Raw genomic sequence first — 46,029 nt, 5'->3', positions numbered from 1 at the left:
CGAGGATCTTCAGCCCCTCGACCTCCAGTCCCTGGAAGGCGTACGGGGAGGTCCTCGGCTTGTAGGCGCCGCCGCGAAGGAAATGCGCCCCCGCCGCCTTCACGGCGTGGGCCACGACCAGCGTCTGCTCGAGCGACTCGACCGCGCAGGGGCCCGCAATGACCGCGAAGTGCCCCGCGCCGAGCTTCCGGCCGGCCACGACGATCTGCGTGTCGTCGTGCTTCACCTCGCGGCTGACGAGCTTGTAGGGCTGCGTCACCGCGATGGCCGACTGGACCCCCGGCAGGATCTCGAACTCCGCCGGGTTCAACGGCCCCTTGTTCCCCGTGATGCCGATGGCCGTGCGGAGCGCCCCGGGGATCGGGTGCGCCCGGAAGCCGAGCGCCTCGATCCGCGCGGTGACGCGCTCGATGTCCCTTTCGGACACCCCCTGTTCCATCACGATGAGCACGGAGAATTCTCCCTGAAGGTGTGGGCATCTTAGTGTGACCGGGTGAACACCTCAAGCCGCGCGGAACCCTCGGAGCGCGATGGTTGACGGCGGGGCCCGGGCTTGCTATCACGTAGCGTCCGCGAAGGCGCGACCGGAACCCGGGAGCGGCCTCGCGCGGCCACGAGGAGATGCATGGAGCTCAAGGAACTCGAGAAGAAGACCGTCGTCGAACTGCGCGAGATGGCCCGCACGTACGAGGACATCACGGGCGCGATCGGCATGAAGAAGGAGCAGCTCGTCGAGATCCTCTGCAAGAAGCTGGGGATCGAGAAGAAGCACGCGCCCCCGAAGGGAATCGGCCGGAAGGCGCTCAAGGAGCGCGTCCGCGCGCTGAAGGCGAAGCGGGACGCCGCCCTCTCCGCCCACGACGCGAAGGCTCTCAAGCGCGCCCGCACCCTGATGCGGAGGACGAAGCATCACCTGCGGGATCTGGTCGAGCTGGCCAACAAGGGGAAGGTGAAGCCGAAGGAGGGCGCCGCCCCGGCCGCGCCGGCCACCTGATCCTCTTGAAGCGCCTCGTCCTCGCCGCCGCCCTTGCGGCCCTCGCGGCGCTCGCCGCCACGGAGGCTCGGGCGCAGAGCCAGGAGCCGTACGTGTACATCGCCCCCGACTTCTGGCACGTGGCCCTCTCGGGGAACGGCCAGACGGGGCGCGGATCGTCGGACGAGCGCTTCGGCGTCGCCGACACGCTCGGCGTCGATACGAGCGACACGAGCCGCGCGCTCGAGTCGTTCATCCGGCTCCGGGAGAAGTACCTGGTGGAGTTCGGGCTCGCCCACGGGGACTTCTCGGGCTCCACAAACGTCTCGTCGATCTTCACGTTCAAGAACCACACCTTTCTCCCGGGCTCGCGCATCCGGTCCGACATGAAGGTCGATCACAAGAAGCTCCTGTACGGCTCTCCGTTCCTGGCGGGCAGGACGCTCACCGCGGGGGTGAGGGTCGGCCTCTACCGGTACGACCTCGAAACGTCCGTGAAGCAGAGCGGGACAGGCAGCCCGGACGTCTCGTTGAAGTCGACCGTTCCGATCATCGGCGCCAGTTTGAGCTTCATCCCGGCCCAGGCGCTCCGGATCCACGGCGAGGTCCTGAGCACCGCCCTCGATCGGGGCGGCGTCCGCTCGCGCGTGCAGGAGGGGTACGCCGCCCTCGACTACATCCTCTTCGCGCGCTCGGTCGGCATCACCGTGGGGTACCGGTACAGCTCGCTCAGGTCCGAGGACAGCGGGCGGGCGAAGCTCGACATCAAGGAGAAGGGGACCTTCTTCGGCATCGTGGTGAAGCTCTGAGGGGAGGCGGCATGATAGGGAGGGTCTTCGTGCGCGTCGCGACCGCGGCCGGGCTTCTCCTCGGCGCGGCGGCGATCGCGGGGGCGGGCGAGGCGCACCTGTACTTCGCCCCCGGCGCGTGGATCGCGAAGGCCGAGGGGGACGGGGCGACGGGGAAGCCGGGCGGCGGCTTCAACGTCGCGGACGATCTCGCCGCCGACGGTGTCGACAGCTATCCGGGGATCGATTTTCTCGCGCGGCTCGGGCATCACCGGATCGTCGGCGGGTACAGCGACGGCAAGGTGAACGGCGACAAGCTGGGCAGCTCCATCGAGCTCCGGAGGCAGCGCCTCTTCTACGGCTACTCGTTCCTGAGCGCGGGAGTTCTCGACGTCACCGCCCTCGTGGGCGGCGACGGCTACGACGTCAAGACGAAGGCCGCGAAATCCACGGCGGCCCACATCGGATCCCCCGCGCCGGCCGTCGGCCTGTCGATCGGCATCCGCCCGCCGATCGTCCCCGTGCGCTTCTACGCCGAGGGGGTCTACTCGTCGATGAAGATCTCCGGCGTCGACACGAGGCTCACGGATCTCTCGGCGTCGTTCGACTGGTACTTCATCCCCGTGGTCAAGCTCCTGGGATTCCAGATCGGCTACCGGGTCTACGATCTGAAGTCTCACGACACCGGCACCGGCGAGAAGAGCAACTACAGGTTCCGCGGCCCGTTCGCGGGCCTCGTCTTCAGGATCTGACCCGCACGGCTCCCTCCGTCAGCGCGACGGCGCGGTGAGCGTCGGCGCATAGGGCCCCAGGTACTCCCGGCGCCACCACGCTCCCCCGGCCCGTCTCTCCTCCCCGCTCGTCATGTGGTAGTCGTACACGATCGCGCGGATCTGCGACGGCGGTCCGTCCGGGAAGGGATTGCGCTCGAGGAGCCCGACGACCGGCGGGCTCCCTTCGAGCAGGCGCTTCATGAGCTCGACGACCCACGGGTTCCTCTGATACGACCCCAGCGCGGCGAACCACATCTGCCAGTCGAGGCGCGGCTGGTGCGGCGCGACGAAGCGCGGGGGGCGCGAGACGTCCCCCGGCTTGAAGCGGAACTCGTAGTCGAGCCACGTCGCGCCGTCGCGCGACCCCTGCAGCACGATCTCGTGCCGGTACGTCGTCATCGAGGCGAAGAGGCCGTAGCTGCTCACGCTCCGGAAGGGGGCGATCGCCTCCTCGATCGATCGCAGGGGACCGGGATACGGGATCGGGAGGCGCATCCGATCGGTCATCTGCATCGTCCCGACGGCGAAGATCACGGCCGCGAAGGGGACCAGGACCCGGCGCGCGGCTCGACTCCATCCGGCCTCCCCGCCCGCCCGGTCCCCGGGACGCACGCGCCTGAAGCGCATCGGCCACGCGGTGTCGTCGAGGAGAAGAACGCACAGCGCCAGCGTCAGAAGATTGAAGAAGGCGAAGTTCCCCGTCGCCATGATCGCGACCTGGAGGAAGAGCAGCGCCGCCGCGCCGGCGTGCCGCACGCGCCGGGGGGCGAAGATGAGCCACGGCGCGACCAGCTCGATCGCGAACATCACGACTTCGGAGGCCGCCTGCGCGGCGTGGGGCAGCCGCTGCATGTACCAGGCGGTCCACGTCGGAAGCGGCTGCGTCTCGTAGTGGAAGTCCAGCGCCGTGAGGTCGCGCCACTCGGGGGTCGGCGCGCCGAGCTTGACGATCCCCGACGTGAACATCAGCCGGAAGAGAAGCCAGTGGAGGAGGAAGACGCTTCGCGTGCGAACTCGTGCGGCGGGTAGGAAGACGGCGAGGAGCCCCGTCTCCAGCAAGAGGATGTCCCACTGGAAGTTGAGGAAGACGCGAACGACGGAGCAGAGCGAGAGGTAGAGCGCCCAGAGAGCGACGAAGATCGGGCGCGGCGCGAGGCCGGTGAGCATCACCACCGCGGAGAGCACGGCGCCCAGCCAGCAAGCGCCCGCCAGCGCCGCGTCGCCCGGGGGGATCCACCAGAAGATGGTCGGGAGCTGGGCCGGCGACGTTCCGCCGAGGCTCGCCCGCACGGCGTCGAGGAAGGCGGCGGCGGGGAGCACCCCGCGGCTTCCGGCGAGCCCTTCGATCTGCACCGCGAGCGATGCAAAGGCGATGAGATACACGGCCGCCAGCATCCGGACGAAAAGCCATCGCGCCGTCTCGTACGCCGGCGGCGAGACGTCGGGCCCCCACAGGAGCTGCGTGATCCTCGAGAAGAGGGGGCGGTTTCTCGCGACGAGGGCGTAGGCCGCCTCGCTGATCGGCGCGACGCCGGGGACGTGCTCGTACGCCCCGAGCGCCCATCGGCGCCCCGGGGCGCGCGCGAGCGCTCGGAGCACCGCCTCGGCCCCGCGATAGATCTTCCCGTCGGTCTCGACGAGCTGGACCGAGCGCGCGAACTCCTCCTTCGGGATTTCGGGAAAGCGATCGCCCACGGCGGTCGACGTCGCGTACTCGACGCGATCGCCGGTCGCGAGCTGCCAGCGCCCGATCCACTTCCTGCAGAAGCTGCAGTCGGCGTCCCAGATCAGGAGCGGCTTCGATTTTTCGGCTTCCCTCGGCATGAGCCTCCAATGTCCGGGCGCGCGTCATTCTGACGGCTGCGGTTCGCGCCGACAAGCGCCGGAGGTTAGAATCCCGGGCCATGGGACGGGAGACGAAGTGCACCGCACGGGTCGGACGCCGCTCCGGGTCGGGGAAGGCGATGCTCGAGTCGGAGCGGCTGATCTTCCGGAGCCCGGAGATCCGCCTCGACATTCCGTTTCGCGAGATCCAGAGGCTTCGCGCGGAAGGGGGCGCCCTTCACCTGACGCATGGCGGCGAGACGATCTCGCTCCTGCTCGGCCCTCTCACCGCGAAGTGGGAGGAGAAGATCCGGAACCCGCGGAGCCTCCTCGACAAGCTCGGCGTGAAGGAGGGGCTGCGCGTCTCGCTCGTCGGCGCCTTCGATGCGGCCTTCGTGACGGAGCTTCAGGCGAAGGGGGCGCGCGTCACGACGGGGCGCGCCGCGAAGGAGAGCGACCTCATCCTCTTCGCCGCCTCCCGCACCGCGGATCTCCAGAGGCTCGAGACGCTCAAGGCCTCGCTCCGGCCGGCCGGGGCGCTGTGGGTGATCCGCCCGAAGGGGGTGCCGGAGATCACCGAGTCGGACGTCATGGCGGGAGGGAAGGCCGCAGGCCTCGTCGACGTGAAGGTCGCGAGCTTCTCACCCACGCACACGGCGGAGAAGTTCGTGATCCCCGTGGCGAATCGGTGAAGGTGCCTTGACCTTTCATGAATGCCGTTCCAGAATAACGCCACTGAGACGCGCCCCTGTGCCACGTCCATGATCAAAGTAGGGAGACCTACACGTGGCACAGGGGCATTTTGTTATTGGGGAACGAGTCGCCGTGCTGCTGGACGGCGAATCCGTCCGAATCACACTCGGCTCGCGGCTCAAACGATTTCCTGAAGCCGCGGATGTCGTCGCCGAAGTGTCGCGAATCCTCGTGCACCCGGCCGTCGAGCGCTCCTCCCTCTACCGGGTGTTCTACTACACCGCCGAACCCCTCTCCGGCTCGGCTCGGAACCCTCTCGACGGCCGCCCGATCGATTTCTCAGCCACGCTCGCCTACGCCCGGAACATGCGTCTCATCGAGCGCCTCGACGACGAACCCGACTTCGCCGTGCGCCGCGGGACACTCGTTCACCAAGGGTGGGAGATTGGCCGAGCGGCCGCCCATCGGTTGACCTCCGGCCTCAAGACAACGGTAGGGGCGCACGATCTCGTTCCGAAAATCCTGCAGAAAGGGGTCGACATGAGAATCGGGCTCGACATGGCCTCGCTCGCGTTGAAACGGTTCGTCTCGAGCGTCGTCGTCGTGACGGGCGATTCGGATCTCGTGCCGGCGATGCGGTTCGCCCGACGGGAAGGAATCCGTGTGTATCTCGACACGCTCGGGCACCCCCACGTCAGACCCGAGCTGAAAACGCACGCGGATCAAATGCTCGGATGAGTGCGGGCGAGAGTCACACCGCCTTCCGAAATCGTGCGAATCTCTCCTCCAGCCGGTCCCGGCTCGGTCGCGAACCGGGTGATCGGGGTTCCAGGATTTCTTTCCCCTGAAACTGCTGCAGGCCGTGCACGAGCATCGGCCCATCCTCTTCCGCAAGGACATCTTCGCGAATCTCAATCCGCAGATCGGGACGGACGCCCAAGATATCTCCGTCGAAAGCAGCGTGGTGCAGCTTGCAGAGCGCAAGCCCGTTGGAGACGATGGGGTCCCCTCTCGGGTGCTTGTCTTCGAGGATGTGGGCGGCGTCGAGCAGACGGCGGTGATGGCGCAATCTGCATACCGCACATTGTTCTTTGTAGGCGAACAGCACTCGGCGCTGGAAGACCTTCTGGTGGGCCCGCTGCAGCGCTACACGGGTGAAATACGATCGCAGTACGGGAGAGTCCGGCGCAGGCTCGGCCTCGGAGGCGCTGGCTTCATCCGAATCGACAACCAGCCAGAATGCTAGCGCCGTCGGGTCATCGCGCACGAGTTTGACGGGCCATATCGGAAGATACTCTCCAGGGGCAAGGCCGTAGAAGTATAGGAGCGGAACTCGGCGGCTCATCGCGAGCCGGAGGCCCCGGTTATCCGGATGGTTCGGATCCGTTCCTCGGTACCGATATCTTATGAAGTCGTCCGACTCGAATGCGTCGTCGTAGGGGCGCTCGCGGCCGGGAACGACGGGGACCGTGGTGATCGAGAGAGGCAACTCGGGGAGAATTGCGGGCTTGAAAATGCCGGCCGGGCCCAGGAGTGGGACGCGTCTCCCGTCGAACGAGAATCCTTGCATCAGAATGGATCGCTCGACGCTCCCGCCGCCGATCTCGCACTGACGTCGCACGAAATCAAACGCAGCCGCCCGGACCCGGGCGTCAAAATCGTCAACCGTCATCTGTTCACTCGACCCCGCCGAGCCTCCGGAGCAGGCGGCGCGTGTAGACGCCGACCATGCTCTTCCGGTACTGCGGCGGGAACATCACGTTGCGGACGGGCTGGCAGCGCTTCTGGATCCCGTCGGCGACCGCTTCGATCAGCTCACCGGTCAGCGCGAGCCCGCGGAACGGCTCGGTGACCTCCGGGAAGAGGAGCGGCGTCATCGACACGGCCGTGACCGCGACGCGCAGATCCTCGATGCGCGCCCCCTCGAGGCGCAGCGACGCCCCCACCCCCATGTCCGGGAAGTCGAACGAGTCGCGGAGCCTCAGCTTCGCGTAGCCCGAAGCCGAGACCGCGGCCTCGGCCGGGATCTTCACCTCCGTGAGGATCTCCCCTTTCCGGAGGTCGCTCTTGCGGATGCCGTCCGGGTGGTAGAAGTCCGCGGCGGCCATCTCGCGAGGGCCGTCGAAGCCGACCAGCGTGTACGTGGCGCCGAGGGCCATCAGGAGCGGCGCCGCGTCGCCGGCGTAGATCGCGTAGCAGATCTCCTTCTGCGGCACGACGAGGCAGACGTCCCCCTCGGCCTTCATGCAGAACCCCTTCGAAGCGCGCCAGTCGTAACCCTGGTTGAAGTAGTAGCAGCGCGTCTCGAGGAGGAGGTTGCCGCCGAGCGTCGCCGATTGCCGGACCAGGGGCGTCGCGATCTGCGAGATCGCCTCGAGGATGCCGGGGAGATTGCGCCGCACCCCCTCGTCGGCCTCGATGTCCCTCAGGCGCGCCATCGCGCCGAGGGCGAACCCTCCGCCGGGAAGCCTCCGGAACGGGGTCGAGAGATCGGCGACACGGGAGAGGGAGATGACGTGGCCCCGGGCGTTCAGCCGGTTCTTGTAGTTCGGCAGGAGATCGGTGCCGCCGCCGAGGAAGTCGAAATCGCCGGCGCAATCCCCCGCGATCATCAGCGCTTCCTCGACGCTGCGCGGCCGGTGGAGTTGGAACGGGGGAAGGATCATCGACCCACCGGAACCGGCCGGCCGCCCTGAGGCGCCTTGATGCGTGGGGCGGGCGGAGCGCCCGGAGCGGGCTTGCGCGCGCCCCGGTTCTTCTGGATCCCGGCGAGGATGCGATCGGGGGTCATCGGGAGCTCCTGGCTCTGAGCGCCTGGCCGAGGCCCATGTGGATCGAGCCGATGACCTGGCCTTCCACGGCCGTCGGGTTGAGCGCCCTGCCGCAATCGTGGGCCGCCCAGATGTGATCGACGCGCACGAACCCCGTCTCGGGATCGACCTCGACCTCGGCGACGTACGCCTGGAAGGAGTAGGTCGGCGACAGCCCCGCGGCCGCCCCCTTGAACTTGCCGCCTATCGGCGGGGCGGCTGCGTAGGCGCCGCGCGCGATGAGAGCCCCCTTCCCCGCGAGGGCCTCGGTGAGCGCCTCCATGAAGGTGACGCCGACGGCCGGGTTCGGCGCGTACTCGATCCGCCCGTCGCGGGCGACGAACCCCTCCGCCGGGTGGCCCGTCAGGCGCGCGGCGGCGGCGATGAGCTGGGCGCGGATCTCCTCGGCGGCGCGCCGCGCGGCGTTCCCCGCCATGAAGGTGACGCGGCTCGAGTACGAGCCGAGATCGATCGGGTCGGTGTCGCTGTCCGAAGAGAACACGCGGATGCGCTCGAGGCCGATGCCGAGGGGCTCGGCGACGCACTGCGCGAGCATCGTGTCGGACCCCTGGCCGATCTCGGCGGCCATGCAGTGCACGGTCACGCCGCCGTCCATGTCGAGCTTCAGGTGGGCGGTCGACTGCGGGAGCTTCGTGAAGTGGATCGGCAGCGCCGAGCCGGAGATGTAGAAGCCGCAGGCGACGCCGATGCCGCGCCCGGGAGGGAGCTTCCGGAACTTCTCGTCCCATCGCGACGCCTCGCGGACCTTGAGCAGCCCCTCGCGCGTGCCGTTCGACGTGATCCTGAACTCGTTCACCGTCGTCGTGTTCGGCGGCAGCAGGTTCCGGAGCCGGAAGTCGATCGCGTCGATGCCGGCCTTCTCCGCCAGCTCGTCGACGATCACCTCCATCGCGAAGCGCGAGTTCACCGCGCCGTGCCCCCTCATGGCGCCCGACGGGGGCTTGTTCGTGTAGACGCGCTTCCCCGAGTAGCGGAAGCTGGGAATCCGGTACGGGCCCATGCAGAGCACGCCGTTGTAATAGGTGGTCACGACGCCGAACGAGCCCCACGCGCCGCCGTCGATGAGCGCCTTGAGGTCGAGGCCCGTGAGCATGCCGTCGGCCGTCGCGCCGATCGTCATGCTGGTCTTCGTCGGATGCCGGCCGTGGTTCGTGAGGAAGACCTCCTCGCGATCGAAGAGGATCTTCACCGGGCGCTTCGTCCGGCGCGACAGGAGGGCGGCGATCATCTCGTGAGGGAAGGGATCGCTCTTGCCGCCGAAGGCGCCGCCGACCATCGGCCGGATCACCCTGATGCAGTGCATGTCGATCTCGAGCACCTCCGCAAGCGCGCGGTGCACGTAGTGCGGCACCTGCGTGGCCGACCAGATCGTGAGCCGGCCGTCGTGATCGTAGTGCGCGACGACGCAGTGCGGCTCGGTGAAGGCGTGGGTCACGGGCGCGAACTTGAAGGCGTGGGAGACGACGTGGGCCGACCCGGCGAACGCCGCGTCCACGTCCCCGAAGTTCTGCTCGACCGCCTTGTGGACGTTCGTGCCGCCGACCGTCTTGTCGTGGATCGGCTCGGCGGTGACGGCGAGCCCGTCCTCCAGGTTGAGGATCGGCTCGAAGGGCTCGTACCGGACCTCGATGAGCCGCATCGCCTCGAGCGCGGTCTCCTCGTCCTCGGCGGCGACGGCCGCCACCGCGTCGCCGACGTAGCGGACCTTGCCCACCGCCATCGCCGTCTCGTCCTTGCTGACCGGGAGGACGCCGAAGCGCGAGGTGGACTCGAGGCCGTGGATGACGGCATGCACGCCGGGGAGCGATTCGGCCCGGCGCGTGTCGATCGCCGCGATGCGCGCGTACGGCAGGGGCGAGCGCAGGATCTTCCCCGTGAGCATCGCCGGGAGCTTGATGTCGTCCGTGTAGACGCCGACGCCCGTGACCTTCTTGACGGCGTCGACGAGAGGGGTGCGCTTCCCGATCACTCCCACGTCACGCCTCCTCGATCCCGTCGCCGGCCGCCTCGACGGGCGAGCGGTAGGCGCCCCCCGCGCGACGCCGCGCGACCTCGGCGGCCCCGCGCGCGACGGCGTCGAGGATCGAGACGTAGCCGGTGCAGCGGCACATGTTCCCGCTGATCGCGTCGCGGATCTGGCCTTCCGTCGGCGCGTCGTTCGCCTCGACGAAGGCCAGCGCGGTCATGATGAACCCCGGGGTGCAGAAGCCGCACTGGCTCGCGCCGGTGTCGACCCACGCCTGCTGGAGCGGATGGAGCCCGTCGCCGCCCGCCACCGCCTCCACCGTCGTGATCGATCGTCCTTCGGCCTCGAGGGCGAGCGTGAGGCACGAGAGCGTGGGCTTGCCGTCGAGGAGGACGGTGCAGGCGCCGCAGGTCCCCATGTCGCACCCGCGCCGCGTGCCGGTGAGGTTGAGCGTCTCCCGGAGCACGTCGAGGAGGACGTCGTACGGACGGACCGCGACGCGCCGATCGATCCCGTTCACCCGGAGCGTGACCAGCGTCCTGTCGATCTTCTTCCTGATGGTCGTGAGCGTCACGGTGGTGAATGCCTCCCCCTGCGCCGGTACTCGGCGACGGCCTCGAGGTACTCCTCCGGAGTGTTGATCCCGGACAGGACCGCCGCGCTCTCCGCGGCGACCGTCTCGATCTCGGGCTCGCGGGCGCGCACGTAGTCGCGGAGCGGCGCGTCGTCCCCGACCCCGAGAAGCGGCTCCCGGTGCGCGATCGCCATGAGCAGCGGGTGCCCTCGCCGACCCTCGAACGACGGGATGATAATCGACTTTTCGGGCGCTCTCACCTGAAATCGTTCGCGCAGGATAGCGATATCCCGCCCTCGAAGCAGCGGATGATCCGCGGGGAGCACGAAGAACCCCGCGGCCCCCGGCGGCACCGCCGCCAGCCCCGCCTTGAGGCTCGACGTCTGGCCGCGCCCGGGATCCTCGTTCACGACGAAGCGGACTCCCGCGCGCCGTTCGATGGCGGTGCGGATTCCCGCGGCCCCGGAACCGACGACAACGATCGCCTCCCCGGCCCCCCCTTCGAGGCACGCCGACACCACGAGGTCGAGGCACGTCCGTCCGTCGAACTCGAGAAGGGGCTTCGGAGTCCCCATCCGGGACGAGGCGCCGGCGGCGAGAACGAGGGCGGAGATCACGATTGCTCGGGCCGGCGGCGAAGGAGCGCGAACGCGGTCGCCGCGGCGGCGAAGGCGGAGAGGAGCCACGCGCCGCGGCGCGCGGGCGTGTCGGCGAACCGGAGATCGACCCGGTGACGGCCCGCCGGCACGTCGACCAGGACGAGCGCGGTCCCCGGCTCGGCGCGGAGGCGCGCTGCCACGCCGTCCGAGTCGGCCCGCCAGCCGGGAGTGGCGAAGAGGTGAACCCTCAGCGTCGCGTCGGCCGGGGAGTCGACCTGCACCGTCATGCCGTGCGTCCTCTCGGCGACGATCGTCGCCGCGCTCCCCGGCATCGCGTCCCCCGCGGCGTCGACGATCGCCGCGCGCGGCCCTTCGGGGAGAAAGTGAAGCCGCTCGACCTCCTTCGGCTGGAACTTCGGATCGCCGAAGTACTTCGCCTGCATCGCCTCGCGCGTGAAGTCCGCGTCGCTCCCGCTCCCCTGGCGCGCCTTCAGGTACGGCACGCACGCGGCGACGAGAAGCGCGGCGACGGCGATCTGCACGACGAGGCGGCCCCGTGCCGACGCGGCGATCGTGAAGGTCGCCATGCCCGCGGCGAGCGAGGTGCCGAGCCCGACGACCATCAGGAAGCGCCAGGGGAACTGGACGTTCTGGAGAACGTGCAGCCGATCCCAGAGCGGGCGCGTGATCGACAGCGTCAGCGTCGATCCCCCGACCGCCAGGAGCGCCGCGAACCCGACGGCGGCTCGGCCCCGCCCCGTGAGGGCCGCCGCGGCGATCGCGGCGAGCAGGAGCGCGACATGCGCCCATCCCATCTGGAACGACATGTGATCGGCCGTTCCGGGGACCGACGCCCCGAACCCCCACGCCGTCGAGAAGAGCTGGGGGGCCTCGAGGAAGTGGTCGCCGTACCAGTCGGGGCCCTTCGCCCCCTCCTCGTAGTGAGTCCCGGGAAGATCGGCGAGCGCGGGGACCCACACGAAGGCCGCGAGCGCCAGCGCGAGCGCCAGCGAGGCCGCGGCCGCCAGGACGGAGCGAGCGCGCGCGCCGCGCCGCGAGCTGAAGAGCGCGTAGGCGGCGACCAGGGGAAGGCCGATCACGGTGGACGGAAAGTGCGACGCCGGGATGAGCGACGTCACCGCCGCGGCGGTCCCGATCGCGCGCGCCGAGGGGTGCCGCACCGCGCGGCGCGTCGAGGCCAGCGCCAGCGGGAGGACCGCCATGGCGAAGAGCTCCGAGTACGCCATCCGGACGTAGACGTCGGCGATCCGGTACGGGAGGTACACGTACGCGAGGCCGGTGATCGCCGCCCCGGATCTCCCCGCGTGGGGGCGCGCGAAGATCGCGGCGGCGATCGCCGCCGCGAGGACGGTGCCCCCCGCCGCGATCTTGAGCGAGACGATGGGACCGGCGCCGAGGAGGACCAGGAGCGCCGGCAGGTAATAAGGTAGGACCGGGTTGAAGTCGAGAATCGGGCCGCCCAGCCCGCCGAAGGCGTCGGGAACGAAGCGCGGGTAGAGGACCCCCTCGCCGAGAGCGCGCGCCGTCTCCGCGACGCGGAAGAGGTGGGCGACGGTGTCGTGCCCCCAGGGGAATGCGACGGTGACGAGCGGGCCGAGCGCGCCGAGGGACAGGAGAAGGAAGGCCGCCTCGAGAGTCCGGCCGTCCCGAGGAGGGGTGGAGCGCGTCTTCATCCGCGTCAGTCTAGTCGCAATCGACGGGCGACGGATCTAACCTCGCGCATGGCGAAACGATCGAGGAATCCGCGCCGTCCGGGCGACGCCGATGGCGGCCCGGCGCGCGGCCGGGACGCGGCGAACGCGGACGGCGCCCCCGGAGCGACGGACGCCGCGGCCGCGGCGGGGGTCTTCCTCCTCGCGCTGGCGGTGCGCCTCGCTTACGTCTGGCAGATCCAGGCCGCCGGCCTTGGCCGGTACCTGAGGCTCGATCCTCTCTATTACCACCAGTGGGGACAACGGATCGCGGCCGGAGACTGGATCGGGCGCGACGTCTTCGAGATGTCGCCTCTGTACGCCTACTACCTCGGAGCGCTCTACCGGGCGTTCGGCGACGGGCAGATCCTCCCGCGGGTGCTCCAGGCGATCCTCGGCGCCGCCGTCTGCGGTCTCCTGGTCCTCGCCGGGAGGCGCGCCCTCGGACGCGCCGAGGGGATCGCCGCGGGGATCCTCTTCGCCCTCTACGCCCCCGCGATCTTCTACGACGGCCAGGTGATGAAGACGTCGCTCGAGGTCTCGTTCGCGACGCTTGCGACCCTCGCCTTCTACGCCGCGGCGCGGCAGGGAGCCTCCCCGGCTCCTCGGTGGCTCTTCGCGGGCGGCATCCTCCTCGGGCTGACCGCGCTGATGCGCGAGAACATCCTCGTCGCCGCACCGATCTTCTTCGCCTGGGCCGTGTGGCCGCGCCCCGGGGTCTCCGTGCGGGCGAGAGTCGCCGCCGGAGCGGCTCTCGTCGCGGGGACGATTCTGCCGATCGCCCCCTTCACCGTGCGCAACGCCGCCGTCGCGCGGGAGTTCGTCCTGATCACGTCCCTCGGCGGCGAGAACTTCTACACGGGCAACAACGAGATAGCGAGCGGGCGCTACACGCCGCCTCCGTTCGTCCGCCCCGATCCGCAGTTCGAGCACGAGGACTTCCGGCGCGAGGCGACACGGCGCGCGGGGCGCCCGCTCACCCGCCGCGAGGCGTCGGACTTCTGGTATCACGAAGGGGTGCGGTTCATCACCGCGCACCCGCTCCGGTACGTGTGGCTGCTCGGCGACAAGCTGCTCGTCTTCTTCAACGACTTCGAGCGCCCGGACAATTTCAGCCTGTACAACTTCCAGAGATTCTCGCCGGTTCTCGCCGCCCCCCTTCCCCACTTCGCGTGGATCGCGCCGCTGGGGCTCCTGGGCGTCGGGCTCGCCTGGCGGCGACGCGGCGGGCTGACCCCGTTCGTCGTCACGCTCGCGACCTTCGTCATGTCGGCGCTTATTTTTTTCACGCAGGCGCGCTATCGCATGCCGGTCGTCCCGATCCTCTGCCTTTTCGCGGCGCACGCGGTCTTCGCGCTCGTCGCCGCGGCGCGCGGGAGGCGCTTCGGCCTTCTCGGCGGCTCCGCCGCCGCCCTCGCCGCCCTGGTCGCGATCGTCCTCCTTCCCCCGGGCAACACCGCCCTGTACGACGCGCGAAACCACTCGCTCCTCGCGGAGATGCTCCTCGAGGCGGGGCGGACCGACGAGGCCATCGCGGAGTATCGGGCGAGCGTCGCCGGCATCGAGGCGATCCCCGCGGGGGATCCGGGCGACGCGCCGGCGATGCGCGGCCTGGCCGGCGCGCACCTGGGGCTCGCGCGGGCGCTCCTCAAGCAGGGCGCGAATCGCGACGCGCTGGATCACCTGAAGCTCGCGGCGGAATCGCCGCGCGAGGACATCCGGTTCGCCGCCTTCAGCACGATGGGGGCGCTGCTCGGCGAGAGCGGCAGCCCCGCGGCGGCCGCGGAGGCGCTGGCGCGCGCGGTGGCGGAGAGGCCCGACGATTTCGAGGCGAGGATGGCCTACGCGGAAGCGCTCGAGAGGATCGGGAGGACGGCCGATGCGGTGGCGCAGCTCGATCGGGCGATCGCGATCAACCCGCGGGACGCCGACGCGCCGAGGATTCGCGCCGAGCTGATGCGGGGCCCCGGCCTTCGCCGCTGACGGGGCTCGCTCTCAGCGAACCCCCGGCTCGACGAGCCTCAGGTGGCTCCGGGTGTGGTCGTCCGCGATGCGGAGGAGACGGCGCTTGCGATCCCGCATCTCCATCAGCGTGGCCCTCAGGCCGTCGCGCAGCGGACCGGCGTTCGGCGAGCGGTCGAGGACCGAGAGCAGGTCGTCGACGTCCGCGAGATCCTGCCCGGCCTGCCGGCGCAGCTCTCCCGTCGCGGTGTTGAAGGTCTCCGTGATGTCCTGGAAGTAGTCCCCCCTGCGGAGCCGCAGCGCCGTCGTGAGGTCCCCCTCCCCGATGCGGCGGAGGCGGCGCTCGATCGCGAAGAGAGCGCCCATCAGCCGGCCGGAGTGGACGAGCCCGATGGCGAGGAGGCCGAAGACGTAGAAGACCGCGCCGATCGTGAGCGTCGTCTCCATCGCGATCTGCTGCGCCTCGAGAACGTCCGCGAACGCGGGGTTCGTCTCCGACAGCTCGTGGACGCGGACGAGGTTGATCTGATGGACGGCGGAGATGAGGAGGACGAGCAGCACGGCCGCCCCGAGCGTCGGGACGAGGGTCGTTCGGAACTGATCGGCGGGGCGCCCGAGAACGCGGCGGGCGCTGTACGGGCGGGGGCCAGGGCTGTCCGACAGGTTCGGCGCGGGATCAGACATCCACGGATCCTCCTGTCACCTCACCGCCCACCCTGCCGGAGGCGACGGGCGCGAATATGAGGCGGTGACGGGGGTTCGTCAAAGCCGGGGAGGGCGCCCCTCCGCGGGATTCCGATTTTCGGGCTCGTCGGCTTCCTCCCGGAGCATGGCCCGGAGCACCGCGATCAGCCCGAGGACCACGAGCGCCCCGCCCCCCGCGAGCGCGGCGCCGGGACGCTCGCCGAAGATCACCCAGGCGTAGAGCGTCGCGAGGACGGGCTCCCCGAGGAGGGCGGCGCTCACGACGTACGCGCGGACGCGCCGCACCGACCAGTTGAGGAGGCCGTGGCCGAGGACGCCTGGGCCCGCGGCCATCAGCAGGTACCACGGCCAGTCGGCGCCGAGCGCGGCGCGGTCGAGCTCCCCCGCGGCGAGCGCCGCGGCGAGGAGACAGCAGGCCCCCGCGCCGTAGACGCCGGTCAGGTACGTCCCGAACGCCACGCGCTCGCGGACCGTCCGCCCGATCAGAAAATAGGCTGCGGCGAAGAACGCTCCCGCGAGCGCGAGGAGGTCGCCGAGGAGGTGCGCCGGGCCGAGGGCGAGATCACCGCCCGCGATGAGCGCGGTGCCGGCGAGCGAGACGAGCACGCCGGCGACGGTCGCTCGCGAGGCCGACTCCCGGAGGAAGACCCGGGAGAGGGCGATGCCGAAGATCGGCTGGGTGGAGACGAGCAGGACGGACGCGCCGACGCTCGTGTAGCGGAGCGAGGCGATCCACGTCGCGAAGTGGAGCGCCAGCAGGCTCCCCGCAAGGAGAATCGGGAGCCACGCGCGGCGCGGGATGGGCCGCGGCGCGCGGCGGGACTCCCGGATGGCGAGGGGCGCCACGAGCGCCGTCGAGAGGATCAGCCGCCAGAAGGCGATGCCGAGAGGCCCGGCGACGCAGAGGCGGGCGAGGATCGACCCCCATGAGACGGCGACGATGGCGCAGGCGAGCGCGGCGGTGGTCGCGGCGCGAGAGCTCAGGGACTCTTTTCCGGCCGGGGCATCGGCTGCGTGTCGACCGTCACGGTGTCCTCCGTCGGCTCGATGAACCCCTTGTCGATCAGTCCGAGGAGCGCGCGGTAGGTCTCAAGATCCCGGTGCGGGAGAGCATCGAGGAGATCCGAGAGCGCCATGTGCCCCTCCACGGCGCCCACGACGTCCCGCTCGGCGGTGCTCAGCTCGATGTGCTCGATGAACCCGCTCACAGGAGGGCGCACGCGGAAGAGCGTCTTCGGGGCCGGAAGCTGGTCGGCCAGGTTGCGGAGCTCGTCCCAGTGGGTGAACCCCTCCATGAGCACCGAGGAAGTCGTCGCGGCGATCGTCTCGGCGACGGACGGGGGAAGGTCCTCCAGGACGAACCGCGTCTCCGGCCACATCATCAGGCGGAAGAGCGCCTTCTCCCCCGCCACGCGCCCCACGGCGGCGTGGACGATCCGCCCTTCGCGGAAGTAGATCCGCCCCTCCTCCCCCTCGACCCCCTGCAGCTTGAGGACCCCGGTCCGCCCGTTGAGGCTGAGAATCTGGAGGAGATCCGCCATCGACAGATGGCGGGTGTGACCCGAGAGCATGTCTCCCGCCCCCTCCGCCTCCTTCAGCTTCCGAGCGCGGGAGAGGATGATCTCCGCGCGCGCGAGCAGCTCCTCGCGGGAGAAAGGCTTGGTGAGGTAGTCGTCGGCGCCCATCCGGAGGCCTCGGACCTTCTTCTTCGCCTCCTGCTCCGTCGTGAGGAAAATGAAGGGGATCTGCGACGTCTCGGGGGCGCGCCGGACCTCCTCGCAGAGCTTCCACCCGTCCATGACCGGCATCAGGATGTCGGCGACGATGAGGTCGGGGCTGGTCTGCGCGATCTTGCGGAGCGCCTCGGCGCCGTCGGCGGCCATGAGCACGCGGTAACCGGAGGGGAGGAACGCGTCAGCCACGACCTGACGAATGAGAGGCGAGTCGTCGACGATCAGCACCGTGGACTTGGACATCGGCGGCCAATCTACGAAGGGGGTCCCGGAGAGTCAAGATCGGCCGGCTCGTCGCGGACCGGTCGATCAACGCTGCGGTGTCCCGTGCGTCACGGGCGACCCGACCGGAATTCCTTCGGCGCCCGGGCCGTAGCGATCGTCGAAGAACCTCCCCCACTTCGTCTTCCGGTAGGCCCGAATCCGGCTCATCCCCACGGTCGGGTACCACATCCAGTCGTGGTAGATGTTGGACGCCATCGGTGCCCAGACGACGAGCGGCGAATGGAGCGCGATCCTCTCGAGGAACCGGAGCGGTCCTCGCCTCAGCATCTGGTCGCCCCAGATGACGAAGCTGCGGGAGACCTTGAAGCCGAAGTTCACCCCCTCGATGGAATCGCCGACGACGTCGATGAAGCGCGGGTCCGCGACCCCGAGCCCCATCTCGTGGCAGATCCTCAGGTAGCCGATCTTCATCGGATCGAAGCCCATGAGCCGGGCGGCCACCGAGTCGATCGCGACGGAATCGGCGGCCCCGAGGAGGGTGTCCTTCACGTGAGGGATCATCGTCCGCGGCCCCGCTCCGTCGCCCGCGATGGTTCCGTCCATCAGCGTGAAGATCGCCGGGTGAATCTCCTTCTGCATCATCACGAGGTCCGCGAGCACCTCGTGGATGTGCTTGTGCGCGTAGTGCCGGACCTCTTTCAGCAGGCCGCCGAACGCGTTCTTGATCGAGCCGGTCGTCGTGCTGTGGCCGTGCGTCTTGACGGTGGGCAGATGAAGGATCTGCCGGCCGACGTACATCTTCGGAATCTCGATGCCGTCAGGAAAAATCTGGTTCAGGCGCAGAAGCTTCGACTTGAACCGGTGCACCGTCCACTCGACCTCGGTGAGCGGCTGGAAGGTCAGGCCAAGGCCGTCCAGCACCTGCAGCCAGCGGTTGTTGCGGGCCCCCTTCCAGGGCTCGGTGACGACGGTCCTGTTCTCGACCGGCGTGAGGTTCTCGCGCCTGTAGCCGAGATCGAGCAGCGCGCGAACCGCCCCCTCGACCTGCCACGGCTCGGACGAGCACGCCGGGAAGTACTTGGTCCAGGAGAGGTTCAGCTTGATGAGCGTGGGAAGATCGCGCGACAGGACGGCGTCCAACTCGGCGAGGCGGGCGAGCCGGGAGTAGTCCTCGAGGACCGTGGGGACGTCGGTCGTGAGGACGGCGACCCTTGCGCGCTGTGTCGGCACCGGATGCCACCTGGTCAGTGCATGTAGAGGATCAGGCCCGCGGCCACGCTCCAGAGCAGGATGTTGATCAGGAGCGGCCGGTCTCCGAAGAGCGCCTCGGTCGGGCTGCCCCCCAGGTCCCGCTTGTGGACGAGGTAAAGATACCGGAAGACCCCGTAGATGACAAAGGGGACCGTCAGGTAGAGGCGGTCGGTGCCGAGGCGCTGCTGCACCTCGGGCGAGAGCGTGTACGAGGCGTACGCCAGGAGCGTCGCCGAGGTGACGATCGTGATCATCTGGTCGAGGAACGCGACGGAGTATTCCTTGAGGATCCCCCGGTGCTCCGTCGCCCCCTCGAGGAGGACCAGCTCCTGTCGCCTCTTGCACAGGGCGAGGAAGAGGGACAGGAGGATCGTGCAGAGGATCAGCCAGGCCGAGACGGTCACCCCGATGGCGAGGCCTCCCGCGACGGCCCGCAGCACGAATCCCATGGAGATCACCATCACGTCGACGATGACGATTCTCTTGAGCCACACCGAGTAGAGCACGTTGGAGCCGAGATAGACCGCGCCGACCAGCGCAAACGCCGGGACCATCGCGTACGCGAGACCGAGGGCGAGAATCCCGAGCGCGCAGGCGACGACCAGGGCGAGCGGCGGCGGGACCTCCCCCGCGGCGATGGGCCGGAACCGCTTCGTCGGGTGGACCCGATCGTTCCGGAGGTCGAACACGTCGTTCAGGAGGTACACGGCGCTCGAGAGCAGGCAGAAGATCCCGAACGCGGCGAAGGCCCGCTCCAGGCTCCCGGGGTTTCCCATGCGGTGGGAGAAGAGGACCGCCGCGAAGATGACGCCGTTCTTCGCCCACTGGCGGATGCGGAACGAGCGGATCAGTCCCGACACGACCCCGCCCGTCGTCAGCCGCGCGACGCGCGGCGCTGTCATCTCCGGCATGATCTCCAGGCTTCGCCTCCGGCGCTTGGCGCCTCGTCTCGAACGGGGTGGAAGCGAGCCGTAATATAGTTACGACGCGCCGGATGAGCCACGCACCGGGCACGGGGCCGCGCGGCCGCCCCCGTCCGCGCGCTCGGAGACTGCATGGGCACGGCCTTTCAACCCGACGGCATCGCGGTCGTCATTCCCGCCCTCGACGAGGCCGAGGCCGTCCCGCTGGTGCTCGCCGACCTCGCGGCGATGGGGCTGCTCGGGACGACGGTCGTCGTCGACAACGGCAGCCGGGACGGCACCGCGCGGATCGCCCGCGCCGCGGGTGCGAGCGTGGCCGTCGAGCCCCGCCGCGGGTACGGAGCCGCCTGTCTCCGCGGCCTGGGTTTCGTCCGCGACAGCTGGCCTTCGACCCGAATCGTGGTCTTCGTCGACGCCGATCGAAGCGACGATCCCATGCGGATCCCGGCTCTCGTCGGACCCATCGCCGCGGGGGACCGCGATCTGGTGCTCGGGTGCCGGGAGAGGGCGCTCGCCGCGCGCGGCGCCGTGAAACTCCACCAGCGGATCGGCAACGAGATCGTCTGCCGGACGATCCTCGCGATGTTCGGACACCGATTCCGCGACCTGGGCCCGTTCCGCGCGATCTCCGTCGACGCGCTCCGCCGGCTCGACATGGGCGACACGGGCTACGGGTGGACGGTGGAGATGCAGGTGAAGGCGCTCCAGCAGGGGCTGAGGGTGCTCGAGGTGCCCGTCCCGTACCGCCTCAGGATTGGCCGGTCGAAGATCAGCGGGACCGTGATGGGATCGATCGGCGCGGCGGTGAAGATCGGCTGGACGATCGCCGCGCTGCGGTTCCGCCCTGTCACTCCCTCTCGTGGATCGTCTTGAGGGAGAGGATCTCGTACGTGCGCATTCCCGATGGCACCTGGATGTTGACCTCGTCCCCGGGCTCCCGCCCCGTGAAGCCGCGACCGAGGGGCGACGTGATCGAGATCTTGCCATTCGCCGGATCGGCTTCGTCGGAGAGCACGATCTCGTACGTCAGCTCTTTCTCCTCGCGGGTGTCCAGCACCTTGAGTACCGAGCCGAGCCCGACCTTGTCGTGGGAGATGTCCTCGATCCGGATTTCGGAGAGCTCGCCGAGGCGCGTCCTGAGCTGGCCGATCCTCGCCCTGACGAAGGACTGCCGCTCCAGCGCCGCGTGGTATTCCGCGTTCTCCCTGAGATCACCCATCGCCAGCGCGCGCTTGATTTCCTGAGGGAGCTCGACCCGCAGCTCGCGCTCGAGGGCCTTCACCTCGGCCTCGAGCTTGGCCTTGATCTTCAAGCGCTCCTCCTTGGACCCAACGCGTACCGCGCGCTCCCGGGCGTCCGGACCCGAAGGCTCAGTATAGGCGGGCCACCATCCCCCATTCAACCGGCGGCGGTTGCTTCATTCTCCCCCCGGTGACATGATCCGGCCCGCTCGATGGCTCTAACCGCGCCGATGCGACCACGGGAGAGCATCCTTGAACGTTCATTGTCCCGGCTGCCGCGCGACCTACTTCGTGGACGAAACCAAGGTGCCCCAGGGCGGAGGACGCCTCACCTGCCGCCAATGCGGCACGAAGTGGGAGATCTTCCGGCCTGATACCGTGACGATGCGCACCGTCGCCCGGGACTCGAAGAAGCCCGCGGCGCCGGCCCCTCAACCCGTCGCCGCCCCGCCCCCCGTCGATCCTCCCACCGTCTCCCGGACCAGGAAGGCGCGAGGCGCGGCGACCTCGTCGGTCCCGGCGGTCACCTGCCCCAAGTGCGGGCACTCCTTCGCTCCCGCTCCGGAGGCGAAGCCCGCTCCTCCGGCGGGCGCACGGAAGGTGATCCTCCTGGTGGAAGACCAGAAGTACTTCACCGAGATCACGCGTGAGGCGCTGGGAGCCGAGTACCGGACGGTCTCGGTCGGCACGAGGGAAGAGGCGATGAAGGTCCTCGAGTCGGAGTCCCCCGTGCTGATGATCCTCGACCTCAGCCTCGCTCGCGGACAGGACGGACGGGACCTCCTCAAGGCGCTTCCCAACAAGGACTTCCCCGTGCTCATCTTCACGGCGCGCGACGAGACCGAGCTCTACGGCGACGCATGGGAAGAGCTCAAGCGCCTCGGGGCCGATGACATCGTCCACAAGGGAATGAACGTGGGCGACGAGCTCAAGCGAAAGGTCGCGTCGCTCCTCGCCGTGAAGTGAGAGCGGCTCGCGATCCCCTCAGAAAAAAAAGTGGGGGACCTTTCGGTCCCCCGAGGGCATGGTAGGGAGGTCGTGAAGCAAGCTGTTCGGACTGTACGCATATGCATGTTGTTACTAATGCATATGCATACCAGAGCCCCAATATAAGCCAGCGGGAAGGGGAGTCAAGCCCGACCAGCCGTCGCTCAGGACGATTGGAGCGTGATTTCGCGCTGTCGTCTCCCGCACTGCGAGACCTCCCTCCCCGCCCGCAGGAAGTCGAGCGCCCGCTCCCGCGACCTCGAGTCTTCTTCGGCCGGCATAACGTGCCGGTATCCAAGGCCTTCGCCGCTCGGCTCGCGCGGCCCGCGCGCCGGGAGCCGGCGACGACGCCTCGTGTCGAGCGGGCACCGCGGTTGCTGAACATCAGGACAGCGGACGTTGACGCCCTCGAAGCGACTCCGTTATGATGGGCGTCCATTCACCCAGCACGCCCGCAATCGGTCTCCCGTCGCGCACCAACAGGAGGTCCAGATGGGACGTAAAGGCATCCAATTGACCGTCGGGCTCCTCATCATCGCCGGCGGTCTTGTCGCTCTGGCCGGGGTCTCCTTCAAGGAGAACCTGGTCTACTACATCACGGTCGGCGAGTATCTCGACAAGCAGGCATCTCTCCCCGCGCGGGGGTTTCGCGTCAACGGGAACGTCGTCAAGGGAAGCGTCGTGCGCTTCGAGGACGGTGCCGGCGTCAGCTTCGCAATCACCGACGGCAAGCGATCCTTTCCCGTCGTGTACGCGCGCGAGGTTCCCGACACGTTCAAGGAAGGCGGCGAAGTCGTGATCGAGGGCTCGCGCGAGGCGGACGGAAGCTTCCACGCGCGCAGCCTCCTCGCGAAGTGCCCGTCGAAGTACGAGAAGATGGGGACCGAGCACCCCGCGGGGATCCCGACCGACACCGCAACGACCCAGACTCCGGGTTCCTGACCCCATGGGCGAACTCGGGAACTTCTGCATCCTCCTGGCGCTGGTCTGCTCGGTCTGGGCCATCCTCACGTCGTGGCTCGGGCGCGCCAACACCCTCTCCGAGTTGGTGCGCAGCGGCGAGCGCGCGGCGCAGGCCGCCGGAATCCTCGTCACCATCAGCGCACTCTCGCTGATCAAGGCCTTTCTCGACGACGATTTCTCGCTGCTCTACGTCGCGCAGAACTCGACGCGCTCGCAGCCGTCGGTTTACAAGGTCGCGGCCCTGTGGGGGGGGCAGGCCGGGTCGCTCCTTCTCTGGGCGTGGATCCTCTCGGTCTTCTCCCTCCTCGTCGTGACCCAGAACCGCCGCCGGAACCGCGACCTGATGCCCGGAGTCACGGCGACGCTCATGAGCGTCCTCACTTTCTTCCTGGTCCTGCTGACGTTCGTGGCCAACCCGTTCGAGCGCGGCACCGGGGCCGCGGCGAACGGCACGGGATTGAACCCGCTCCTCCAGCACCCGCTGATGGTGACGCACCCACCGACCCTCTACCTCGGCTACGTCGGCGTCGCGGTTCCCTTCGCGTTCGCGATCGCGGCGCTCCTCTCGGGGCGGCTCGGCAACGAATGGATCGTCACGATTCGGAGGTGGAGCCTCTTCGCGTGGTTCTGCCTGGGGATTGGAATCCTCCAGGGCGGGTACTGGGCCTACGTCGAGCTCGGCTGGGGCGGGTACTGGGCGTGGGATCCGGTCGAGAACGCGAGCCTGATGCCGTGGCTCGCGATGTCCGCGTTCATCCACTCCGTGATGATCCAGGAAAAGAAGGGGATGCTGAAGGTCTGGAACATGGTCCTGGTCATCATCGCCTTCTGCCTCTCGATCTTCGGAACCTTCATCACTCGGAGCGGCGTCATCGCCTCCGTCCATTCCTTCGCGCGATCGGGGATTGGCCCGTGGTTCTCGGGCTTCCTGCTCGTCATCGTCACCGTGTCGCTCTCCCTTCTCGTCTGGCGCCTGCCGCGCCTCAAGGCGGATCACCGGCTCGACTCGTTCCTCAGCCGCGAGAGCGCCTTCCTCTTCAACAATGTCGTCTTCGTGGCCATCTGCTTCACGGTCTTCTGGGGGACCGTCTATCCGATCCTCACGGAGGCCTTCACCGGCTCCAAGGTCAGCGTCGGGCCTCCCTGGTTCAACCAATGGAACGTCCCCATCTCGCTGCTCCTCCTGTTCCTGACGGGAGTCGGCCCCCTCATCGCGTGGCGCCGCGCCTCCGCGCGCAATCTCCGCGTGAACTTCACCAAGCCGATTCTCGCCGGGGCCGCGACGTCGCTGCTGCTCTTCATCGTCGGCATGCGCCATCCGTACGCGCTCGCGGCGTTCGGGCTCTGCGTCTTCGTCATGGGCACGATCGCCGTGGAATTCTACCGGGGAGCGCGGGCCCGCCAGGCGGTGGCCGGTGAGAACCTCGTCGTGGGAGTGTCCACGCTCGTGGCGCGGAACAAGCGGCGCTACGGGGGCTACCTCGTCCACGTCGGGATGGTCTTCGTCTTCGCGGGGGTGGCCGGCTCGGCCGGATTCCAGCAGGACGCCTCCGCGACCCTGAAGCGCGGCGAGTCGATGTCGATCGGCCAGTACAAGCTGACGTTCGTCGACACCGTCTCGTCCACCGATTCGAACAAGGACGTTCTCGGCGCCGTCCTCTCGGTGAACCGGGGCGGAGCGGAGGTCGCGCGCCTCCAGCCCGAGAAATGGTTCTTCAGGGCGAGCGAGCAGCCGACGACCGAGACGGCGATCTACGGCATGTGGCAGTGGCCCCCGCACCTGTCGGACGACGTCTACACGGTCCTCGTCGACGCCAACCCCCAGACCGGCGGCTACACGTTCAAGGTCTACCTGAACCCGCTCGTCTCGCTGATCTGGATCGGCGGGTTCATCCTCATCCTCGGAACGCACATCGCCGTGCTCCCCGAGTGGTCGCGCGTGACGGCCCTGGCCGCCGCGCCGGCGCGGGAGGCCCGGCATGCGGCCACCTGATCCCGGCGCCCGTTCCGCTCGGAGCGTCCTCCGTCCGGTCGCGCTGTTCCTTCTCGCGCTGACGCTCGGCGCGATGGTCGCGGCGCCGGCGTCGGCGCAGACGGACCCTGCCGCCGCGCGGGGGGCGGGCATGACCGCCCCCCATCCTCCGCCGGCCCCCGGCGGTGTCGAGGAGAAGTCCCCCGACGTCATGAAGGTGACGACGCGCGTGCTCTGCATGTGCGGCGGATGCGTCAACCAGACGCTTCACGAGTGCACGTGCGGGATGGCGGCGGACGAGAGGGACAAGGTCGCCTCGAAGATCGCCGCGGGGGGGAAGCCCGACGACATCATCAAGGCCTACGTCGACGAATTCGGCCCGCAGATCCTCGCGACTCCGGAGAAGACCGGGATCAATCTCGTCGGCTGGCTCGTTCCCTTCGCCGTGGCGATCCTCCTTCTCGCCTCGCTGACCGTCGTCCTGCGGGGATGGGTGCGACCGGAGACCGTCGAGACGGTCGGACCGAGCGCGTCGATTGCGGAGAGTTCGGCCCCCGGGGATCCGGTGGAGCGCCGCTACCGTGAACGACTCGAGAAGGAACTCAAGGAGCATGAAGGATGATCTTCGCGATCTGCGCCGCCGTCCTCGCCTCCGCCGCCCTGTGGATCCTCTCCCCGATTCTCGGATGGGGGGATGCGAGCGGCGAGCGGCACGATCTGGCGGCGGCCGAGCGGGAGGATCTGCTGCACCGGCGGCAGGAGAAGCTCTCGGCGATCAAGGACCTCGAGATGGAGTACCGCATCGGGAAGCTCTCGAAGGAGGACTTCGAGGAGACTCGCGAGCGTCTCGCGGGCGAGGCTGTGGAGGTCCTGAAGGCGATCGACGCCCGCGGCGAACCCACCCCGCGCCCCGCCGGGAAGCATGCCCGCTGACGCGGCCATCGAGGCGCGAGGGCTGCGGCGGAGCTTCGGCGCCCTCCCCGCCGTCGACGGTGTGGATCTCACGGTGCGCCGCGGCGAGTTCCTGACGATCTTCGGGCCCAACGGCGCGGGGAAGACCACGCTCCTCCGCCTTCTCTGCGGGCTGCTCCGGCCGACCGCGGGCCAGGTGAAGCTGCTGGGGCTGCCGCACGCGCGGGGCGCACCCGCGACGCGCTCGCGCATCGGGCTGATTGCCCACGCGCCGTTCCTCTACGGCGGCCTGACCGCGAGGGAAAACCTGCGGTTCTACGCGCGGCTCTATGACCTGCCCGACCGCGACGCCCGCGTCGACTCGATGCTCTCGCAGGTCGGTCTCTCCCACCGCGCCTCCGATCTCGTGAGGACCTACTCCCGCGGCATGCAGCAGCGGCTGACGATCGCGCGCGCGCTGCTGCACGATCCCGAGGTCGTCTTCCTCGACGAGCCGTACACCGGCCTCGACAGGCAGGCGGCGCGCGTCCTGAGATCGCTTCTCGACGCGATCCGCGGCCGGGGCCGCACCGTGCTGATGGTCACGCACAATCTCGAGGAAGGGCTCGAGCTGTCCACGCGCATCGCGATCATGTCCGACGGACGGTTCGTCGAGGATCGGCCCGTGTCGGGGATGACGCGGGGGGAGCTCGAGGCCCTCTACGCCTCCAGGGTCGAGGCGTGGACATCCTGAGAAAAGCGTGGGTGATATGGCTGAAGGATCTCAGGCTCGAGTGGAGGACCCTCGACTCGGTCTCGGGTATGTTCTTCTTCTCGCTGCTGGTCCTCGTCATCTTCAACTTCACGTTCGATTTCACGACCACGGACTTCCGGGAGATCGGGCCGGGGGTCCTGTGGGTGACCTTCACCTTCGCGGGGATCCTGGCGCTGTCGCACTCGTTCGTCATCGAGAAGGACGGGGACGCGATGCAGGGCCTTCTGCTGGCGCCGATCGATCCGTCGTCGATCTACCTCGGGAAGATGCTGTCGAACCTGACGATGATGCTCTGCGTGGAGCTCATCCTCGTGCCGCTCAGCGCCGTGCTCTTCAATTTCCCGATCCTGGGAAAACTGGGCGCGCTCGCGGCGGTGCTCGCCGTCTCCACGCTGGGGTTCGCCGGCGTGGGAACGCTCCTCGGCGCCCTGACGGCCCGCACGCGACGGGGCGAGGTCCTGCTCCCCCTGCTGCTTTTCTCGATCTGCGTCCCGATCATCATCGCCGCCGTCGAGACGACGAGGGCGGTGATGCGAACGGGCTCGCTCTCCGGCGCGAAGGAATGGTTCGTGATCGCCGCGGCCTTCGACGCCGTCTTCGTCACGGCCGCGTTCCTGACGTTCGAGTTCATCATCGAGGAGTGAGATGTCGAGCCTGAGAAAGGCCCTCCCGTTCGTCCTCCCCGCCATCCTCGGCCTGATGGTGGTGAAGGGGCTTCACGGCGCGTTTCTCGAGGCGCCGACCGAGAAGGTGATGGGCGACGTCCAGCGGATCTTCTACTTCCACGCCCCCGCCGGCATCATCGCCTTCCTCGCCTTCGCCGTCACGGGGGTCGCCTCGCTGCTGTACCTCTGGAAGCGGGCGCTGATCTTCGACGTCGTCGCGCACGCGAGCGCCGAGATCGGGCTCCTCTTCTGCACGATCGTCCTCGTGACCGGCCCTCTCTGGGCGCGTCCGGTGTGGGGAACCTGGTGGACGTGGGAGGCGCGGTTGACGATGACGCTCGTCCTCTGGCTGATCTACGTCTCCTACGTTCTGGTGCGCCGGTACACGGACAGCCGCGATCAGCAGGCGCGCTTCTCGGCGGTGCTCGGCATCGTGGGGGCGCTCGACATCTACATCGTCTACCGATCCGTCACCTGGTGGCGCGGGCTGCACCCTGTCGTGCTCCAGCCCTCCGGCGGCGGCGGGCTCGACCCCGACATGCGGGTCGTGTTTGTCTTCTGCATCTTCGTCTACCTGATGCTCTACGCGTGCCTGATGGCGATCCGGATCCCCATCGGCACCGCGGAGGATGAGCTCGCGGCGCTCCAGGAACAGCACGCGAGACGGAGGAACGCGTGAACGACAACTTCTGGTACCTCTTCTGCGCCTACTCCTTCATCTGGCTCGCCGTCGCCACGTACCTCGGAGTCCTCATGGCGAAGCAACAGGCTCTGAGGCGCCGGATCGACGATCTCCGGGGAAAGCTCGGGATGGATCGCGGCGGCGACGCGGGCGGCCGGTAGGCCCTTCCGGCCTCGAAGGGAGGCGCGCGGCGTGTGATATCGTGCGCCCCCCTTCGGAGGATCCCATGCACCACCTGACGCGCCGCGCGGGCCGCGGCCCGCGCCCTCGAGGAATCCGCATCGTCGCCGCGACCGCCGCGTCGTGGCTGGTCTTTCCGGCCACGCTCCTCGCGGCGGTCCGGCCCGCGCCATCCGCACCGCACGCCATGGTCGCCACCCCCGAACCCACCGCCGCCCGCGTGGCCCTCGACATCCTGCGCGCCGGAGGGAACGCGGTGGACGCCGCCGTCGCCACCGGCTTCGCGCTCGCCGTCACGTACCCTCAGGCGGGAAACCTCGCCGGAGGCGGGTTCCTCCTCGCGCGCATGGCGGACGGCCGCGTCCTGGTCGTGGACTATCGCGAGACGGCGCCGGCCGCCGCCCGCCGCGACATGTTCCTCGACGCGAGCGGGAAGGTGAAAGAGCGCGCCAGCACCGAGGGGGCCCTCTCGGTCGGCGTTCCCGGGAGCGTCGCCGGCCTCGCGTTGGCGCGCGATCTCGCCGGCACCATCCCCCTCGACCGCCTCCTCGCTCCGGCGATCGATCTCGCCGGCACCGGCTTTCCCGTCCCCGACGGGCTCGCCGACGACCTCGCGGAGTCGTCGGCCCGCCTCATGAGGAACCCGGCCGCCTCGGCGATCTTCTTTCCCGACGGCAGGGCGCCCGCGCCAGGGCAGGTGCTCGTCCAGAAAGATCTCGCGAAGTGCCTCTCGCGGATTGCGCGCGAAGGTCCCCGGGCGTTCTACGAGGGGGAGATCGCCTCGGCCTTCGCCGCGACGATGAAGCGGGGCGGCGGGATCCTCACCTCGGAGGATCTCGCGCGCTACCGGGCCGCGCGGCGGGAGCCCATCCGCGACACGTACAGGGGCCTCGACGTGATCTCGGTCCCGCCCCCATCCTCGGGAGGCGCCCTCCTGGTCGAGATGCTCCACATGCTCGAGCCGTTCGATGTGAAGGGCATGGGTGCCGGCTCGTCGGCCTACGAGCACCTCGCCGCCGAGGTGATGAAGCGAGCGTACGCCGATCGCGCCGAGTTCATGGGGGATCCCGACTTCGTCCGGATCCCTCTCGCCGGGCTCCTCTCGCGCGACTACTCGAAGCGATCCATGGCGACGTTCGACCCCCAGCGCGCGACCCCGGCGCGCGACGCGGGCCCCGGAAAGCCCTCCTTCCAGGAGTCGGGATCGACCACGCACTTCACGATCGCCGATGCGATGGGCAACGTCGTCACGAACACGTACACCCTCAATCGGTACTTCGGGAACGGAGAGATGGTCGACGGGTGGGGGTTCTTCCTGAACGACGAGATGGACGATTTCAGCGTCGCCCCCGGCGAGCCGAACCTCTACGGCCTGGTCGGCGGCGAGGCGAACGCGGTCGGCCCGAACCGCCGGATGCTCTCGACGATGACTCCGGCGATCCTTCTCAAGGACGGCCGCCCGTACCTGGCCCTCGGCACACCGGGCGGAAGCCGCATCGCGACGATGGTGCTGCGGGTCATCGTCAACGTCGTGGACTTCGGGATGGACCTGCAGGCGGCGGTCGACGCGCCGCGCTGTCATCACCAGTGGCTCCCCGACCGGATCTCTTGCGAGCGCGACGCGCTGAGCGCCGACGTCGCCGAGGCCCTCAGGAAGCGCGGCCACGAGATCGCCCCGACGGGGATGCGGGGGGACATCCAGGCGATCCTGTTCGACGGTGCGTCGGGGGCGCTGCGGGGGGCGTCGGACGCCCGCGGATACGGAGCGGCCGTTGGCTACTAACGTCGCGGTCTTCGGCTCGTCGGAGCCGCCCCCGGGGGACCCGCTCTACGAGTCCGCGCGGCGCGTCGGATACCTCCTCGCCAGCGCGGGCTACGGCGTGGTGAGCGGCGGGTACGCGGGCGTGATGGAGGGGGCGAGCCGCGGCGCGCGCGAGGCGGGAGGGACGGCCATCGGCGTCACGACGCGTGATTTCGCGCGCGGCCGTGGCAACCCGTTCCTCTCCGTCGAGCACCAGGAGCCCAATCTTTTCGAGAGGACGCGCCGGTTGATCGAGCTCAGCGACGCCTATATCATCCTGCCCGGCAAAGCGGGAACTCTCGCAGAAGCCGCCTTCCTCTGGGCCCTTCATCGCGCGGGTCTCCTCGGCGGCAAGCCCATCGTGATGACGGGCCCCTTCTGGAACGGTTTCGTCGACGATCTCGTCCGCCGAGATCTTCTCGCGCCCGGCCAGGCCGAGGCGACCGCCCACGCCGCGACGCCGGAAGAGGCCGTCCACATCGTCGAACGCCTGAGGAACCCTAGATGACCGCCGAAGCCCTCCCGCTGACGCAGCCCCACGAGCCCCCGCCGAAGGGGATCCTGAGGGATTACTTCGAGACGATCGTCATCTGCGTCATCTTCGTCGTCGGGGCGCGCGCCTTCGTCTTCCAGCAGTCGAAGATCCCCACCGGCTCGATGATCCCGACGCTCCTCATCGGCGACTACATCGTCGTGAACAAGTTCATCTACGCGCCGCGCGCGACCTCGATCGAGAAGACCCTCCTTCCCGTCCGCGATGTGCAGCGCGGGGACATCATCGTCTTCAAGTACCCCGAGGAGCCGGAGAAGGACTACATCAAGAGGATCATCGGCCTTCCCGGCGAGGTGCTCGAGATCCGCGACAAGACGGTCTTCATCGACGGCAGGCCCCTGGATGAGCCCTACAAGGTCCACGAGACGGCGCTCAGCCAGGACGAGTGGAACCGCGTCAAGGAGGGAGACAGCCCCGGCCGGAGCGCGGCGGGCGCGCCGCCCAGGGGGTTCCAGAGGTTTCGGACCGACGAGCACTTCAACTTCGGGCCCTTCATGGTTCCCGAGGGGTCATACTTCGCGATGGGCGACAACCGCGACAACTCGAAGGACAGCCGCAGCTGGGGTGCGGTCCCGCGCGACAACATCAAGGGACGCGCCTTCGTCATCTTCTGGTCGTTCACCGGCGAGGAGGGGGACTACACCCGCACGGGGGTCGTGGAGCGCACGAAGAGCGTCGTCAACAAGGTGCTCCACTTCGTGACCAAGTCGCGTTACCGCCGCGTCTTCCGCCTCATCCACTGAGAATTGGACCGGGCGGCGCCATCTGCTAACATGGCCGCCCTTGTTCGGAGGCCGTTTCCCATGCCGACCATCACCCAGGACGTGCTCATGTACCACCGGCTCCAGAAGGACGCCGAGCCCGCCGAGGTCATCCTGACCGCAGGCGACCAGGTTCACATCATCAAGGAATGGGCGCGGCACTACCTGATCAAGATCGGGGACGGGAAGATCTTCAACATCCCGAAGGACTACGTCGACCCGAGCTCATAGCGCCCGCCGGGGCGCCTCCTCCCGCGCCTCTCACCCGGGCAGTTGCGCCTCCCGCGCGGGGGCCGCCTCGTAGGACGAGCCTTCCACTCCAAGCAGGAGAGATCGCCGCCATCGGGCGTCGTCCCTCGCGGGATGATCGAGCCGGTGGTGGGCGCCGCGGCTCTCGGTCCGCGCTGAGGCGAATGTCGCGATGAGCGACGCGACGACGAGCAGGTTGCGCGCCTCGATCCCCTGCCGCGTCGCGTTCCCGGGCTCCGGGCGCCGCGGAAGCGCTCGCAATCCGGAGGAGGCGCGGGTGAGCCCGGCCGCGTCTCGAAGGAGCCCCACGTCACGCCACGCGATATCGCGGAGCCCGGCGAGGACCTCGCCCGCGGCGGCGATGGAGACGAGCTCCGGACCGACCTCGGACACGATCCCATCCGCGCACAATGCAGACGCCGACTCCCGAATCCCGGGTATCTCCCCGGCCCACCTGGCGCCGCTCCCGGCGAGATCGTTCGCCGCCGCCTCTCCTGCCCGGGCGCCGAAGACGAGCCCTTCGAGAAGCGAGTTGCTGGCGAGCCGGTTCGCGCCGTGGACCCCGGTGCACGCCGCCTCCCCGACGGCGTAGAGGCCGGGAAGGGTCGTGCGCCCCAGGAGGTCGGTGGCGACCCCTCCCATCATGTAATGCGCCGCGGGGCTCACGGGTATCGCCCCTCGCGTCATGTCGATCCCGTGCTCGAGGCACGTCCGGTGAATCCGGGGAAAGCGCCGGGCCATCCTCTGCGCGTCGAGGTGCGAGACGTCGAGCGCGACGCTCGTCGCTCCCGACTCGCGCATCTCGCGCGCGATGGCCCGGGCCACGACGTCGCGCGGGGCCAGCTCCGCCCGCGCCGGCTCCAGCTCGGTCATGAAGCGCCGGCCGCCGCGCCCCCGCAGGTGCGCCCCCTCGCCGCGCAGCGCCTCGGAGATCAGGAATCGGGGCGCTCCCGGGATCGCGAGGCACGTCGGGTGGAACTGGACGAACTCCATGTCGCGGACGAGGGCCCCGGCGAGCCACGCCATGGCCACGCCGTCCCCCGTGGCCTGGGGGGGGTTCGTCGTCTCGCGATAGACCTGGCCGGCGCCGCCGGACGCGACGACCACGGCCCCCCGCTCCGTCCGGAGCTCGCCGCTCCCGCCGAGGATCCGAACACCCGCACAGCGTCCCCTTTCCACGATCAGATCGAGCGCGAGCGCTCCCGCGCGGATCTCGATCCCGGGAAACGCCGCCGCGGCCCCGAGGAGCGCGCGGACGATTTCGTGCCCCGTGGAGTCGCCCCCGGCATGGACGACGCGCCGGGCGCTGTGCGCCCCCTCCTTCGCGAAGGCGAGGCGATCCCCCTCGCGATCGAACGTCGCGCCGCGACGCATGAGATCCGAGACGCGCCGCGGCCCGTCCTCGACCAGGGCGCGCACCGCGCGCGCGTCGCAGAGCCCGTCACCCGCGGCCATCGTGTCGCGGAAGTGGAGCTCGACGTCGTCCTCTCCTTCGTTGAGCGCGACCGCGACCCCTCCCTGCGCGTTCTCGGTCGCGCTGTCCCGGATGGAGTCCTTCGTGACCAGGAGAACCCGGAGCCCGAGCCGGGCGGCCTCGATCGCCGCCGAGAAACCGGCGACGCCACTGCCGATGACGACGAGATCCTGGCCGCGAGAGGGAGGGGACTCGGGGGGGGGTGGAGGGGGGATCATGGAGTTTCCCGGGATGTTCCCTGCTTCTCCGGAGCGTTCAGTCTATCACGCACTTTTCCGTTCCATCCATTGACTCCCGGAGCCGGCGTCCTTTATAATCTCCCCGCCTCTTGATGCCGATCGGTCGCGCGCAGGACCCCACGGTAGCGGATGAGCCCAACCGAAGATTCGCCAAGCGGACAGATCGAGACTCTTCGATTCGCGCGTCTCCTCGCCCGCTTCTGGGAACAGGGTTTCACCGGATACTTCCGCGCCCGCTCCACCGTCCGCCCCGGCGTCACGATCTCCAAGGAAATTCTCATCGAGCGCGGCCGCGTCGCGTGGGCCGCGTCGGATGACCCCGAGGAATCGATACGGGTTCACCTCATCAACCGGGGGATGCTCCGCCCGGATCAGTGGCGCCTCGCAGAGGAGAAATCCGGCGCGTCGCAGGTCCGTCAGACCCTCCTCGATCTCGGCTTCCTCACCGCCCGTGAGCTCCAGGAGGCCGACCGCGAGCGCGTGACCGCTCTCGTGCTGGGCCTCTTCACCTGGCGTGAGGGACGCTATGAGACCATTCCCGGCCCGCTCCCGCACGGGACTCCCAGCCTCAAGATAGATCCGCGGGACCTGGTCCTGGAGGGTCTGATGTCGTCCGGCGACCGGGGTCGAGTCCTGGACGAGATCGGCACTCTGGACGCGGTGCTGATCGTCCGGCCCGACGATCTCGTGCGCGCCTCCCTCAGCATCCCCGTCGAGCTCGCGGGACTGATGGGCAAGGCCGACGGCACGCGAACCGTCGCCGACATCTGCGCGCTCTCCCCCCTGTCCGATTTCCTCATCTCGGCCGCCTTCGCCGCGCTGAAGGTCCTCGGGTTGGCGCGACCGGTGGAGGGAGGCGCCACCGCGGCCCCTCCCGCGCCTCCCATCCCCGAGCCCGAGCGACCCCCCTCCCGCAGGCGCGCACAGCCGCGGGAGAGTGCGGCGCGGGAGAGCGCGCCGAGGCTGCCGCTCTCGGAGTCCCCCGCGTCCGAGGACCGCGGCGAGCCGGGAGATTACGAGACGATTCCCATGGCCGCGACTCCGCCGGGAGGGGTCCGGAAGTCGGCGCGCCCGACGCTCCCTATTCCGCTTCAGCCCCCCGCGACCACCCCGCTCATGGCCGGAGCATCGCCCGCGGCGGCGGACGCGGAGGGCCACGATTCTGGAACGCGGCCGATGCCGGTCCTCCCCGCGCGCCTGTCCATTCCCGATCCCGAGGTCGTCTCCGCGACGTACGACGAGCCGGTCATCCAGATCGAGCGTGCCCCCGAAGCGGAGCAAGTCCGTCCTGCCCTCGGCCGGGATGACGCCGGCGGGCAAGCGGACGAAGAGGCGGGCGAGGCGATGATCGAAGGCGCCGAGCGCGAGACGGAGGTGGCGCTGAAGCCGGGGATTCCCGTGGCGCCGCTCCTCGACGACGAGGAGATCGAGGACGCGATCCAGCTGTTCGACACCCCGCCCTCGACGGAGAGTGATGCGACCCGCCCGATTGAGATGGCGAGCGAACCCGACGACGTCAGCGCCGCGCCGGAGACCGACGAGGCGACAGAAGAGCCGGTGACCGAGGAGGAGGCTCAGGCGGAGGACGCCTCCCCTGCGTGGGTCTACGAGCCGTCGCGCATGCCGTCCGAAGCGGCCCACCCCAGGCGGTGGGCGACCTGGGGCGGACTCGCGGCGGCGTTCGCAGGGCTCGCGTTCGCGCTGGTCGTCCTCTTCGGCGGGGCGCGGGGGAATCCCGAGGAAGCCGCGCCGCAGGGCACGGGGCACGCCCTCCCGCCCGCGGCCGTGGTGGCCCCCGCGGCTTTCGCGCCGGAGACCGCCTCCCCTCCGGAGAACACGGGACAGGCGATCCGGGCCGCCTCGCTCGATATCCCGACGACGCCGAAAGCCTCCCCCGAGCCAGAGAGAGTGAACCCCCCGCGCGTCGAAAGAGCCCCGAGGCCGGCGAAGGTGAAGCCTGCCCCACGAGTTGCCGAGGCGCCGCCAGGCTCTATCTTTTCGAGCGGCGCGTTCAAGGAAGGTCGGCGGCTGATTGACTCCGGGGCCTACGGCGATGCCGCCGGCAGGTTCGCGGCCGGGCTTGGCGAGCGCAAGGGCATGTATACTGTTCAGCTCGCGCTTGCCTGTGAGCCGACGACCATTGCGCGCGCCGCCGGGTCAACTCGTGGAGCCACACAGTTCTTCATCATCCCGACGAACTTCAAGGGGCAGGCCTGTTACCGGATGCTCTGGGGGATCTTCCCGAGCAAGAGCGCTGCGGAAAGCGCTCGCGCGGGCGTCCCGTCATCCTTCCTCAAGGATCCCCATCCTCCCGTCGCCACGGGTCTCTGACGGCCGGCTCCGAGCGCGGCTCGTCGCTCTCGCCGCCCTCGCCGCCGCGGCGATCTCCTTCCCGGGCGCATCGCACGCCGACACCATCCGGCTGAAGAACGGCGCGCGCGTTCCCGCGGCGCAGTGGTGGGAGCAGGACGGCGAGATCAGGTACCGGCGCGCCGGCGGCGTCATCGGCATCCCGAAGGACCAGATCGACAGGATCGAGCGCGACACGGCCGGGGCGAGCGCGCGCCCGGCGGCCCAGCCTTCTGCTGCCTCTCCCACCGCGGCCGCGCCTCTCGTCCCCCCGATCGAGCCCCCCGCCGCGCCGGCGGGAACCCCCGAGGCGTGGCGGCAGCGACTCCGGGTCGTCGAGGCCGCTGTCGGCAGGCCCGGCGTGGACGAGCGCGCCGTCAAGCGGGAGGAGGCGATCCTCCACACGCTTCTAGGGAACGAGGCGGCGCGATCGGGGGACCTCGACGAGTCCGAATCCGAGTACCGGCTCGCCGTCGACGCCGACCCGAACCTCGCCGCTCCGCTGCTCAACCTCGCCCGCGTGCGCATGACGCAGGGGCGCAACGACGACGCGGAGTCCCTGATCCAGAACGCGCTGGTGCTGCGCCCCGGGGATGCCATCGGCCTCGCCCTGCTCGGCGAGGTCGCGTACCGGACCGATCGGCTCCCCGAGGCGATCGACCTGTGGGAGCGCTCGCTGAAGGTCGAGACCGACGCCGCGCTTCAGGAGAAGCTCCAGAAGGCGAAGCGCCAGCTCAGCGCCGAGGCCGACTTCTTCCGCGCGGGGGCGGCCCACTTCACGCTGAAGTACGACGGCGACCGGGCGTCCCAGGATCTGAGCCGCGAGATCCTCGATCACCTCGAGGCAGAGTTCGGAGAGCTGAGCTCCAGGTACAACGTCTACCCCGCCTCGATCGTGATCGTCACGCTCTACTCGCGCGACGCGTTCTTCGACGTCACGCGCTCCCCGAAGTGGGTCGGCGGCCTCTTCGACGGGCAGATCCGGGTCCCCATCGGCGGCCTCTCGCACCTCACGAACGAGGCGAAGAGCGTCTTCACGCACGAGCTGACCCACTGCATGGTCTACCACAAGACCCACGGCAACTCCCCGCGCTGGCTCCAGGAGGGAATCGCCCAGTGGCAGGAGGGGAAGACCACGGGGCGTGCGGGCAGGGACCTCGCCGCGAAGTTCGCGCGGGCCACCCCCGCGCAAATCGACGCCGACTTCTCCTATCCCCTCGCGCTCTCCCTCGTCGAGTACTTTCTGAAGACGTACTCGTTCTCCCAACTGCTGGATCTTCTCGACGCGCTCGGCCGCGCCAACGACATCGGCGCGGCCCTGACCTCGGCGACGGGCGAGGGGTACGAGGCCTTTCTGACGTCCTGGATTCGCGACGTCGCGGCGGGAGGTGCCTCGTGAGCGAGGCCGGCCCGGCGCTCGCCCTCAGCCACCTGCTCGCCCTCCTCTCGCGCATCCAGAGATCCGAGGAGAGCGGCTCGTTGATGACGCGGGGCGCCGAGAGCGGCGTCCTCGTCTTCGAGCGGGGGCTGCTCCTGCGCGCGGTGAAGGCGGGGGCGCCGAAGCCCGCTCCGGGCGCGCCGCCCGCGGGCTCCGGAGACCCGAAGGTCCGGGAGGCGGCGCTCGCGATCCTGATGAGCTCGCTCGCTTCCGACGACGAGGCCGCCTTCATCGCCTCGACGGCGAACGCGACCCGACCCGGCGTCGCCGCCGCGCGGCTGAACGCCGCCGACCTCATCCTCGATCTCACCGCGGCCGCGATCTATCCCGGACAGATCCGCCGCGAGATTCCGGGGGAGACGAAGCTCCGACACAACGACCCGCCGCCCTCCATCTCCCCGCGGACGTCCCTCACGGCGTCGCAGGGATTCCTGATGTCCCGCGCGGACGGCTCGTTGACGATCGACGAGATCGTCTCGGTGAGCCCGCTCGACGCCGACGAGACGCTGAAGTCCCTCTACGGGCTCGTCGCCGCCGGTGTCCTCCTCGCGCCCAGCGCCCCTCTCTTCACGGCGGAGCCTTCGGCCGACACGCGCCCCGTCCGGAAGGCCTCGGCCCTCGACGCGTTTCTGAACCGGACGGCCGTCGCCGCCGCCCGGGCCGGCGCCGACGGCCTCTCGATCGAGGAGGAGCGCGCCGAGCTCCAGGCGCGCATCGAGGCGTGCGCCGGCGTCGACCACTACGCCGTCCTCGACGTCGAGAAGAGCGCCGACGAGGCCGCGATCCGCAGGGCCTACTACAAGCTGGCCAAGCGATTCCACCCCGACAAGCACCGGCGCGCCGAGATCGAGGATCTCCTGCCGGGGGTCGAGGCGATGTTCGCGATGACCACGGGGGCCTACAACACCCTCACCGACGCGGTGGCCCGCGCGGAGTACGATCGCGAGATCCAGGCGAACGCGGGCGCGCCGAAGGCGCCCGACGCCGATCTCCCGACCCAGGCCCGCGAGAGCTACTCCCGCGCGCGCAAGCACCTCGAGGCCGAGGAGCTTTTCGATGCGCTGCGCCTTCTCGAAACGGCGACGCAGCTCGACCCCACGAAGGCGGACTACTGGCTCTACCTCGGCGTCGTCCAGACGAAGAACCCGAAGTGGCGCAAGAAGGCCGAGGAGAGCTTCCTCCAGGCGATCGCGCTCAACCAGGGGATGGCGGCCGCGTACCTCAACCTCGCCCGCCTCTACAAGGGCGGCGGCCTCATGAAGCGATCTCACGAAGTCTATGAGAAACTGCTCGCGTGGGACCCCGAGAACGGCGAAGCCCTCGTCGAGCTCGGCAGGAAGGCCCCCGCGAAAAAAGCAGGGAACAAATCCGAGAAGAAATCGTTCTTCGGCCGATGATCGAGGTCCAGGATCTCACCAAGCTCTACGGCGATTTCCGCGCCGTCGATTCCCTCTCGCTGACCGTCCCGGCCGGTGAAGTCCTGGGCCTCGTCGGGCCCAACGGCGCCGGGAAGACGACCACCCTGAGGTGCCTCGCCGGGATCATCCCGCCGAGCGGCGGCCGCATCCAGGTGGGCGGCCACGACATCAAGGACGACCCCGTCGAGGCGAAGCGGCTCGTCTCCTTCATTCCGGACGAGCCGAAGCTCTTCGAGTACCTGACCGTCGAGGAGCACCTGAGGTTCGTCTGCCGCCTCTACGGCGTCGACGGGATGACGTCGGCCGCCGCTACGCTCCTCGAGGAGCTCGAGCTGACCGGACGCGAGAGGGCCCTTCCCCTCGAGCTCTCCCGGGGGATGAAGCAGAAGCTCTCGATCGCCTGCGGCCTGATCCACGACCCGAAGGTCCTCATCTTCGACGAGCCGCTGACCGGCCTCGACCCCGCCGGCATCCGCCGCATGAAGCAGACGATCGCCGCGCGCGCCGCCGCCGGGTGCGCCATCCTCATCAGCTCCCACCTCCTCTCCCTCGTCGAGGAGATCTGCCACCGGGTGCTCGTCCTCCACGGCGGGAAGAAGATCATCCACGGGACGCTCGAGGAGATCTCGGCGAGCGTCGGGGAGATCTCGAAGGACGCGACGCTCGAGGAGATCTTCTTCAAAGTGACGAAGACCACGTGATCGGCGTCCTCCTCGAGCTCCAGGCCCGCACCCTCAAGAACCGCCTCGTGACGCGCGTGAAGCGCCTCCGGCAGGCGCGGTACCTCGCAGGCAGTATCGTCGGGTTCGCGTACATCATCTTCGTCTGGCGCCCGTGGCGCGCCGTCAACGCCTTCGACATGATGCGGCAGCGCGGCATCGTCTTCCCGGGGGACGTCACGACCACGATCGAGGCCGGGCTTGCGGCGCTCGCTCTCGGTGCCGCGCTCCTCCGCTGGCTCTGGCCCGGGGCGAAGCCCGTCCTGGACTTCAGCGAGACGGAGGTCGCCTTCCTCTTCCCCGCGCCGTTGACCCGCCGCCAGCTCATCGACTTCAGCCTCATGAGGAGCCAGTTCGGCATCCTCTTCGGCGTCTTCATGCTCAGCTTCTTCGCCCTGGGGCGTATCGCGCCGTCGTTCCCCCGCGCGTTCATCGGCGCATGGATCGTCCTCGCCTCGATCCAGCTCCACTTCCTCGCGACGACGATCGTGCGGTCGAATCTCCTGACCCACGGAACGAGCGCCGTGCGCCGCACGTGGCCGGTCTTCGCGGCCGTCGGCGCCGTCGTTCTCGCCGTCGGCGCGTGGTGGCTCTTCTGGCTGCGGCCTCCCCTCGCCTCGGAGCACGGCCACATGGAGACGTATGCGGCGCAGATGGTCACGGCGGGGCCGCTCGCGTGGATCCTGCTCCCGACACGCCTCCTCATCCACCCGATCTTCGCGGCCGACCTGCCGGCGTTCCTCCTCGCCCTCGTCCCGGCCCTCGGGATCCTCGTCCTCAACTACGCGTGGGTCATCCGGTCCGACTTCGCCTTCGAGGAGGCCTCGGCCGATCGCGCGGCCCGGAAGGCCGTGGAGCGCGCGGCCCGTGCCGTCACCGGGAGGCGCGACGGGTTCAGGGTCCGCGCCGGCGACCGCCGCCCTCCCTTCGTGCTCGGGCCTCACGGGCGCCCCGAGGTCGCGATCCTCTGGAAGAACCTCATCGCGACCAGCCGCCTCATCTCGCCGCGGCATCTCCTGATTCTGATCGGGCCCGCCGTCGCGCTCACGATCATGTCGGCGCAGGTCGCGCGCCACGGGTGGGCCGAGGTCCTTCACGTCTTCGGGACGGTCTTCCTGGTCCTCGCCGGGGTGCTCGTCCTCGTGGGCCCCGGCCTCGTCCGCTCCGACTTCCGGATGGACCTCCGGATGATCGATCTCATCAAGACCTATCCCCTCTCGGGCCGGTCGCTCGTCCTCGGCGAGGTGATCGCCCCGGTCACGGTCCTGTCTCTCATCCAGGTCGTCTTTCTCACGATGGCGGTGCCTTTGATGAGCGGCGCGGCAGGGATCCCGACGGGGGGGTGGCTCGCGATCGCGATCGGGGCGGCGATCCTATCGGCGCCCCTGAACCTCGTGACGTCGCTCGTGCAGAACGCGGCCCTTCTCGCCTTTCCTTCGTGGCACCGCCTGGGGATGCAGCGGGTGCGGGGGATCGAGGCGATGGGGCAGCAGATGATCGCCGGCGTTCTCCGGCTCTTCGTCCTCGCGCTGACGTTCCTGCCGACGGCCGCGATCATGGCGGCGGCGATCGTCTTCGGCTGGCCCGTCTTCGGCGCGATCATCGTTCCGTTCGCCGCGGCGGCCGCCGCGATCCCGGCGATCATCGAGGGGTGGATGGGGATCGAGGCGCTCGGGATGTACTTCGAGAGGTTCGATCCGTCGAAGGAGATCGACGTCCCGACGTGATCCTCCCGCCCGCTCAGGGCTGCGGAGTTTTCGCCGTCCCGATCAGCTCCAGAAACTTCCCGTACGACTTCCCGTGCCGCAGCGGGTCGAGATCCGGGTCCGCCGCCATGTGCTCGCGGTCGGTGTACCCCAGCTTCATCGAGCGCTCGATCCACTCGAGGGCGCCGCTCTCGTTCCCGCGCCGCGACAGCGCGCACGCGAGGTTGTAGGCGGCGATCGGATCCGCCGGATCGAGATCGGTGACCTTGCGGCACGCGACCTCCGCCGCCGCGTAGTCGCTCCGCGCGAAGGCGGCCCGGGCATCCCGGCGGAGCCGCCACGCCTCGCGCTTCGCCGCGAGGTAGGCGTCGGCCGCGGGAAGCGTCGCCTCGAAGGCGTCGCTCAAGTGCGGAAGGTCCGGCAGCATCTTCGTCGCCTGGACGTAGAGCCTGAAGAACCCCGCCCCTCCCGACGCGAAACTGGAGGCCAGCGTCCCCCTCCCGAGCGCCGCCTCGATCGCGCGCGCCATCCCCTGCCCCACCACGTACGTCTCGCCGCCGCGCCAGAGGCCGGTCTGGATCAGCCTGCGGCAGGTGAGGGCGTCCTTGAGCTCGAGGCATGTCGTCCTGAGATCCTCGGTGTGCCGGAGCGCCGTCGTGAACCCGGCGAGATCGTCTCGGTGCTTCGCCTCGACGAAGGCGGCGTAGCTCCCCTGCGGGTACGGCCCCGCGAGAAGGCCGCTCTCCACGTGACGGGCGATCCCCTCCGAGTGAATCTGCGCCAGCGCGACGGCGAAGAGCCCCTCCGGGGTCGTCGCGTCCTCCGGGGGGCCGTCGAACTGCCGGTGGACGATGTGCGTCAGCTCGTGCGCGAGGATCCCCTCGATCCCGGCGAACCAGGGCGCCGTGTAGCCGTGGAGGAAGGTGAGGTTCATGTAGATGTCGTCGCGCGTCCTCCCGTCCCACGTCCCCCCGAGATGGAGCCGGACCACGGCGCGGATGGGCGGCGCGTCCGCGGGAAGGTACGCGGCCACCCGATCCGCGACGCGCTGCCTGATCTCCGGCTCGCGCGCCGTGATCTCGTCGAGCATCCGGATGAGGTCGCCGGGGGGATCGAAGGCGAGGCTCCCGAGCCCGTGCCCGCGGCGCGAGGCGTGGCCGAGGATGGCGTTCCAGAGGTTCTCGCGGAGCTCCTCGCGGGTCAGCTCCCCGCGGACGGCCCCCTGTCTGAACAGCTCCGCGTTCCCCGGAAGGTCGAGCCAGGCGTCGAGCGAGTCGTCGTCGATGATTCTCTTCTCGAGGAGACGGACGAACTCCTCGGGGACACGCCGGTCGATCTCGAGATCCACGGAGGGTGGCGCCGGGGACGCGCCGGCGAGGAGCGCGGCGAGCGCCCCGGCGAGGATGGTCACTTCGCGGCGGCTCTCAGCTCCCGTTCCACCCGGGCGCGGATCCCGGCGGCGCTTCCCTTCGCCGAGGCGAGCGCCGCATCGGCCTCGCGCCGGAGGGCGCCGGCCCGCGCGGGATCGGTGACGCCGGGAAGGTTGATCACGACGTTGTCGAAAGCCCCTTCCGCCGCCGCGAGGGCGGCGAGGGCCGCGACGCCGGCGTCGCTGAGGGCCGAGGCGGCGCCTATTGCGGCGACCTCCGACGCGACCGAGAGGACTTCCGCCGCGCCGCGCACGACCGACAGCGGCACCTCGACGGCGCCGATCGTCGCCTCGAGGACCGCGGCTTCCTTCACCGCCTTCTCGCCGGGGGTCGCGGCCTTGAGGCGGCGTGCGGCCATCATCCGATCGAAGGCGTCGGAGTCGGCCTGGACCGAGGCGAGAAGCTGCGCCTTCAGCTCCGAGGCCCGCCCGCCGAGCGCCGCGAGCTTCGGCCTGTTCGCCTCCGCGTCCTTCCTTGGATAGGTGATCCCCGCGACCATCGCCGCGAGACCGGCCGCCAGCGATCCGCACAGCGCCGCGACCGATCCACCGCCCGGAGCCGGCGTGTCGGCCGCGACGTCGTCCACGAACTCGAGAACGGTGCGCGAGGCGAACCCCGCCGCGCCCCGGAAGCGGTGCTCGATGATCTTCTTCGACGGATCGAAATGCCCGACGTCGCTGAGGGCGAGCGACTGCCCGGCCATCTCGATGAGGTCGCGCTCCGGGACGGCCGGGCTCTTCCCCTGCCGCTCGCGGTAGTAGCGCCCCGCCATGAGCATCGCCTCGAGAGGGATGAGGCCGACGATCTCGCTTCCCGTCACGCGCAATCCGAGCGCGGCCGCCTGCCGGCAGACCTCCTCGAAGGCGGCGTGCGGCGGCGTGACGCGGTAGTTGGTCAAATTGATCGACACCTGCGCGCGGCCGTACTCGGGGATCACCCACCCCGTCGCGCGGCACTCCGTGAGCGTCCCCGGGATCCGGATCGCCTCCCCCGACGCGTCCACCATCGGCTTGCCGTCCGGTCCCTTCTTCGGCCTCCCCGCCTCGCGGATGTTGAGGGCAATCTCCTCGGCGAGGCGCCGGTCCTTCGTGTTGAGCGAGACGTTGTAGGCGATCAGGAACTCGCGCGCCCCGATCACGGTGGCGCCGGTTCCCGCGTGGAAGGCGGCCGGGCCGAAGTCGGGCTTCCACTTCGGATTTTTCAGTTTGTCCTTGAGCCCCTCGTACTCCCCCTGACGGATGTCGGCGAGGCTCCGCCTCTCCGGGCGCGACGCGGCGTTCTCGTAGAGGTAGACGGGGATGCCGAGCTCGGCGCCCACGCGCTTCCCGACGGCGCGCGCGATCTCCACGCACTCCTCCATCGTGACCCCCGAGAGCGGAACGAACGGGCAGACGTCGGTCGCCCCCATCCGGGGGTGCTCCCCGTGGTGCTTCGCCATGTCGATCAGCTCGGCGGCCTTCCGGATGCAGCGGAAGGCGGCCTCGGCGACCGCCTCGGGGGGGCCGGCGAAGGTCACGACGGTGCGGTTCGTCCCCGCGCCGGGGTCCACGTCGAGGAGCGCGACCCCCTCGACCCCGGCCGCCTCGGCGGTGATCCGATCGATGACGCCGCGGTCGCGGCCTTCGGAGAAGTTCGGGACGCACTCGACGAGGCGCATCACTGGAGGCTCTCCATCCCCTCCGCGGGGGTCATCTCGGAGACGAGGGTCATCACGCCGGAGTAGTTGTGCAGCCGGGCAATTCCACGCATGGACGCAATCTCGCAGAAGCCGAAGAACCCCGCGACGGGAAGCGCGTCGAAGGCGCGCCGGATGAAAGCGGTGTCGATCCCCTCCATGCCGTAGAGCCCCGAGCCGCGGGCGCAGCAGTTGAAGTAGAGGCCGAGGCGCGGCGTCGCGAGCGACCCGACCGCCGCCTCCTCGTCGAGCATCGCCTTCAAATCGTCGCGGGCGCTCATCGGATCCCGGAGGACGAAGCTGATCGTGTCCCCTTTCGCGACCTCCTTGCCGATGGTGATCGCTCCGCTCTCACCGTCCACGCCGATGATGTTCCGCACGATGTACCCGCCGCGGTCGAAGGAGGCCCCCGCGACGCGGTCGTCCACGGGGAAGCCGACGAAGATGAAGCCGGCGAGGCGGCTGACCTCCTCCCACAGCGACGGGCCGAGCGCCTCGGCGAGGGCCTGCACCGCCGGGCGGTCGCCGAGCTTCGTGACGACGTTCCCGTCGCACTCGGTGACGATGAAGGGCTTGCCGATCGGCCGGCACGCCTGCGTCACCCCGATGGACGAGCTCAGACTTCCCGACAGCAGCACCCCGGTGACGCCGTTCTGGACGACTTTCCCGCCGCACATCTGGTACGTCGCCTTCCCGGCGCCGTCGTCGGCCGCGCCGCCTCCGACGACCGGGATCTCGCCGAGAACGTCGGCGATCCCGGTGAAGAGGGCGTCGGGGTTGCAGTTGAGCGTGTCGGGGAAGACGACGAGGAGGGAGTCCCCCCGCCGGTACGGCGCGACGAGGTCGCCGATCTCGCGCCCGGCATCGCGGTCGCGTCCTCTCAGGTTCTGCACGACGAACGGCGCGGCGGTCGCCTGGTCCGACGCGAGGGCGAGGACGGCGACCCCTTTCTCCCCTTCAATCTCGCCTTCCGCGGTGAGGACGCCGGCACCCGAGCAGCCGACGAGGTTGCCGCACCCGGTGATGCGCCGGACGGAGGCGAGCATGTCGGGGTACTTCGCCGCGTGGTCGGCGGTCGAGAAGAGAAAGACGAGCCCGGCGCGCTCGAGGCGTGCCTCGGCCATCGCCGCTGAGGCTGCCTCCTCGGCCTCGGCCATCGCCGCTGAGGCTGCCTCCTCGGCCGCCTTCAGGCCGTCGGACTTCGCCGACAGGCCACTCCCCGCCCAAATCATTCCCGCTCTCCCCCGATTGCCAAAGGCCGCCGTCATCCTAGCAGAGCGGCGGCGGAGGAGTGGAGCGGCGAGATGGTGAACGTGGGAGTACTCTTGGCTGGAGAACGGCGACGAGCGAGAGGTGGATTGAGGACAGGTCGTGACGGGATTCGTGACGGCGCGGAGGGAAGAACCATGAAGTGCGACCAGTGTGGCGGAGACCTCGATTCACGGCGAGAGAACTACCTGTATGAGGAGTCGAGGTATCGCGGCGTCACCCTGCTCGACATCGAGGTCAGGCGCTGCGGCGGCTGCGGCGACTTCGAGGTCGTCATCCCGAGGATCGAAGAGCTGCACCGACTCCTCGCCGCGACGATGTCGAGGAACCCCCGACCCGCATGTGTCCACATGAAGATGGGGCCGAAAGGCTGGAGACAGGCGGCATGACTCGGAGCTGACCGCCTCCTACCTCGCCGCCCCCGCGTTCCCCGTCCGATCGAGCGCCGCGCGCAGCCCCTTCGCGAGATGGATCGCGACGACGTTGATGCCGGCGCCGCGAAGCGCCTTCAATACCCCTGCAATTCCGACTCGAGCATCGCGATGTCGCCGTCCACGACGGCGCTCGAAGGGCTCCCGGCGAAGGCGGCCCAGGTGTTGACCCCCATCGCCCCTCCCATCGACGCCCCGTGCATCCTCGTCTCGCGGCCGATGGTGACCTTGTAGACGCCGTCCTTGAGATCCCCCGCCGCACCGAGCATCGCGTCGAGCTTCTTTGCATCGAGCGGGTCGTTCGGACCGGCTTGGGGAGTTGGTGTGCTCCCCTTCCCGCCGTTCGTCTCCCGGATCGTGGCGAAGATCCGGCCTACCGCCTCCGAGAGCTTCGACTCCTCACCGGTGCCGCCGACGTGCATGAACATGACTCGCGGCGAGTCCCACAAGAAGTGGTTGTGGAGCGCGGTGACGTCGAGTCCGTTGTCGAGGGCCGCGCTCATCACGGGGTTCACCTGGTCCTCGAGGAGGACGAGATCTCCCATGACGGTCGTTTCGTCGCCGGTCTTCGTGAACGCGGCCCAGGAGGTCAGCCCCATCGAGGGGGTGAGCTTCACGCCGGCGACGGT

At 69.5% G+C, this 46,029-nt stretch carries 45 protein-coding genes and 1 pseudogene; 26 read left to right on the top strand and 20 right to left on the bottom strand.

Annotation, left to right across the window (positions count from 1 at the left end):
- On the bottom strand, positions 1-451 hold a 451-nt coding region (locus HY049_10080; GenBank protein MBI3449249.1), incomplete at its 3' end, for a 3-deoxy-7-phosphoheptulonate synthase.
- Between the two features lie 174 nt (positions 452-625).
- Between HY049_10080 and HY049_10075 the strand changes: the two genes are divergently transcribed.
- The 3 genes from HY049_10075 to HY049_10065 are packed head-to-tail and all read left to right on the top strand — an operon-like array spanning position 626 to position 2,513.
- Positions 626-994, top strand: a complete 369-nt coding sequence (locus HY049_10075) for a Rho termination factor N-terminal domain-containing protein (protein MBI3449248.1) — start codon at positions 626-628, stop codon at positions 992-994.
- A 5-nt stretch (positions 995-999) separates the two neighbouring features.
- A complete protein-coding gene (locus tag HY049_10070) occupies positions 1,000-1,782 on the top strand; it encodes a hypothetical protein (GenBank protein ID MBI3449247.1) in 783 nt (260 codons plus the stop codon).
- A gap of 11 nt (positions 1,783-1,793) precedes the next feature.
- Positions 1,794-2,513, top strand: coding sequence for a hypothetical protein (locus HY049_10065; GenBank protein ID MBI3449246.1), 720 nt, complete (start codon positions 1,794-1,796; stop codon positions 2,511-2,513).
- 18 nt (positions 2,514-2,531) lie between these two features.
- On the opposite strand, the gene HY049_10060 is transcribed toward HY049_10065, so the two are convergent.
- Positions 2,532-4,358: a lipase maturation factor family protein gene (locus HY049_10060; protein MBI3449245.1), complete on the bottom strand. Its 1,827-nt coding sequence runs from the start codon at positions 4,356-4,358 to the stop codon at positions 2,532-2,534.
- Between the two features lie 80 nt (positions 4,359-4,438).
- Between HY049_10060 and HY049_10055 the strand changes: the two genes are divergently transcribed.
- Both HY049_10055 and HY049_10050 read left to right on the top strand, forming a co-directional pair.
- Positions 4,439-5,050 (top strand): hypothetical protein, encoded by a 612-nt coding sequence (locus HY049_10055; protein ID MBI3449244.1) that lies wholly within the window; start codon positions 4,439-4,441, stop codon positions 5,048-5,050.
- A 94-nt stretch (positions 5,051-5,144) separates the two neighbouring features.
- Positions 5,145-5,789 (top strand): NYN domain-containing protein, encoded by a 645-nt coding sequence (locus HY049_10050; GenBank protein MBI3449243.1) that lies wholly within the window; start codon positions 5,145-5,147, stop codon positions 5,787-5,789.
- A gap of 13 nt (positions 5,790-5,802) precedes the next feature.
- Here HY049_10050 and HY049_10045 read toward each other — a convergent pair whose 3' ends face one another.
- The 6 genes from HY049_10045 to HY049_10020 all read right to left on the bottom strand — a co-directional run bounded on the left by HY049_10045 (position 5,803) and on the right by HY049_10020 (position 12,715).
- A complete protein-coding gene (locus HY049_10045) occupies positions 5,803-6,723 on the bottom strand; it encodes an HNH endonuclease (protein MBI3449242.1) in 921 nt (306 codons plus the stop codon).
- A 4-nt stretch (positions 6,724-6,727) separates the two neighbouring features.
- A complete protein-coding gene (locus HY049_10040; GenBank protein MBI3449241.1) occupies positions 6,728-7,717 on the bottom strand; it encodes an FAD binding domain-containing protein in 990 nt (329 codons plus the stop codon).
- 121 nt (positions 7,718-7,838) lie between these two features.
- Complete coding sequence (locus HY049_10035; GenBank protein ID MBI3449240.1) at positions 7,839-9,857, bottom strand: molybdopterin-dependent oxidoreductase; 2,019 nt, start codon at positions 9,855-9,857, stop codon at positions 7,839-7,841.
- A gap of 1 nt (position 9,858) precedes the next feature.
- Positions 9,859-10,395: a (2Fe-2S)-binding protein gene (locus tag HY049_10030; GenBank protein MBI3449239.1), complete on the bottom strand. Its 537-nt coding sequence runs from the start codon at positions 10,393-10,395 to the stop codon at positions 9,859-9,861.
- 23 nt (positions 10,396-10,418) lie between these two features.
- Positions 10,419-11,039, bottom strand: a complete 621-nt coding sequence (locus tag HY049_10025; GenBank protein ID MBI3449238.1) for a nucleotidyltransferase family protein — start codon at positions 11,037-11,039, stop codon at positions 10,419-10,421.
- The gene (locus tag HY049_10020) at positions 11,036-12,715 is read right to left on the bottom strand and encodes a hypothetical protein (protein ID MBI3449237.1); all 1,680 of its coding nucleotides are present in this window, start codon (positions 12,713-12,715) and stop codon (positions 11,036-11,038) included. The genes HY049_10025 and HY049_10020 overlap by 4 nt, the downstream gene beginning before the upstream one ends.
- 48 nt (positions 12,716-12,763) lie before the next feature.
- Here HY049_10020 and HY049_10015 point away from each other — a divergent pair, with 48 nt between their 5' ends.
- Positions 12,764-14,716, top strand: coding sequence for a tetratricopeptide repeat protein (locus HY049_10015; protein MBI3449236.1), 1,953 nt, complete (start codon positions 12,764-12,766; stop codon positions 14,714-14,716).
- Positions 14,717-14,728: 12 nt separating this feature from the next.
- Here HY049_10015 and HY049_10010 read toward each other — a convergent pair whose 3' ends face one another.
- The 5 genes from HY049_10010 to HY049_09990 all read right to left on the bottom strand — a co-directional run bounded on the left by HY049_10010 (position 14,729) and on the right by HY049_09990 (position 19,511).
- Entirely contained in the window at positions 14,729-15,379 is a 651-nt protein-coding gene (locus HY049_10010) for a methyl-accepting chemotaxis protein (protein ID MBI3449235.1), read from the bottom strand.
- A 78-nt stretch (positions 15,380-15,457) separates the two neighbouring features.
- On the bottom strand, positions 15,458-16,246 hold the full coding sequence (locus HY049_10005; protein ID MBI3449234.1) for a DMT family transporter: 789 nt from the start codon (positions 16,244-16,246) through the stop codon (positions 15,458-15,460).
- Positions 16,247-16,380: 134 nt separating this feature from the next.
- The gene (locus tag HY049_10000; GenBank protein ID MBI3449233.1) at positions 16,381-17,376 is read right to left on the bottom strand and encodes a response regulator; all 996 of its coding nucleotides are present in this window, start codon (positions 17,374-17,376) and stop codon (positions 16,381-16,383) included.
- Between the two features lie 66 nt (positions 17,377-17,442).
- On the bottom strand, positions 17,443-18,606 hold the full coding sequence (locus HY049_09995) for a DUF362 domain-containing protein (protein ID MBI3449232.1): 1,164 nt from the start codon (positions 18,604-18,606) through the stop codon (positions 17,443-17,445).
- On the bottom strand, positions 18,603-19,511 hold the full coding sequence (locus HY049_09990) for a decaprenyl-phosphate phosphoribosyltransferase (GenBank protein ID MBI3449231.1): 909 nt from the start codon (positions 19,509-19,511) through the stop codon (positions 18,603-18,605). Before HY049_09990 ends, HY049_09995 begins: the two co-directional genes overlap by 4 nt.
- A 153-nt stretch (positions 19,512-19,664) precedes the next feature.
- On the opposite strand from HY049_09990, the gene HY049_09985 reads away from it, so the two are divergent.
- Positions 19,665-20,405, top strand: coding sequence for a glycosyltransferase family 2 protein (locus tag HY049_09985; GenBank protein MBI3449230.1), 741 nt, complete (start codon positions 19,665-19,667; stop codon positions 20,403-20,405).
- Here HY049_09985 and HY049_09980 read toward each other — a convergent pair.
- A complete protein-coding gene (locus HY049_09980) occupies positions 20,380-20,844 on the bottom strand; it encodes a transcription elongation factor GreA (GenBank protein ID MBI3449229.1) in 465 nt (154 codons plus the stop codon). The genes HY049_09985 and HY049_09980 overlap by 26 nt on opposite strands.
- 181 nt (positions 20,845-21,025) lie before the next feature.
- Between HY049_09980 and HY049_09975 the strand changes: the two genes are divergently transcribed.
- From HY049_09975 to HY049_09915, 13 genes are all read left to right on the top strand, one after another.
- Entirely contained in the window at positions 21,026-21,739 is a 714-nt protein-coding gene (locus HY049_09975) for a zinc-ribbon domain-containing protein (GenBank protein MBI3449228.1), read from the top strand.
- Between the two features lie 513 nt (positions 21,740-22,252).
- Positions 22,253-22,702: a cytochrome c maturation protein CcmE gene (locus tag HY049_09970; GenBank protein MBI3449227.1), complete on the top strand. Its 450-nt coding sequence runs from the start codon at positions 22,253-22,255 to the stop codon at positions 22,700-22,702.
- A gap of 4 nt (positions 22,703-22,706) precedes the next feature.
- A complete protein-coding gene (locus tag HY049_09965) occupies positions 22,707-24,716 on the top strand; it encodes a heme lyase CcmF/NrfE family subunit (GenBank protein MBI3449226.1) in 2,010 nt (669 codons plus the stop codon).
- Complete coding sequence (locus tag HY049_09960; GenBank protein ID MBI3449225.1) at positions 24,703-25,317, top strand: cytochrome c-type biogenesis protein CcmH; 615 nt, start codon at positions 24,703-24,705, stop codon at positions 25,315-25,317. The genes HY049_09965 and HY049_09960 overlap by 14 nt, the downstream gene beginning before the upstream one ends.
- Positions 25,314-25,628, top strand: a complete 315-nt coding sequence (locus tag HY049_09955) for a hypothetical protein (protein ID MBI3449224.1) — start codon at positions 25,314-25,316, stop codon at positions 25,626-25,628. The genes HY049_09960 and HY049_09955 overlap by 4 nt, the downstream gene beginning before the upstream one ends.
- Positions 25,618-26,340, top strand: a complete 723-nt coding sequence (gene ccmA, locus HY049_09950; protein ID MBI3449223.1) for a heme ABC exporter ATP-binding protein CcmA — start codon at positions 25,618-25,620, stop codon at positions 26,338-26,340. Before HY049_09955 ends, ccmA begins: the two co-directional genes overlap by 11 nt.
- Positions 26,328-27,005 (top strand): heme exporter protein CcmB, encoded by a 678-nt coding sequence (locus HY049_09945; protein ID MBI3449222.1) that lies wholly within the window; start codon positions 26,328-26,330, stop codon positions 27,003-27,005. The genes ccmA and HY049_09945 overlap by 13 nt, the downstream gene beginning before the upstream one ends.
- A gap of 55 nt (positions 27,006-27,060) precedes the next feature.
- Positions 27,061-27,705, top strand: coding sequence for a cytochrome c biogenesis protein CcsA (ccsA, locus tag HY049_09940; protein ID MBI3449221.1), 645 nt, complete (start codon positions 27,061-27,063; stop codon positions 27,703-27,705).
- Positions 27,702-27,869, top strand: coding sequence for a CcmD family protein (locus HY049_09935; GenBank protein MBI3449220.1), 168 nt, complete (start codon positions 27,702-27,704; stop codon positions 27,867-27,869). Before ccsA ends, HY049_09935 begins: the two co-directional genes overlap by 4 nt.
- A gap of 65 nt (positions 27,870-27,934) precedes the next feature.
- Positions 27,935-29,671 carry a gamma-glutamyltransferase gene (ggt, locus tag HY049_09930; protein MBI3449219.1) on the top strand — a complete coding sequence of 579 codons (1,737 nt, stop codon included), beginning with the start codon at positions 27,935-27,937 and terminating at the stop codon, positions 29,669-29,671.
- Entirely contained in the window at positions 29,661-30,197 is a 537-nt protein-coding gene (locus HY049_09925; GenBank protein ID MBI3449218.1) for an LOG family protein, read from the top strand. Before ggt ends, HY049_09925 begins: the two co-directional genes overlap by 11 nt.
- A complete protein-coding gene (lepB, locus tag HY049_09920; protein ID MBI3449217.1) occupies positions 30,194-30,985 on the top strand; it encodes a signal peptidase I in 792 nt (263 codons plus the stop codon). Before HY049_09925 ends, lepB begins: the two co-directional genes overlap by 4 nt.
- Positions 30,986-31,045: 60 nt before the next feature.
- Positions 31,046-31,234: a hypothetical protein gene (locus HY049_09915; GenBank protein MBI3449216.1), complete on the top strand. Its 189-nt coding sequence runs from the start codon at positions 31,046-31,048 to the stop codon at positions 31,232-31,234.
- A gap of 30 nt (positions 31,235-31,264) precedes the next feature.
- Here the strand turns inward: HY049_09915 and nadB are convergent, their stop codons facing one another.
- Positions 31,265-32,944, bottom strand: coding sequence for an L-aspartate oxidase (gene nadB, locus HY049_09910; GenBank protein MBI3449215.1), 1,680 nt, complete (start codon positions 32,942-32,944; stop codon positions 31,265-31,267).
- Positions 32,945-33,094: 150 nt separating this feature from the next.
- Between nadB and HY049_09905 the strand changes: the two genes are divergently transcribed.
- A complete protein-coding gene (locus tag HY049_09905; protein ID MBI3449214.1) occupies positions 33,095-35,296 on the top strand; it encodes a hypothetical protein in 2,202 nt (733 codons plus the stop codon).
- Here HY049_09905 and HY049_09900 read toward each other — a convergent pair.
- Positions 35,249-35,563, bottom strand: coding sequence for a hypothetical protein (locus HY049_09900; protein MBI3449213.1), 315 nt, complete (start codon positions 35,561-35,563; stop codon positions 35,249-35,251). The genes HY049_09905 and HY049_09900 overlap by 48 nt on opposite strands.
- A gap of 112 nt (positions 35,564-35,675) precedes the next feature.
- Between HY049_09900 and HY049_09895 the strand changes: the two genes are divergently transcribed.
- The 4 genes from HY049_09895 to HY049_09880 are packed head-to-tail and all read left to right on the top strand — an operon-like array spanning position 35,676 to position 40,616.
- A complete protein-coding gene (locus tag HY049_09895; protein MBI3449212.1) occupies positions 35,676-36,713 on the top strand; it encodes a tetratricopeptide repeat protein in 1,038 nt (345 codons plus the stop codon).
- Entirely contained in the window at positions 36,710-38,149 is a 1,440-nt protein-coding gene (locus tag HY049_09890; GenBank protein ID MBI3449211.1) for a DnaJ domain-containing protein, read from the top strand. Before HY049_09895 ends, HY049_09890 begins: the two co-directional genes overlap by 4 nt.
- Entirely contained in the window at positions 38,146-38,871 is a 726-nt protein-coding gene (locus tag HY049_09885) for an ABC transporter ATP-binding protein (GenBank protein ID MBI3449210.1), read from the top strand. The genes HY049_09890 and HY049_09885 overlap by 4 nt, the downstream gene beginning before the upstream one ends.
- A complete protein-coding gene (locus tag HY049_09880; protein ID MBI3449209.1) occupies positions 38,868-40,616 on the top strand; it encodes a hypothetical protein in 1,749 nt (582 codons plus the stop codon). Before HY049_09885 ends, HY049_09880 begins: the two co-directional genes overlap by 4 nt.
- Before the next feature lie 13 nt (positions 40,617-40,629).
- On the opposite strand, the gene HY049_09875 is transcribed toward HY049_09880, so the two are convergent.
- Genes HY049_09875 through HY049_09865 form a run of 3 tightly spaced genes read right to left on the bottom strand, consistent with a single transcriptional unit; the run spans position 40,630 to position 44,932 of the window.
- A complete protein-coding gene (locus tag HY049_09875; GenBank protein ID MBI3449208.1) occupies positions 40,630-42,006 on the bottom strand; it encodes a hypothetical protein in 1,377 nt (458 codons plus the stop codon).
- Positions 42,003-43,682, bottom strand: a complete 1,680-nt coding sequence (gene ftcD, locus HY049_09870) for a glutamate formimidoyltransferase (GenBank protein ID MBI3449207.1) — start codon at positions 43,680-43,682, stop codon at positions 42,003-42,005. The genes HY049_09875 and ftcD overlap by 4 nt, the downstream gene beginning before the upstream one ends.
- The gene (locus HY049_09865) at positions 43,682-44,932 is read right to left on the bottom strand and encodes an FIST C-terminal domain-containing protein (GenBank protein MBI3449206.1); all 1,251 of its coding nucleotides are present in this window, start codon (positions 44,930-44,932) and stop codon (positions 43,682-43,684) included. Before HY049_09865 ends, ftcD begins: the two co-directional genes overlap by 1 nt.
- Before the next feature lie 72 nt (positions 44,933-45,004).
- Between HY049_09865 and HY049_09860 the strand changes: the two genes are divergently transcribed.
- Positions 45,005-45,358, top strand: coding sequence for a YgiT-type zinc finger protein (locus HY049_09860; protein MBI3449205.1), 354 nt, complete (start codon positions 45,005-45,007; stop codon positions 45,356-45,358).
- An 18-nt stretch (positions 45,359-45,376) separates the two neighbouring features.
- Here HY049_09860 and HY049_09855 read toward each other — a convergent pair.
- A pseudogene (locus HY049_09855) lies at positions 45,377-46,029 on the bottom strand (DUF1259 domain-containing protein).

It is taken from the genome of Acidobacteriota bacterium, assembly GCA_016195325.1.
GTDB lineage: Bacteria > Acidobacteriota > Polarisedimenticolia > JACPZX01 > JACPZX01 > JACPZX01.
This window is presented reverse-complemented; position numbering and strand designations above follow the sequence as displayed.

What these genes read in the sequence shown, in the direction of transcription:
- HY049_10075 (MBI3449248.1), top strand. Translation starts at nt 626, where the DNA reads ATGGAGCTCAAGGAACTCGAGAAGAAGACCGTCGTCGAACTGCGCGAG.
- HY049_10065 (MBI3449246.1), top strand. Translation starts at nt 1,794, where the DNA reads ATGATAGGGAGGGTCTTCGTGCGCGTCGCGACCGCGGCCGGGCTTCTC.
- HY049_10060 (MBI3449245.1), bottom strand. Translation starts at nt 4,358, where the DNA reads ATGCCGAGGGAAGCCGAAAAATCGAAGCCGCTCCTGATCTGGGACGCC.
- HY049_10055 (MBI3449244.1), top strand. Translation starts at nt 4,439, where the DNA reads ATGGGACGGGAGACGAAGTGCACCGCACGGGTCGGACGCCGCTCCGGG.
- HY049_10045 (MBI3449242.1), bottom strand. Translation starts at nt 6,723, where the DNA reads ATGACGGTTGACGATTTTGACGCCCGGGTCCGGGCGGCTGCGTTTGAT.
- HY049_10040 (MBI3449241.1), bottom strand. Translation starts at nt 7,717, where the DNA reads ATGATCCTTCCCCCGTTCCAACTCCACCGGCCGCGCAGCGTCGAGGAA.
- HY049_10020 (MBI3449237.1), bottom strand. Translation starts at nt 12,715, where the DNA reads ATGAAGACGCGCTCCACCCCTCCTCGGGACGGCCGGACTCTCGAGGCG.
- HY049_10015 (MBI3449236.1), top strand. Translation starts at nt 12,764, where the DNA reads ATGGCGAAACGATCGAGGAATCCGCGCCGTCCGGGCGACGCCGATGGC.
- HY049_10010 (MBI3449235.1), bottom strand. Translation starts at nt 15,379, where the DNA reads ATGTCTGATCCCGCGCCGAACCTGTCGGACAGCCCTGGCCCCCGCCCG.
- HY049_10000 (MBI3449233.1), bottom strand. Translation starts at nt 17,376, where the DNA reads ATGTCCAAGTCCACGGTGCTGATCGTCGACGACTCGCCTCTCATTCGT.
- HY049_09990 (MBI3449231.1), bottom strand. Translation starts at nt 19,511, where the DNA reads ATGACAGCGCCGCGCGTCGCGCGGCTGACGACGGGCGGGGTCGTGTCG.
- HY049_09985 (MBI3449230.1), top strand. Translation starts at nt 19,665, where the DNA reads ATGGGCACGGCCTTTCAACCCGACGGCATCGCGGTCGTCATTCCCGCC.
- HY049_09970 (MBI3449227.1), top strand. Translation starts at nt 22,253, where the DNA reads ATGGGACGTAAAGGCATCCAATTGACCGTCGGGCTCCTCATCATCGCC.
- HY049_09965 (MBI3449226.1), top strand. Translation starts at nt 22,707, where the DNA reads ATGGGCGAACTCGGGAACTTCTGCATCCTCCTGGCGCTGGTCTGCTCG.
- HY049_09960 (MBI3449225.1), top strand. Translation starts at nt 24,703, where the DNA reads ATGCGGCCACCTGATCCCGGCGCCCGTTCCGCTCGGAGCGTCCTCCGT.
- HY049_09955 (MBI3449224.1), top strand. Translation starts at nt 25,314, where the DNA reads ATGATCTTCGCGATCTGCGCCGCCGTCCTCGCCTCCGCCGCCCTGTGG.
- ccmA (MBI3449223.1), top strand. Translation starts at nt 25,618, where the DNA reads ATGCCCGCTGACGCGGCCATCGAGGCGCGAGGGCTGCGGCGGAGCTTC.
- ccsA (MBI3449221.1), top strand. Translation starts at nt 27,061, where the DNA reads ATGGTGGTGAAGGGGCTTCACGGCGCGTTTCTCGAGGCGCCGACCGAG.
- ggt (MBI3449219.1), top strand. Translation starts at nt 27,935, where the DNA reads ATGCACCACCTGACGCGCCGCGCGGGCCGCGGCCCGCGCCCTCGAGGA.
- lepB (MBI3449217.1), top strand. Translation starts at nt 30,194, where the DNA reads ATGACCGCCGAAGCCCTCCCGCTGACGCAGCCCCACGAGCCCCCGCCG.
- HY049_09915 (MBI3449216.1), top strand. Translation starts at nt 31,046, where the DNA reads ATGCCGACCATCACCCAGGACGTGCTCATGTACCACCGGCTCCAGAAG.
- nadB (MBI3449215.1), bottom strand. Translation starts at nt 32,944, where the DNA reads ATGATCCCCCCTCCACCCCCCCCCGAGTCCCCTCCCTCTCGCGGCCAG.
- HY049_09905 (MBI3449214.1), top strand. Translation starts at nt 33,095, where the DNA reads ATGAGCCCAACCGAAGATTCGCCAAGCGGACAGATCGAGACTCTTCGA.
- HY049_09885 (MBI3449210.1), top strand. Translation starts at nt 38,146, where the DNA reads ATGATCGAGGTCCAGGATCTCACCAAGCTCTACGGCGATTTCCGCGCC.
- ftcD (MBI3449207.1), bottom strand. Translation starts at nt 43,682, where the DNA reads ATGCGCCTCGTCGAGTGCGTCCCGAACTTCTCCGAAGGCCGCGACCGC.
- HY049_09865 (MBI3449206.1), bottom strand. Translation starts at nt 44,932, where the DNA reads ATGATTTGGGCGGGGAGTGGCCTGTCGGCGAAGTCCGACGGCCTGAAG.
- HY049_09860 (MBI3449205.1), top strand. Translation starts at nt 45,005, where the DNA reads ATGGTGAACGTGGGAGTACTCTTGGCTGGAGAACGGCGACGAGCGAGA.